This window comes from Kiloniellales bacterium (assembly GCA_030066685.1).
In the GTDB taxonomy this organism is placed as follows: Bacteria; Pseudomonadota; Alphaproteobacteria; order Kiloniellales; family JAKSBE01; genus JAKSBE01.
Genome location: JASJBF010000032.1, coordinates 110,399 through 168,069 on the forward strand (window position 1 = coordinate 110,399; position 57,671 = coordinate 168,069).

A 57,671-nucleotide genomic window follows, 5' to 3' on the forward strand; every position below is an offset into this window, starting at 1 on the left:
CTCCTCCTCGCTCGCGTCCTTCGTCGACACCCTGATGTTCTTTGGCCTGGCCTTCGCCTTCACCCCCGTGCCCTGGCTCACCCTGGCGCTGGGCGACTACGGCGTGAAGCTGGCCATGGCGCTGGTCCTGCTTCTGCCCTTCCGGGCGCTGATGTCGGCGAGCGAGCCCACGGCGGCCAAGACGTCCTGAGCCGGGCCACGAGAGCGGCGGTGGAGATGATCGCTCAGAAGCGGGGCGAAGCGGCCGCCGTTCATCGCTGATTAACCCTAACAAAATACTCTTGGAGGATTGGTCGGCTAACCCCATCGCAAAGGAGCCTGCCAGGCCCATGCGCATCGAGCTCTCCCCGCAACGCCTCCACGCCTTGGGACGCATCGCCGTCGTCGTCCTAACCGCGACGCTGGTCGCCGTGATCTTCGCCAACTTCCTGATGCCCACGTCCGGCGAGACAACCGGGACCGCGCTGCTCGACTCCTGGCCGCCGATCAGCGCCGCGACCGGCGCCGCCCTGGCCGCCAGCCTCGCCTGCCTTTGCGCCTTCATCCTCCTGGTCCGCCGCAATCGCGCCCTGGCGCGCCTGGCCCAGGCCAGCGAGGCTCTGGCCAACGGCGATTTCTCGATCGAGATCCCGGCCTGCGAGCGCAGCGACAACCTCGGCGTCGCCGCCCGCGCCATCGCCCTGATCCGCGCCCACGCCGAGGAATGGCGCAGCCGCAGCAAGCAGGACCGCGACCGTGCGGACAGCCTGGGCGCCCGCCTCGCCCGGCTCGAAGCGGCGCTGGACCAGAGCGACCAGGCCCTGGCGGTCATCGACCTCGACCTCAGGATCACCTTCTGCAACCGCCGCTTCCTGGAGAAGCTGGAGCTGCCCAACAGCTTCGCGGCCGGCCATGCGCGGCTCGAGAGCCTGCTCCTGCACGCGTCCGCCCGCGGGCTCGTGCCGGCCACCGAGGTCGAGAGCCAGATGGCCCGCTGGGCCGCCCTGGCGCGCCAGACCCAGCCGGGCCACAGCGTGCTGACCTGCGCCGACGGCACCCGCTTGGAGCTGCGCCTGAAGCCGAGTCCGAAGATCAGCCTGGTCCTGCTACATCGCGCGCCGGCGGCCAAGGCCGCCCGGCCCGCGGCAAGCGCCGTCGAGGCGACCCGGCCGCCCGCCGCGACGGTTGCGTCGGAGGCGACGGCGCCGGCCGCCGAAGCGGAGCCCCGCAAACCCGATCTGCCGGCGGCCACCTCGGCGCCGGACGAGGCGGTACGCGGCGGCCTGGCCGCAGAAACCCAGGCGCCAGACAGCTTGGCCAAGAAGCCCACGCCGGACCTCACCGAAGGCGCCGCCGCGCGCTCCGAAGCGACGCCGGCGCAAGAGACGGCCCAGCTTCCGCCGCCGCCTTCGGCGCTGGCGAGCACCGCGGCGCACCCCGCGGCGCGGCGCAACTTCCGCGTCCTCCTGGTCGAAGGCGACAAGTCGGCACAGCTGCAGGCGATCACGATCCTGGACAAGGCCGGCCACTGGGTCGACCTGACGACCAGCGGCCAGGAAGCCGTGAAGGCGATCGCCAGGCGCAGCTACGACGCCGTGCTGATCGAACTGGAGCTGAGCGACATCTCCGGCTTCGACGTCGCGCGCCTCGCGCGGCGGCTGAACGGCCCCTCCGCGCAGGTGCCGATCATCGCCATGGTCGCGGACAGGATGCGTTTCGCGGAGTGCCTCGACGCCGGGATGGACGACATCCTGCTGAAGCCGCTCCGGGCGGAGGACGTGGCCCGCAAGCTCCAGAGCTGCATCGGTCCGGCGACCGGCCAGGCGCAGCTCTCCGGCTCTCCGGCCGCGGCCGCCGCGCCCGACTGCAGCCGGCGGGACGGTGCCCTCGGCGCCGCCGTCGCGGACCAGCCGGAAACCGCGACCCTGCGCAGCGCGAGCGGCGGCTGATCGACGCCCGCCCGCAGCGATAGATCCTGAAATAGAGGCTGATATCCGACCGGGGTCACTTTTCCCCCTGCGAATCGTCTCTATACTCCCCAAATCAGTGGCCTGATCCGGTGCTGGGATGGGGAGTGCCAGATGTCCCGCCTTGGGTTCGGACCCAGGAATTTCCGCTTTGGTTTGGCGTGCCTCGGTGTCGCTGTCGGCCTCTCAGCGCCGCTCGGAGCGGATCCGAGGCCGGAGGACCATCCTGCCGATGAGGCGGCCAGCGCCTCCGCTCCCTCGCAGCGGGTCGGCGCTGTCGCCGCGCGATCGGCCGAGGCCGATCAGCTTGCCGAGAAAAACGGAGGTCTCAGCGAAGCCGATCTGCGCCGTTCGATCCACGAGGTCGGCCGGCTCGGCAGATTCTTCGCGCGCCTGGCGTCCTTAGACCCCGAAGCCGCACGGCGCAGCTATTGGCGAGACCTGCAGCTGGCCTACGCCGCCACCGCCGACCGCCTCGCAGGCCTCCTCGACAGCGGCGGCCTGACCATCGCCGATCTCCCGGCGGGACAGAAAAGCGCACGCGGCGGGACCGGCATCGTGGTCGACGCCACCCTTGACGGCACCTGGGGCACCGAGTCGCCGAACGGCAGCCCTGCAGCCGGCCAGGACGACTGGAGCCATAACCACCGCCTGACCGTGGCGGCTTTCGAAGCCTTTGCCGGCCTGGAGGGCTACGACCGCTGGTTCTGGTTCGACGCCCACCTCAAGCGGTCGCCGACCGCGGGCGTGATGGAGCCGGGCAGCGAAGCGGTCGCCGGTCCCCTGCTGACCCGCTATTGGTTCGCCAAGGACGAGCACCTCCGGGCCACGGTCGCCGCCCGGGCGGCGGAAGGACCGGGGTCTCGCGCGCTCTGGACGGTCCGCCGCGATGAGCTCGCGATCCAAGCCGGCCGGGCCGTCGAGCGGACCAAGGCCGAGCTCGGCGCGGCCTGGCATGCTGCACTGGCGGCCAATTGGCAGCAGCAACTTGCGACGTCCGAGGCCGTGGCCGAGAGCCTCGCCGGGGCCGAGGTCCTGGCCGACTTGATTCCGGAGGCCCGGACCCAGGTCGTGGAAGACAGCCGGGACCCGGCCGGGACCGAAGAGATCGCGGTCCTGCGCGGCCGCCTCGCCGACCTTGAGGGCCGGATCGGCAAGCTCGACGCCCAGCTGCGGCAAAGCCGGGACGAGGCGAGCCGGCTGGAGACGGAGCTGGCCGCAGCACGCGATCGGGCCGGAGCGCGCGAGAACAGGGACGACCGCTTGACCCGCGCCTATGCAGAGCTGGAGGCGGCGCAGCGCGCCGACCAGAGACGGCTTGCCGAGCTGGAGACGGAGCGCGCCGCGGAGCGCCGCCGCATCGCGGAGCTGGAGCAGAGCTTGTCGGCGATGCTCGCTCAGCTCGATGACAGCCGCAGCGAGATCGATCGCTATCAGAGCCAGATCCAGGAGAACCAGCAAGAGCTGAGCCGCTACCGCGACGAGATGCGCGCGACCGGCGAGGAGCTGTCGCGCTATCGCGAGGAACTGGACGCCGCCCAGGACCTGCAACCGGAATCGGCCGTATCGCTGGTCCAGTCCCTCGGCAGCCGTCAAACCGCCGTGATCGGCTTGGCCGTTGTCTTGTTGCTGCTCTCGATGATGACCATCGCCCTTCTGCTGCGCCGGACCACGGCGGACGGTGTGGCGGCCCGGGCGCCGCTGGCCCAGGGCCGCGACGGAGAGGGACCACGTGACGGCCGACGCGCGGCGCCGAGCCGCCGGACCAGCCCGGAGCGCTCGGAGAGCGAAGCCCTGGCCGCACAGAAGGACCCGCCGCGCGATCGCCTTCTGGCTTTGGCGGGAGACCGGATCGAAGTCGCACTTCCGATACTGGTCCACAGCGCGGCGCTGACCGACGCCGACCTGATCGCTATCGTTCATGGCGCCACGACTCAGCATCGCATGGCGATCGCCATGCGCCGCGGGCTCGGCGAGCGGGTGGTCGATGCCTTGGTCGAGGCCGCTGAGGTCAAGGTCGCTGCCGCGGTCCTGCAGAACGCCGCGGCAGAGATCACGTCCGAGACCTACGGCAAGCTGGCCAGGCAGGCCGAAATTCAGCCCGCCTTGAAGGCGGCCCTCCTCGAGCGCCCCGGCCTGCCCGCGGCAATCCGGGCACGCCTCTCGGGGCCCGAAGAGCCGGCCGCGCCGAGCGAAGCGCCACGGCCGGACCTGGCGGCCAAGCTGCAGGCGGCGGCCGCCGAGCTCGATGCCGCGGCCGCCGAGCAGGAAGCCGCGGAACGGAACCGAAAGGCAGCCGCAGCGACCACCACGGCCCGGGCGCAAGCCGGCCCCGAAGCGGCCGAAATCGCGCAACCTGAAGAGCCGCCAGGAGGTGCGGCGCGCGATACGGCCGCCAGCGGCGAGGTGCCGCCCCACGCCCTGATCGAAGCCCTGCGCCAAGGCAAGATGGAGCTTTTCGAAGCGCTGTTCGGCAAGATGACCGGCCTGCGGCCGCCGCGCCTGCAACAGGTGGTCTACGGCGGCGGCGGCGAAAACCTGGCGGTCGCCTGCCGCGCGCTCGGGCTCGGCAAACCGATCATGACCTCGATCTTCATCTGGAGCCGCAAGGGCCGAGAAGACCTGGGTGCGGTGAACCCGCGCGAGCTGTCAAACGCCATGACCGCCTTCGACGCGACCTCGCCCGAAACGGCGCGGGAAACGGTCGCGGCCTGGATCGCCGGCGACGCCATCCCCGGCGAGTGGGACCCCAGGCTGCACGGCCCGGCGGCGGAATAGACGCTCTTCCGGGCGCGACCGCTTGCCCGGCAGATTCGCGCTGTGGCAGCGGGCCGGCCCGAAGCAGGCTTGGCTTGTCAGTGCCAGCGCCATCCTTTAGACAGCGGCGCCAGGCCGTCGGGCCCGGGCCGGACCGGCGGGGCGCAGGCCGGGCCGCAGCGACTCGCGACGGCTTGTCACCCGTGAAGGCACCCTCGGATCGGTGAGATCGTGATCGAAAAGCTGGCCCAAAGGACGACCGCGGCACTGTCGGGGTGGGTCGGCCTGGTCTGCCGGCGGGCCTGGCTCGTGGTCCTCCTGGCGGTCGTCGCGACCGGCTTCTCGGCGACCTATACGGCCCGGAACTTCGCCATCAACACCGACACGCGGGACATGATCTCCAGCGAGGTCGACTTCCGCCGGAACGACGATGCCTTCGCCGCCGCCTTCCCGCAGTACGAGGACCTGATCGTCGCCGTGATCGACGGCCCGAACGCCGAGGCTGCCGAGGCCGCGGCCGAGCGGCTGACCTTGGCGATGGCGGCGCGCCCCGATCTCTTCACCGAACTGCGCCATCCCGGCGGCGAGGCCTTCTTCCGCGACAACGCCTTCCTATTCCTGAGCCTTCCGGCGCTCGCCGACCTGGCCGATCGCCTGGCCGGGGCGGAGCCGCTGCTCGGCGCCCTGAGCCAGGACATGAACCTGCGCGGCCTGTTCACGGTGCTGTCCCAGGCGCTCGACGGCGCCGCGGTGCTCGACGACACGGCCCCCCTGCCCGAGGTGCTGATTGCGATCGCGGGACAGAGCGACGCCACGGCCGGGGGCAGACCGGGCGCGCTGTCCTGGCGCGGCCTTCTGGCCGCGGATCCCTCAATGGCCTCCACGCGCAGCTTCGTGACCACCCGGCCGGTCCTGGACCACGGCTCGTTGAAGCCGGCCGAGAAGCCGATCGCCGAGCTGCGCCGGCTGGCCGAAACCCTCGGGATCGATCGGAGTCAGGGCCTGCGGCTGCGCCTGACCGGCCCCGCCGCGCTGGACCACGAGGAGTTCGAGAGCGTCGAGGTCGGCGGCGCCACCGCCGGCCTGATCTCGCTCTGCGCCGTTGCGATCCTCCTGATCCTGGGCCTGCGGTCGGTCTCGCTGGTCTTCGCGACCATCACGACCCTACTGATCGGGCTGACTTGGACCGCGGCCTTCGCCATGGCGGCCATCGGCCACCTCAACATCATTTCGGTGGCCTTCGCGGTGCTCTTCGTCGGCCTGGGAGTCGATTTCGGCATCCACTTCGCGTTGCGGGCGCGCGAAGCCCTGGGTGAGACCGGGGGTGAGACCGGGGGTGAGACCGGCGACAAGATCGCGGCCCTGGAGCGGGCCGGCGCCAGCGTCGGCGGTGCGCTTGCCCTATCGGCCCTCTGTGCCGCCGTCGGATTTTTCGCCTTCCTGCCGACGAACTACAAGGGCCTGGCGGAACTGGGCCTGATCTCGGGCACCGGCATGTTCATCGCGCTCTTCGTCAACCTCACCCTGCTGCCCGCCCTGATGAGGCTGCTGCCCCTGCCGAAGGCGGCGGCGCGCGAAGCAGAGCAAGTCGGCGGCCCGATCGAGCGCATGGTCCTGCGCCACGGGCGCGCGATCATCGTCCTGGCGTCCCTGACCGCGCTGGTCGGGCTGGCCGCCGCGCCCTTCGCACGCTTCGACTTCAATCCCCTGAACCTCAAGGACCCCGCGACCGAGTCCGTCGCCACCCTGCTGGAGCTGACCCGCGATCCCGCGAGCTCGCCCTACGCCATCGACATCCTGGCGCCGGACCTCGCGGCCGCACGGGGCATCGCCGCACGGCTCGACGCCCTGCCCGAAGTCAGCCACAGCCTGACCCTGTCGAGCTTCGTGCCGGAGGAACAGGAGGCCAAGCTGGAGCTGATCGACGAGATCGCCCTCTTCATGGGTCCGGCCCTCGCATCCGGGCCGGCGCGCGAGACGCTCGACCCCGAGGCACGGTCGGCGACCCTGGCGTCCTTCCGGACGGACCTCGGCGATCTCCAGGCGGCCGGCGTGACCGATCCGGCGCTGGCAGGAGCCCTGGAAGGCCTGGCGGCAGCGCTCGACCGCCTGGCTGCGGCCCCGGGTGACGGCGCGACGGCGCTGGCCCGCCTCGAGGACCGCCTGCTGCGCCATCTGCCCAGGTCGCTCGACGACCTGCGCCGAGCGCTCGGCGCCCAGGCGGTGACCCTCGACGACCTGCCTTCGGCGCTACGCCGCGACTGGTTGACGGCCGAGGGCCGAGCCCGGATCCAGGTGCAGCCTCAAGGCGGCCTGGCCGACAACGTCGAGCTACGCCGCTTCGCCGAGGCGGTCCTGGCGGTCGAGCCGGCCGCCTCGGGCACGCCGGTGGTGATCACCGAGGCCGGCAAGGCCGTGGTCCAGGCTTTCTTCGAAGCGAGCGGCCTCGCCCTGGCCGGCATACTGCTCCTGCTCGCCTTTGCCCTCAGGCGGCTCGAGGACGCCGCCCTGGTTCTGGCGCCCCTGGCGCTGGCGGCGGCGATCACCACCGCGGCCTCGGTGGCCTTCGGCCTGGCCTTCAACTTCGCCAACGTGATCGTCTTGCCGCTGCTGCTCGGCCTCGGCGTCGCCAGCGGTATCCACCTGGTGATGCGCCGACGCTACGAGCGCGACCAAAGCAAACTGCTGCGCACCAGCACCTCGCGGGCGGTGATGTTCAGCGCCTTGACCACCATCGCCTCCTTCGGAAGCCTCGCCGTCTCCGGCCATCCCGGCATGACCAGCATGGGCCAGCTCCTGACCATCGCGATCTCCAGCACGCTGATCTGCACCCTGATCGTCCTGCCCAGCCTGATGGCACGCCGCGCCGCGCCCGACCAGGCAGGTGCTTGAAGGGAGCGCGGTCGTGAGCAGCTTCGAGCGCTACGACCGGGCGGCCCCCCACTACGATCGGACCCGCGTGCCCATCGGCACCGAGATCATCCACGACGCCTTGAGGACTGCCGCTCGGCCGGCATCGGAGATGACGCTTCTCGACGCCGGCTGCGGGACCGGAGCCTATGCCGCTGCGCTCGCCGGGGTGCCCGGCCGGGTGATTGGCCTCGACCGCAGCGCCGAGATGCTGAAGGTCGCTCGCGCCAAGCTCGAAGGCCGGCCCGGTCGGATCGACTTCCTGCGCGGCGATCTGCGGGATCTGCCCCTGGCCGAGGCTTCCTTGGACGCGGTGATGTTCAACCAGGTCCTGCACCACCTGGAGGACGGCGATGGCGCCTACGCGGGCCACGCGGCGGCCTTGGCCGAGGCCGCGCGGGTTCTCAGGCCGGGGGGCCGGCTGCTGCTCAACGCCTGCACCCACGAGCAGCTGCTCCGGGGCTTCTGGTTCTACGGATTGATCCCCCTGGCCCTGGAGCGGGCCCTCGCGCGCTGTGCCCCGGAAGGCCGGATCCGCGGCCTGCTGGCCGAGCTCGGATTCGAGGTCCTGGACCGGGCCGTGCCGGCAAGCGCGGTGCTCCAGGGCGAGGCCTACTTCGACGCCTGCGGTCCGCTGCGGCCGGAGTGGCGGCAGGGCGACTCCATCTGGGCGCTGGCCGGCCCGGAGGAGACGGAGGTGGCCGTTGAAGGCGTGAAGCGTCTGCAGCGGGACGGCGCACTTGAGGGCTTCATGCGGGATCGGGACCGCGAAAGGCCCGCCGTGGGTCAGGTCAGCTTCTTCATCGCGCGGCGGATCTGAAGGAGCGAAGGTCCGGCCCGCCGGTCAGAGCAGATGGGCGCCGTCCTGGCCTTCCGTCTCCACCGGCGGCCCTTCGGGGCGTCCCTGCTTCCAGGAGATCCGGATTCCGACGCCCTGGCCCGGCAATGGCACGCTGGCGCGGACAGCCGCGCCTTCGGCGGGCTCCCGCGCTGCTGCCGCCGGGGGCCGGGCGCGCAGCCGGATCTGGTTGAGCAGCTCGAAGTGATTCGGCAATTGGGCGACGAGGCCGGCCTTCTGCTGCTCGACCCAGTCCTCGAAGCGCCGCCATTCGGATTCCTCCAGCCCTTCGGCCTGGGCGAAGACCGTGTCGTCGTAGAAGTGCTTGCCGAAGAGCACGATGAGGTAGCTCCAGTAGCCGAAGAGGTAGGTGCGCTCGAAGTCGGACTCTTCCGGCAGGCGTTCCCGCCAGGCCGCCAGCCTGGTCTTCAGGCTGTCGGGTACCTCCAGCTCCTCCTGGACCGCCTGCCAATAAGCGCTGTCGCGGCGGTTCGAGGTCAGGTAGTGCAGGGCGATGAAGTCGCGCACCTCCTCATAGAGGCCCCGCGTCCTCTCGTTGTAGCGGGCCTGCAGCGCCGGATCGAAGTCGCGGTCCGGGAGGTTGGCGGCCAGCCAGCGCAGCGACGCTTCGATGATGAAGATGGCGGTGGACTCGAGCGGCTCGATGAAGCCCCCGGAAAGGCCGACGGCGATGCAGTTTCCGACCCAGGTCCGCCGGGCCCGGCCGATGCGCATGGGGATGACCCGCGGCTCGGCGCCCGCGCCCTCGCTGCCCAGGTGCTGCAGGAACTCGTCGATCGCCTCCTGGTCGCTGCGGAAGCGGCTGGAGAAGACGTAGCCCGTCCCGATGCGCGAGTAGAGCGGCACCCGCCAGACCCAGCCGGCGCCCAGCGCCGTGGAACGGGTGCAGGGCTCGAGCCCGCTGACGTCGCGATGCGGGATCTGCACCGCCAGCGCCTTGTCGTTGAAGAGGTGGCGCGAGAAGGGCTCGAAGGGCTCCTCCAGGGCCTGCTGCAGGATCAGGCTGCGGAAGCCGGTGCAGTCGATCACCAGCTCGACCGGTCGCCGGCCCTGCGTGCGCAGGATCAGGGCGGAGATGTGGCCGCGGTCGTCGCGCTCCAGGTCGTCGACGTCGTCGAGCAGGTGCAGCACGCCGCGCTCCACCGCCACCTCGCGCAGCAGGGCGGCGAAGAGGCCGGCGTCCAGGTGGTAGGCGTAGCCGACCGCATAGTCGTAGTCGTCCTGATCGACCGTCTTGGGGCCGCGGCGTTCGTCGATCAGGCGGGTCGAGGGGGAGAGCGCGTCGCCGAGGTTGGCGAGCCGGCCACCGCGGCCGAAGCGGTGGTAGTGGTAGGCCGGGTTGACGCCCTGGATCGCGACCCCAAGGCCGTCGAAGGGGTGGTCGTAGCAAGCGGGCGAGCCGTCGGGTCGCTTGTCCCAGTTGACGAAGCGGACGCCGAGCTTGAAGGAGGCGTTGCAGCGCTCGATGAAGGTCGCCTCGGAGATGTCGAGCTGCCTCAGCAGCTCGCGCATGCCCGGCACGGTGGCCTCGCCGACCCCGACCGTCGGCACATTGGGCGATTCCACCAGGGTGACCCGGATCGGCGGCTTGCCGGGCCGCTTGTTGAGCCGCGTGATCAGGAAGACCGCCGCCATCCAGCCGGCCGTCCCGCCGCCGACGATGGTGATCTCGCGGATGGGCTCCGCCATGCACGCCTCCTGGCTGTCGAATCGATCGGAAGTGAAGCGCGCCGGGCCCGAAGGGTCAACCGGCCCGGCGCAGGCCGGGCGCGCCGACCGCGCCACCCGGCCGATGCGGCGCCTGCCCCTTGGTATTAGCCGTTGACCAGGAAGTGGGCGGCGATGCTGGCGAAGTAGCCGAGGGCGATCACCGGGGTCCACTTGAGGTGGCCCATGAAGGTGTACTGGCCCTTGGAGGCGCCCATCAGCGCCACCCCGGCCGCGGAGCCGATCGACAGCAGGCTGCCGCCGGTCCCGCAGGTGAGCGTGATCAGCAGCCACTGGAAATGCGACATCTCCGGGCCCATGGAGAGGATGGCGAACATCACCGGGATGTTGTCGACGATCGCCGAGACCACGCCAAAGGTCGTGTTCGCGGCAGTCGCCCCCCAGTCGCCGTACATGACCTCCGAGGCCACCGTCAGCCAGCCGATGAAGGAGAGCGCGCCGACGCTGAAGATCACGCCGAAGAAGAACAGCAAGGTGTCCCACTCGGCCGCCGCGACGTGGCGGAAGATGTCGAACTCCTCCTCGTCCTGGCTGCGGGTCTTGCGGTGGAAGTAGGCGAAGAACATGAGCAGCGACAGGCCGGTCATCATGCCCATGAAGGCCGGCAGGTGGAGCACCTGCTCGAAGCTGATCGCCATCGCGATGGTGAGGACGAAAAGCAGAACGGCGAAAGGTGCGCCCCGCTTCATACGGACGGTCTCTTCGAGTGTCTCCGGCTGACCCGTCGGCAGGAAGAAGGTCATGATCACGGCGGGCACCAGGTAGTTGACCACCGATGGTATGAAGAGCGCGAAGAATTCGAAGAAGGTAACCCGTCCCGACACCCAGACCATCAGGGTCGTGATGTCGCCGAAGGGGCTGAAGGCGCCGCCGGCGTTGGCCGCGATGACGACGTTGATGAAGCCCAGTGCGACGAACTGCGGGTTGCCCGCGCCCACGGCCATGATCACCGTGCCCATGACCAGAGCGGTGGTCATGTTGTCGGCGATCGGCGAAAGAAAGAAGGCGATGAAGCCGGTGATCCAGAACAGCGCGCGGTAGCTGAAGCCTTGGCCGACCAGCCAGGCGCGCAGCGCCTCGAAGACGTTGCCGGCCTGGAGGGCGCTGATGTAGGTCATCGCCGCCAGCAGGAAGAGGAGCAGGCCGGCGTACTCCTCTAGGCCGTGGATGAGCGCGTTGTGGATCTCTTCCTGCGGAAAGCCGTAGCCGGGCGCCAGCCAGGCGACCAGGGCCCAGATGATGCCGGCGCCGAGGATCACCGGCTTGGACTTGCGCAGGTGCGTCTTCTCCTCGGTCATCACGAAGAGGTAGGAGAAGATGAAGATTCCAAGACACAGGTAGGCCGCCGGCACCTCGGTGGGGTCGGGAACGAGGAATTTCTCGCGCGGCGGGGCCGCCAAAGCCAGAGTTGGCGCTAAAGTTGCCAGCCCAGAGACGATCGCTATCGCCCACCGTGTTTTCATCGTCGCCCCCTCAGTCTCTTTGCCCAACCTCGGTCCAGGCCGCCAGTACCCCTCGACCGCATAGCAGTAAGCCGTACGCAGCTTCGGAAGCTTCGCCGGCTTCGGGTGGAAGTCTCACGTCAAGCGGTCGCCGGTGCAGCCTCCGCTTTGACGGTCGCCGGCGTATCCGGATGGACGTTGAAGAAGACCGCATACAGGGTCGGCACCAGGAACAGCGTCAGCAAGGTCCCGACCGTCAGGCCGCCCATGATGGTGATCGCCATGGCGCTCCAGAAAACGTCGGTGGCGATGGTGGAGACGCCGCCCACCGTGGTGGCCGCCGCCAGGACCACGGGCCGGGCGCGCGCCATCGTCGCTTCGATGACGGCATCGTAGGGCTTCATGCCCTCCTCGAGGTTGAGATTGATCTCGTCCAGCAGGACAATGATGTTCTTGATCATCATTCCCGAGAGGCTCATGGCGCCCAAGATGGCGACGAACCCGAAGGGCGCGTCGGCCACGAGCAGGGCCGGCGTGATCCCGATGAAGACGAAGGGCACCGTCAGGACGATAATGATCACCGGCCGGTAAGCGTTGTAGAGCAGGATGAGGGTGAGCAGCACCACGGCGAAGGCCGGAATGACCCCGGGCTTGAGCGACTCCGTCGCATCGAGGGTGCTTTCGTCCTCGCCGTCGAAGTAGATGTCGTAGCCCGGCGGCATCGGAACCGCCCGTATCTTCTCGAGCACGGCCTGCTTGAGCACGGGATAGGTGGTGCCCTTCGGCTCGGCCTGGAGCGTGATGGCTCGGCGGCGATCGAAACGCGTGTTGGCGGGCTCCTCCCAATCGAACCTGATCTCCCTGGTCACCCCGGAAAGCGGCACCGTGTTGGCCATCAACCTTCCGTGCACCTGCAGGTTGTTCATTTCAGTCGCCTGGCGCCGCTCGTCCTCCGTGTGCCTGAGGACGATCGGATAAATGTCGTCCTCCTCGCGGTAGAACCCGACCTGCTGGCCGTCGTAGGCGCGGCGCGTCGCACGGGCCAGGTCCTCGCGGGTGATCGCCGCCCAGCGACCGCGCTCCTGGGAGTAGACGGGCACGACCCGCTTGACCTTGTTGCTCAGATTGGTCCGTACTTCCTTCGATATCGGGGAGTCACGGAGGATGTCCACCATCTGGTCCGTGATGTCGCGGAGCACGTCCAGGTCGGCCACCGCCGGGGCGGTCACATGCCACTCGAGCTTCCAGGTCTCGCTGGGCCCCACGCCGTACCAGCGGACCCGGGTCACCGCCTCCGGATAGTTCTCTTCCATCCAGGGCTCGAGCCTTTCCACAATGGGGAAGATCTCTTCGTAGCTGTGGGTGTTGACCACGATCTCTGCGTAATGCGGCGTGAAGGGCCTCTCCGGGTCCACCGGCAGGTAGAAACGCGGCGGTCCGCCACCGATGTAGGAGGAGATATTCTCCACCTCTTCGGCCTCCATGAGATAGGTCTCGGCACGCCGAATACCTTTCGACACATCCTCGATACGGGTGCCGTTGGGGTACCAGAAGTCGACCATGAACTGAGGTCGCGATGCGTCCGGGAAGAACATCTGCTTGACCTGGCCGAAGCCGACAAAGGCGACGGCCAACGCCCCGCCAATGACGCCCAGCACGGGCCAGCGGAACCGCAGGCAGAATTGAAGCGACCCGCGGAAGCCGCGCTTCAGCCAACCTTCGCCGGCGTCTGCCTGCGCCGCCTTGGACGGCTTCAGCATGTCGATGCACTGCAAGGGCGTCAGGGTCACCGCGATGAGCCAGCTGGCAAACAAGGAAAGCGCCACGACGATGAACAGGGCGACGCAGTATTCGCCCGCATCGGTGTCCGAGGCATAGACGGGATAGAAGGTAGCGCTCGCGATCACGGTGGCGCCGAACAGCGCCGTCGCGGGCTTCACCGCGGCTTCGATCGAGGCTTTCACCCGATCCATGCCTTGGTCGATCTTCACCTGAGCGCTTTCCGCGACCACGATGGAGTTGTCCACCATCATCCCCATGGCGATGATCAGCGCGCCGAGGGACATGCGCTGCAGGTTCATGTCCAACATGCCCATGCCGATGAAGGTCAGGGCGATGGTCAGAACCATGCCGGTCCCGATGACGATACCCATGCGCAGTCCCATGGCGAGGGCCAGCACGCCCAGCACGATGACGACGGACTGGACCAGGTTCAGCATGAAAGCCTGGATGGCGTTGGTCACCAGGGTCGACTGCCAGGCCACCTTTCCGATTTCGATACCGACGGGATACAGCTCCTTCAGCTCCTGGATACGCTTCTCCAGGTTCTCGCCTACCTGCACGATGTTGGTGCCCTCGACAGCCGCGATCTGTATGGCGATGGAGGGCTTGCCGTTGAACCGCATGAAGTCGTCCTGCGGCTCCTTGTAGCCGGGCCGGACGGTGGCGATGTCCTTGATGGCGATCAGCTCGTTGCGGAACCCGCCGCTGCTGGCCGGACCCGTCGGCGTCGGCCGCGCGGCGGTGGGCCCTGTCGGCTGCGCCGCATAGGGCCCGGTTACAGGCGGACGCTGGCCTGCGATCTCGGGGCCGTAGGGCCGCAGGTAGAGCTCGCCGATCTCGCTTGGGTCGAGGAACTTGCCGGTCGGCGCGATGCGCATGCGTTCCTGCCCGACCTCCAGGAACCCCGAATCGAGCACCTTGTTCTGGACCTGAAGCGTCTCGACGAAGTTCTCGGCGGTCAGCCCCAGCGCCGCCAGCTGTGTCTCGGCGACGTCGATGTAGATGACCTTCTCCTGGACGCCCCACAGCTCGGCGCGGGCGACGCCGTCCACGAGGCTGAACTCTTTCTTCAGGTCGTCGGCATAGTCCTCGAGCTGCTTGTAGGTGAACCCGTCCCCGGTCACGGCCAGGACGAAGCCGTAGACGAAGTTGAAGTCGTCGGAGATGTCGACCTTGCCCACGCCCGGCGGGAACTCGGGGAGCTTGTCCCGGATCTTCTTGCGAAGGTCGTCCCAGACCTGGGGCAGCTTGTCGCGCCAGTAGCGCTGGTGGGTGTCGATCTTGATGACGGACAGCCCGGGATAGGAATGGGAGTTGGTGTGCCGGAGCTCGGGCACCTCCTGAATCGCCTTCTCGATTCGGTCGGTGACCTCCAGTTCCACCTCCTCCGGGTCCGCACCCGGATAGGGCGTGATGATGATCGCCTTCTTGACCGAGAATATGGGATCCTCGAGATGGCCCATGGTGAAGTAGCTGCCCACCCCGCCGACGATGATGAGCGCGGCGACGAAGTACGAGACTGCCGTGTTCTTGACCGCGTACTCGGTAAGGTTCATGACCGCTTTTCTCCGTGGGTCGGCTGCAGATAGACCTCTTGCCCGTCGCGCAAGGTGTAGAGGCCGGCCGTGGCGACCCACTCCCCGGCCTCGAGACCCGACTTGATAAGCATTCCAGCCCCGGTAATCCTGCCCGTTTGGACTTCGCGCTTCTCGGCGATCGCCTTGACGCGCGTAATCGAGCGTCCCTCGGGCGGCTCGCTCTCGGGCTTCAGGACCCAGACGTATGGCTGGCCTGACTGATCGGACGCCACCGCATGGGTGGGCACCTTGATGGCCTCGGTCGGATCGTCGGGCAGGCGCGCATAGCCGGTGGCGATGCCGGCCATACCGGGCAGAATCTCCTTACCGTCTGGCTGGTCCATGACCAGGGTGACAGGATAGGTCCGCGTGGCCTCGGTGGCTTCCCTGCCGATCTCCTGGATCGTCGCCTCGAGCTCGATGTCGGGGTAGGGATCGAAGACCACAGTGATCTTTTCGACGAAAGGCGCGAGGGTGATCAGCCCCTCGGGCACGTCGATCACCATTTCGACCTGCGATTTGTCGACGAGCCGCACGATCGGCTGCTGTGCCTTTACATATTCGAAGGCCTCGACGTAGGTCGCCACGATGGTGCCGTCAAAGGGTGCCTGCAATGTGGTGTAGCTGAGGTCCAGCCTGGCCCGTTCGACGTTGGCAGTCAGGGTTCGGATCTCGGCTGCGGTCGCATTCTGCTCCATCCGTCTCTGTTCGACGTAGGTCTCGCTGACGGCACCGGGATCCTCCTTGAAGATTCTCTTCGCCCGATTGAACTCTCCCTTGGCAAACACGTTGTCGGCCTTGGCCTTGTCCAGGCGGCCCTTCATGTTCTCGAGCGCGACCTCGTAGTCGGTGGGATCGATTTGCGCGATCAAGTCGCCTTTCTTCACGCGGTCACCCACGTCTACGGCGCGGGTGATCACGGGGCCGAAGACGCGAAACGACAGGTTGGTTTCTTCCTTGGCCTTGGCGCGGCCGGGGAAGCGGTCGCGCCGGAAACCCTCTATGTCGCCGACCTTGGTCGCGAGGACAGGGCGGATGACCTCCTCGACCGGCGGATCTTCGCAGCCGGCCAGCAAGCCGGCGGTGAAAAAGAAAAGAAGGAGTCGGGCGGCGCTATTTCTCGACATCATTGCTTCTAACGCTCCTGGGCGTTCCCCCTGAATATTCGTATCGTTTTTTACCAACGACACGCTTGCAGAGCCCTGGGCGGACCCCCTCGATATTCGTCCGGCGCCGTTCGCAGCCCCACCTGCCGATGGGCGCGAGGACGAATTCCCCTTCGGTTCGGCGACTGCGGCCTTTCGGCTGGCCGCACTGCAAGGCTTCTGGTCTGAAGGACGAGCGCAGCGCGCGCTGCGGCTTCGCACGCCTAGGAGAAAGCGAGACACTTGAACCTGTCGGGGCGGCGCGCGCCGCAATTTCAGCATGACGTTTGGCATCGCTTCGCGGCACCTCTTCGCAGCCGAGAGCGGGCTTAGAAACCAACTCGAGCCGCGGTCTCGATACCCTTGACGCATGCATCGCGCGTAGAACCAAATCGCCCCCCAGACTCACCTCTTCCTCGCGCAGGTCGCTCCGAACCGATGGCCTCGGTAGCACCGAGAGGGCGGGCCTCGATCAGGTCCAGAAACCGTCGCCTGATCCGGTTTGCGCCTCCCGGTAGGCACGGGGACAGACGCAAGCTTTGAGCGCATCGGAATAGGATCAGCTCGCAAGAACCTCACTGGCATCTCGAATGCACCGACACGCAGCCTCGCTTGACGCTCTTCAGTCCATCGCCAACCTGAGAACGGGTTAGCGTAGCCTTCGTCGAAACCCGGTTCTATCCGATTCACGCAAAGCCGTTGCGTGCCCGAGGGCTACGAAGGCAAAGCGGGCATCGACATCGATGCGCAAGGCCAAGTCTTCGCCTCGAAGCCACCTCGATCGGCTAAGGCGCCTTCTTGAGCTTCTCGGTACAGATCCGCACGTAGCGCAAGTCTTCGTCGATCAGCTTCGCGGGAATCGACATCAGATCGTCCGCCTCGGCGGCCTTGACGATCAGACTGACGTCATCCTTCGACTGCTCGGCCATGAGCATGTCGGTGCGGCAGGTGCAGAGCTTCTCGGTCTGTTCGGCCGTCCATATGGGATTGTTCCGGTTTACGTCGTCCTTGCAGATCGTCATGAAGCGCGCACGAAGATCGTCCTCGGCCAGCAGGGTCGACGGCGCCGCCGAGATCCAGCAACAGGCGAGCGCGGCGATGCCGGCCGCGCGTCTAAAGCTCTCCATGCCAGACTCCCATAGGCAAGACTCCCCAGACAGATTCCCGTTTCGAGCCGGATGTTAGCCCAGCAAGGCTTGAAAGCAGAACCGCAAATCGTCCCTCCGGGCGTTCCGCTGCGAATCGGCCGGTCTCTCAAGGCCAGGATTCCACCCCAGGTCTCTCGCAGCGTCCGGGACGGCGTCCCTTGCCGAAGGATGCGGCTTCGCAAACGCCCACGGCGGGGCCTGCCGCAGCTCCGCTCACGAAGCCGTGTGCAGGATCTGAGGCCGCCATAACTTTCGCGTCAGCGAGGGTGTAAGGGCCGTGCGCTACCCCAGATAGCTAGAGGTCGGGCCTGTTGGGAGCCTGATGACGAGAAGGAAAACCGTGCCAATTCCCATGACCGTCGCCTGCCTGGCCCGGCTGCAGCTATGGAGAGGAACCCACGCCATGCCTAGGACCACCGCCACTTTGGCACTCACCGCCGGCCTCTTGGCGCTCGGTGCCGCCTCGGGCGGGGCGACGGCGGAACCGCAGATCATCGAACTGACCCAGACCGCCTGCCAGTTCGTCGAGTCGGAGAACGGCGTCGACCACGGCTTCGAGACCCGGAGCAAGGCGGACTGCGAGGCAGTCAATGCCGAAAGCGGGGATGAGCGCCTGGCCGGGTCCAAGGAGTTGGAGCTCAAGCCCGGCAAGTACATCTTCCGCGTGACCAACGAGGACGTGCCCTACGAGCTCGGGTTCTGGCTAGGCGGCGAGGGCCTCGGGCGCTTCGTCAAGAACAGCGTCTCGGGCGGCGGGCTGACCCGGGGCGTGACCCGGGACTACGAGATCGAGCTGACCGAGGGCGAATACCTCTACTCCTGCCCGCTCAATCCGACCCCGGACTACCGCATCGTCGTCAAGAGCTGACCCACGGCCAAGGCGCGCGGCACGGCCGCCGCGCGTCCGTGCCAAGCTGATGGGAGCAAGGGAAATGGGAGAGATCCTCCGCACGGACATCTGCGTCATCGGCGGCGGCTCCGGCGGCCTTTCGGTGGCCGCGGGCGCGGCCCAGATGGGCGCCCGCACCGTCCTGATCGAGAAGAGCGAGATGGGCGGCGACTGCCTGAACACCGGCTGCGTCCCCTCCAAGGCCCTGATCGCCGCCGCCGAGGCGGCCGAGACCGTCCGCCGTAGCGGCGTCTTCGGGGTCAACGGCCACGAGCCGGAGATCGACTTCGCCAAGGTGCACGGCCACGTCCACGGCGTGATCGCGGCCATCGCACCGCACGACTCCGTCGAGCGCTTCGAGGGCCTGGGCGTCCGGGTGATCAAGGGCGCCGCCCGCTTTACCGGGCCCAAGGAAGTCGAGGTCGAAGGGCATCGTATCCGCGCCCGGCGCTTCGTGATCGCCACCGGTTCCTCCCCGGCCCTGCCGCCGATCCCGGGCCTCGACGAGGTGCCCTTCCTGACCAACGAGACCATCTTCGACCTCAAGGAGCGGCCGGGCCACCTGATCGTCATCGGCGGCGGCCCGATCGGCGCCGAGCTGGCCCAGGCCCAGCGCCGCCTGGGCGCCCGCGTCACCCTGCTCGAGGTCGCCAGCCTGATGGGCAAGGAGGACCCGGAGGCCGCGGAGGTCGTGCGCCGGCGCCTGATCGCGGAAGGCGTCGACGTCCACGAAGGCATCCGGATCGAGTCCCTGGCCCGGAAGGGCAACGGCATCGCCGCCAGCGTCAAGGCCGGGGACGAGTCCCGGGAGATCGAGGGATCGCATCTCCTGATCGCCGCCGGCCGTCGGCCCAACGTCAACGGCCTGGGCCTGCAGGCGGCGGAGATCGACTTCTCCTCCCGCGGCATTGTCGTCGACAGCCGCCTGCGCACCAGCAACCGCAAGATCTTCGCCATCGGCGACGTAATTGGCGGCTACCAGTTCACCCACATGGCCGGCTACCACGCGGGGATCGTCATCCGCAACGCGCTCTTCGCCCTACCGGCCAAGGTCAAGGACAACGCCGTGCCCTGGGTGACCTACACCGACCCCGAGGTCGCCCAGGTCGGCCTGACCGAGGCCGAGGCGCGGGAGCGGCACGGCGAGGCCGTAGGGGTGTCGCGCTGGTCCTTCGCCGAGAACGACCGGGCCCAGGCAGAGCGCGCCACTGAAGGCTTCGTCAAGGTCGTGACCGGCAAGCGCGGCCGGATCCTGGGCGTCACCCTGGTCGGCCGCCACGCCGGCGAATTGCTGCAGCCCTGGGTCCTGGCGATCACCCAGGGACTCAAGATCGGCGCCATGGCCGGGATCATCGCGCCCTACCCGACCCTCGGCGAGATCAACAAGCGCGCCGCCGGCGCCTACTTCACGGAGGCGCTCTTCGGCCCCCGGACCCGCCGCCTGGTCGGGCTTCTACAGCGCCTGCCCTGACGTGAAGACGATGCGCGACGCCCAAAGCGGCGCGGCCGTAACCGGCCGCCACGCGCTTGAGAAGGAGACGATCATGTCCGTGACCGAAGCCAAGACCCGAGACCTGGCCCGCACCACTGGCAGGCCGAGCGCGCTCCGGCGCTTCCTGCCCCTGGCGTTCCTGCTCGGCCTGGCGGCGGCGGCCTGGTCGCTAGGCCTCAAGGAGTACCTGACCTTCGAGGCGCTGCGCGAGAACCGGGCGCTGCTTCTGGACTTCGTCCAGGACCAGGCCGCGCTGGCCGTGATCGTCTTCATCCTCGCCTACGCGGTCAGCACGGCGGTCTCGCTGCCGGGCGGCGCCTTCCTGAGCGTGATCGGCGGCTTCCTCTTCGGCACGGCCTTCGGCGGCCTCTGGACCCTGATCGGCGCGACCGTCGGGGCGACGGCGATCTTCCTGGTCGCCAAGACGGCCCTGGGCGACCTGCTGCGGGCGCGCGCCGGGCCCTTCTTCCACCGAATGGAGGCCGGCTTCCGGGAGAACGCCTTCAGCTACCTGCTGGTGCTGCGCCTGATCCCTCTGTTTCCGTTCTTCGTCGTCAACCTGGTCCCGGCCTTCCTGGGCGTGCCCCTGCGCACCTATGTCGTCGCGACCTTCGTCGGCATCATTCCCGGCACCTTCGTCTTCGCCTCGGTCGGCGCCGGGCTCGGCAGCGTCTTCGAGGCCAGCGGCGAATTCTCGACCTCCGCGATCGTGACGCCGCGGATCGTCATCGCCCTGGTCGGCCTGGCGCTGCTCTCGCTTCTGCCGGTCGCCTACAAGCAGATCCGGCGCAGGCGGGCGGCCATCTAGGTCCCCCTCCCGAACCGGCCGCCTGCAGCGGGCCGCCCGCCAAACGGGCGGCCCGTTCTTACCCTGCTTGCCGAATCGAGGTCGCTCGCCGACCCCAGATGTCGCTGGCGGCACTGCCGCGCGCGGAGCCGGCGGTCTAAGATCCGCCTCGACGTGCCGGCCGCGGAGCGCCGGCGACAGAACGCGGAGGTCCGAGGCATGAAGTCACAGGTACGGGTCGCAGTGATCGGCGGCGGCGTGGTCGGCTGCAGCGTCCTCTATCACCTGACCAAGTTCGGCTGGACGGACGTGGCCCTGATCGAGCGCGCCGAGCTGACCGCCGGCTCGACCTGGCACGCGGCCGGCGGTTTCCACACCCTCAACGCCGACACCAACATGGCCGCCCTGCAGGGCTACACCATCCGCCTCTACAAGGAGTTGGAAGAGATCTCCGGGCAGTCCTGCAGCCTGCACCATTCCGGCGGCATGACCCTGGCAACCACGCCGGAGCGCATGGACTTTCTGAAAGCGGCGCGCGCCATGCACCGCCACATGGGCCTGGAAACCGAGCTGATCGGCCTGGGGGAGATCAAGAAGCTGGCGCCGATCGTCAACACCGAGGGCGTGCTCGGCGCGCTCTACGATCCCCTGGACGGCCATCTCGACCCCTCGGGCACGACCCACGCCTACGCCAAGGCAGCAAGGCTCCAGGGCGCCGAGATCTACCTCCGCAACCGGGTTGTGGAACTGACCCACCGGCGCGACGGGACCTGGGACGTGGTTACCGAGCAAGGCACGATCCACGCCGAGCACGTGGTCAACGCGGGCGGACTCTGGGCCCGAGAGGTCAACGCCCTGGCCGGCATCTACCTGCCGCTGCACCCCATGGAGCACCAGTACCTGGTGACCGACGACATCCCCGAGATCTACGAGCGCGACAGCGAGCATCCGCATGTCCTCGATCCGGAGGGCGAATCCTACCTGCGCCAGGAGGGCCGCGGCTTGGTGATCGGCTTCTACGAGCAGAGTTGCGAGCCCTGGGCGGTCGCGGGCACGCCCTGGGAGTTCGGCCAGGACCTGCTGCCGAACAAGCTCGAGCGGATCGGCGACATCCTGGAGGTCGCCTATCACCGCTATCCGGTCCTGGAGAAGGCCGGGGTCAAGCGGATCATCAACGGCCCCTTCACCTTCGCCCCGGACGGCAACCCCCTGGTCGGCCCGGTGCCGGGCCTCAGGAACTTCTGGTCCGCCTGCGCGGTCATGGCCGGCTTCAGCCAGGGCGGCGGGGTCGGCCTGACCCTGGCCGAATGGATGGTCGAGGGCGAGCCCTCGCGCGACGTCTTCGCCATGGACGTTGCGCGCTTCGGCAACTACTGCACCGAGGCCTACACCCGGGCCAAGGTGAGCGAGAACTACCAGCGCCGCTTCGCGGTCTCCTATCCGAACGAGGAGCTGCCGGCCGGCCGGCCCCTGGAGACCACGCCGGCCTACGAGGTCTGGAAGCGGCAGGGCGCGGTCTTCGGCCAGGGCTACGGCATGGAGGCGGTCAACTACTTCGCGCCCGAGGGCGAGGCGCGCTTCGAGACCCCCAGCTTCCGGCGCTCCAACGCCTTCGAGCCGGTCGGCGAGGAATGCCGCGCCGTGCGCGAGGCGGTCGGCATCAACGAGATCCACAACTTCGGCAAGTACGAGGTCACCGGCCTCGTTGCGGCCGACTGGCTGGACCGGATCATGGCCGGCAGGATCCCGGAGGTCGGCCGCGTTGCCCTGTCGCCGATGCTCAGCCCCAAGGGCAGGCTGATCGGCGACTTCACGATCTCGCGCCTGGCCGAAGAGCGTTTCCAACTGACCGCCTCCTACGGCGCGCAGGCCTATCACCTGCGCTGGTTCCGGCAGCACCTGCCGCATCGGGCCACCGAGGTGCCCGAGGTTGAGGTCCGCAACCTCAGCCAGGAACTGATCGGCTTCCAGATCGCCGGGCCGCGCTCGCGCGAGCTGCTGGCGCGGCTGACCCTGGCCGACGTCTCGAAGGAGGCCTTTCCCTTCCTCGCGGTGCGCGAAATCGACGTCGGTCCCTGCGCGGCCATCGTCCAGCGGGTCACCTTCACCGGCGACCTGGGCTACGAGATCTACGTCCCGGCCGCCAAGCAGCTGGCGCTCTACTATGCCCTGGAAGACGCCGGGAAGGATCTCGGGCTCAGGCCCTTCGGGATGCGAGCGATGATGAGCCTGCGGCTGGAGAAGGGCTTCGGGTCCTGGCTGCGGGAGTACAAACCGGACTACACGCCCGCCGAGACCGGCCTCGACCGCTTCGTCGCCTACAACAAGCCGGCCGACTTCATCGGCAAGGCAGCGGCCCTGGCGGAAAAGGCGGCCGGGCCCGAGCGGCGGCTCTGCAGCTTCACGGTCGAGGCCGCGGACGCCGACGTCTGGGCCGACGAGCCGATCTGGAAGGACGGGGCGGTGGTCGGCTTCGTCACGTCCGGCGGCTACGCCCACTACGTCGAGAAGTCGGTCGCCTTGGGCTTCCTGCCAGTCGAGCTTATCGCCCCCGGCTGCGAGGTCGAGATCGAGATCCTGGGCGAACGGCGCAAGGCACGCCTGATCGAGGCGCCGCTCTTCGACCCCAAGGGCGAGCGGATGCGCGGCTGAAGCCACGCGGCGCAATCGACCGCGAAGACCACCTGGACCGCCTTTCCGGACCTACCGCGGCCTCGCCGGTGGCGGGGCCCGTTCCGATGCCGCGCCTGCGGCCGGCCCCCTGAATCGATCCCAGAATAAAGTAAATATAGCTAGTAAATAAGAAGTTGTTCTTGACAATTACTCAACTTTTATTCATCTTTTCTAAAGCATGAATAGTTCTTTACGCCCAAGCTGCCGAATTGGCTCAGGTATCGGCCAAGATTCGATTTCCTGAGTCCAGGTCCGGACTCGACCAGCCACCGATCTTCGCCGCGCGGAGGCAGGACGTCATGGTCAAGGCACTACGCCCAGAGAATCGACACCCCGATCACGGCCTGGCCCTGGTGGCCGGAGGCCGGAGCGGAAGGCGGGTCCAGGCCCTCGAACCGATGGTGGCCGAAAGGCCCTCCGCTGCGCTGGACAGACAGCTCGAGCGGCTTCGCGCGCAGAACGAGGTCCTGGAACTGATCGCCAGCGGCGCCAGCCTGAACCAAGTTCTTCAGCAGTTGGTGCGGATTGCCGAACGCAGTGTCCGAAGTGGTCGCTGCACGATCGAGCTGAGCGATCCGGAGGTTCTTGGCTCTTGGACCGAACCTCGCCGCGGCAGCGCCCCTCGGGCGCCGATGATGGCGGAATCGCCGGCCGGCCCAGGGACCGGCTTGCTGCGGCCGGAGCCGGCGACTCACCGCGTCGCCGGGACCGAAGCCCGGCGAGAGCGGCATCCTTCGGGCGCGGCTCTGCGCTGCTGGAGCGAGCCGATCCGCGGGCCGCAGAACGAGAACCATGGGATCCTGTCGGTCCAATACCGCGACGACCGCGAGCTGGCCGGGGAAGACCTTGAGGCGATCACCGAGCTGGCCAGGATTGCCGGTATCGCCGTCGAGCAACAACGCCGCGAGCAAGTCCGCCGCCAAGCCAGCGAGCGGTTTACCACGCTGTCCCGGAGCCTGCCCGGAGTCGTCTACCAGTTGCAGGTCACCGCGGAAGGCAGGCTCCGCTACACCTTCCTGAGCGAAGGCCTGCGCGACGTCTTCGGGATCGCACCCGAAGCCGCGCTGGCCGACGCCGAGACCCTGCACGACTGCTACGAAATGGAGGCCGGCGCACCGCTGAGGCAGCGCTTTATCGATGCCTCCAAGTCACTGGCGCTGTGGGAGCACGAAAGCTGGATCACCACGCTGGACGGGCGCCGCCGCTACATTCACGACAGCGCGCGCCCGCATCGCCGGGGCGACGGCTCGGTCATCTGGGAAGGCATCATCCTGGACGCGACGCGGACCAAAGAGGCCGAGGTCGAACTGCGCCGGGCCAAGGAAGAGGCCGAACAAGCCAGCCATGCCAAGACGCGCCTGCTGGCCCAGCTCCGCAGCGCCAACCAGCGCTTCGAATCGCTCGTCGCCAACGTTCCGGGGGTGGTCTACCAGCGCAAGGTGACCCCGGAGGGCGAGATCTTCTACACCTACATCAGCGATGGCGCGAAGGACCTCTTCGGGCTCACGCCCGAGGAGGTGCTCGCAGACTCCCAGGCGCTCTTCAACTGTCACGGCCCGGACTACCGCAAGGGGTTCCGAGACCGGCTTCTGGCGGCCTCGAAGACGCTGTCGCTCTGGGACGTCGAAGCCCAGATCATAACGGCCAGCGGCGAGACGAAGTACACCCATGCCATCGCGCGGCCGCACAAGGAGGCCGACGGCTCGGTCCTTTGGGACGGACTCATCCTGGATTCCACACGGATCAAAAAGGCCGAGATGGCTCTGCGCGAGGCCAAGGACCAGGCGGAGTGCTCGAACCGGGCCAAGACCCAGTTCCTGGCAACCATGGGCCACGAGCTGCGTACCCCGCTGAACGCGATCATCGGCTTCTCGGAGATCATCGCGGATCAGCGCCTCGGGCCGGTCGCCAACCCGAACTATCTCGACTATGCCAAGGACATCCTGGCGAGCGGCCAGGAGCTTCTGCGGCATATCAACGACATCCTTGAGTTCACGCGGCTGGAGAGCGGCGAGCTGCAGCTCTCCGAAGGCGACGTCGACCTCGCGCGTCTTCTGGAGGACGTCGCCGAGGATGCCCGCGCGCTCGCCGTTCCCGGCGGGGCCGAGCTCGTGCTCGCGCCCCTCAAGGACCGGATTCTTCTGCTTGGCGATGAGGAGCGCCTGAGGCGCCTGCTGTGGCACCTGACATCGAATGCCATCAAGTTCACGACCGCCGGGGACCGGATCCATATCGCTGCCGAAGTCGATCCTGACGGCCACGCCGTTCTGTCGATCGCCGATACCGGGATCGGCATGGCCCCTGCAGACATCTCCAAGGCAAAGGAGGTCTTCGCCCAGCTCGACGGCAGGCTGAGCCGCCGCTTCGCGGGACTGGGACTGGGCATTCCCCTGGCCATGGCCATCGCCAAGATGCACGGCGCCACCCTGAGCTTCACCAGCGAGGTCGCGGTCGGCACCAGGGCGACGCTGGTCCTGCCGAAGACCCGCGTCATCACGGGTTCCGGAGAGACCCGCGGGACCCAGGCGGCGGTCGGCCAGGGCCGCCGTCAGCCCCGGACGGGCAACCCATCGCGCGCGCCTCAGGCACCCTTCAAGGGCCCAGGCATCCAAATATAGTTACTGAATAATTAAAATAAAAATCAAGTAATTAATAAAGGTTCTATTGACATTCCAAGTGAACTTCTTCACGTTCGACCGATCAGAAGTCATGACTTTTGACACACCGGAGACCAGCGGAACCCGGTTCAAGATGTCAATCGGCAAGCCTCGAAAAGACCGCCACCGGAACGCCACCGCCCCGCGGCCGCCAGAGATAAGATGAACCGGATAATTACAAATGGGTAGTCCGAAGACCCCGCCAGTTTTGAAAACTGATAATTAAAATAAAAAAGCAATAATGACTGGCTCTCTTCGCCGCCCGGGACTCTGCCTGAGGTAGACGCTATGACCGCATCGCCCGCCTACATGCTTTCCGCTGCCAAGTCGCAGCCACGCAGCACCTGGGAAGACCGGCCGCTCGGGTCGACCCGGGCCCTGCAAAGTGGCGTGGAGAGGCTGCTGGACCGGATGAACATCGCCGTGATCCATGGCGGCGACAAGACGGTGGACGGGGCGGTCATCAACCAGACCGGAAACCCGAGATCCTGGAAAAGCTACAAGAGCGTCGCCGAGGACATTGCGGGCGCGCTCCGCCGGCTGGGCTGCCCCAAGGTCAGCGTGATTCCCGACGACATGCAGCTCGGCCGGCGCCTCGCGGAGGAAGGCATCCATATGGCCTGGCTGAACACCGGCGGCGTCCAGGGCTACAGCCCGCTTAGCCATGCCGCGTCGATGCTGGAGATGATGGGGATACCCTACGTTGGCCACGATCCCATGACCGCGGGCATCCTGGACCGCAAGGACGTGTTCAAGCGCTTTCTGATGGCCCTCGGCTTTCCGACCGCCCCCTTCGTCACCTGGAATATGGCGGAAGGTCCCTTCGATCCCACGACCCACGAACGCTTCTGGCAGGTCCTCGGCGAGCACACGGGACCCTTCATCGTCAAGCCGGTGTCCGGCCGGGCCTCGCTCAACGTCCATTGGGTCGAGACCCGCAACGGGCTTCCGGCGGCCGTGGCGACCGTCCACGAGGCGACCCAAAGCCTCGTGATGATCGAGCCCTATCTGCCGGGCCGGGAATACTGCGTGGCGGTCAGCGGCTACGTCACCGCCGAGCGCCGGGAACTCACACGCCATCGCAACCCCTTCGTGGTCTGCGCCATCGAGCGGGTCTTCCAGCCCGATGAACGCATCGTCACCTCCATGGACCTGCGCCCGATCACCGGCGACCGGCTGCGCGTCCTCGACAAGGAGCGCGACGCCGGGGTCGTGCAGGAACTGGAGAACCTCGCCCGCAACATCTACCGCGAGATGAACATCGAGAGCCTGATCCGCTTCGACGTCCGGGCAGACCGCGCCGGCCGGCTCCAGATCCTGGAGGCCAACCCCAAGCCGGACCTCAAGGCGCCCAGCCGCGATCAGACCAGCCTGGTGGCCGCCAGCCTCTCCGCCTACGGCATGAGCTACGACGACCTCATCCTGTCGCTCCTTGCCGACCGGGTCGACTTCCTGTTCGGCGAGCGGCCGGGCTGCGTCGGCCAGCTAAGGGCCCTGCTCGGGTAAGCCTGGCCCCGGGTTTGGGATGATGGTAGCCCGCCGATGAAGGACGGTCAGCCCCTCAAGAGACGGCTTCTCGACGCCCTGACGATGCTGCTGGTCTCGGGGCTTTCGCTGACTCTGCTCATCTACGTCGGCTTCGGCGAGGCGCAGCGGACCTTCGAGCAGTTTTACCTGGAGAAGATCCAGGCCCAGGGCAGCATCATCCGCGGCACCATGGAGACCTTCCTGCGCGCCGGCCTGCCGATGAAGCAATACGCCGGCTTCAACACCACGGTCGAGCCGGTCCTCCGGTCCGACGGCTCGATCGCCGAGATCGCCGCCTTCGACCGCGCCGGACAGACCGTCTTCAGCAGCCGGGATTCCGGTCTGCCGCTGTTCACCGAGGTCTGGCGCAGCAGCCTGGAAGACGATGCGCGCTTCGAGATCCGCCGCAACCGCGACCACTACCAAGTCGTCCTGCCCTTCCGGAACAAGTTCGAGGTGGTCGGCCACCTCGCGATCTCCTTGCCGCAGTCGGTGATCGACGAGCGGGTCAGGCAGAGCTTCGAACCGCTGGTCTGGGTCAGCCTCTGTCTGTCGGCCGTCTTCACCGTCTTCGTATCCCTGGCCGGACCGGCCATCCGCTCCCGCCGATTGCCCTGGCTGCAGATCGCCTTCGCCATGACCTTCCTGACTATGGCGGTCTTCGTCATCGGCTCGCTGGTCTCGCTCTACTCCGAGGGCGTGCAGGCCAAGACCAAGGCTTTGGCCGACACCCTGGGACATCGGCTGAGCGACATCGTGGCCTTCAACCTGAACATCCGCGAGATCGACGGCCTGGACCGGGTGCTAGGCGAATACCAGCTGCTGAACCCGGACATCAGCGCGGCCGGCCTGACCATCGACGGCCGGGTCGAGATCCACACGGATGAGAACCTGATCGGCAAGGGCTGGGTGACCCAGACCGGCACCTACGAGTACGTCGTCGACCTGACGCCGCCGGACGATCCGCGCAACATCCGGGTCGCGGTCGCCCTGCCAAGCGACATCGTATTCAGCCGGATCGTGCGAAGCGTCAAGAACTTCGCCGCGCTCTTCGTCGCTTCGGCCTTTCTGGCCGGCCTGTTCCTGCAGATCGCGGGCAGCATGCGCCGGCCGGGCGCGCCCTTGTCGGCGGAAGCCAGCGGGAAGGAAGACAACCTGCTGCTGGACCTGGTCAAGCCGGTGTTCTTCGTCGCGGTCTTTCTCGAGCACCTGAACTACGCCTTCCTGCCGCAGTTCATGCACGAGGTCACCGACCGGGTGGGCCTCTCGGCGGGCTTCGCCTCCATCCCCTTCATGACCTTCTATCTGTGTTTCGCCCTGGCCCTGATACCCAGCGGCCACTACGCCCAGCGCTTCGGCGCCCGGCCGCTGATGTACGTCGGCCTGCTGCTCGCCGCTCTCGGTCTCTTCATGCTCAACTTTTCGCAGGTCGACCTGGCGCTGGCGACCTTGGCCAGGGGGCTCTCCGGAATCGGCCAGGGCATGCTGTTCATCGGCGTCCAGTCCTACATCCTGGCGACCGCGGCTCCGGGCCGGAAGACGCAGGGTGCGGCGATCATCGTCCTCGGCTTCCAGGGCGGCATGATCTCGGGCATGGCGATCGGCTCGCTGCTGGTGTCCTACACCGGTCCGGAGGGCATGTTCACCCTCAGCGGCGGCATCGCCCTGGCCCTGGCGCTCTATGCCCTGCTCGTGGTGCCGGCCCGCGCCGCGGCGCCGGCCGAGGCGCAAGGCGGCGGCGCGCTGAGGGACCTGGCCCGGCATCTCTCGCTGGCCCTGCGCAATTCCGATTTCCTGCGGACCATGGTGCTGATCGGCATCCCGGCGAAGGCCGTCCTGACCGGCGTGATCATCTTCGCCCTGCCGCTGCTCCTGGCCAAGCAAGGCTACCGCGAAGAGGACATCGGCCAGATCATCATGATCTACGCCGCCGCCGTCGTGCTCTCCAGCAGCTATGTTTCGCGGCTCGTCGACCGGATCGGCCGGACTCACGAGATCCTGTTCTGGGGCGCGACGATCTGCGGCGCCGGATTGACCCTGATCGCCTTCCTGGACTGGCAGCCGCCCGGTTCCGCCAACTCCGCCCTGCCGACGACGATCCTGATCCTCGGCGTCGCGATCGTCGGCATCGCCCACGGCTTCATCAACGCGCCGGTCGTGACCCACGTCGCCGAATCGGTCTTGGCTCGAAAGCTCGGCGCGGAAAGCCTGACCGCAACCTACCGCTTCCTGGAAAGGGTCGGCCACATAGCCGGGCCGATCGTCATTTCCCAGCTTTTCCTGCTCGGCGGCCAGGAATCGAAGCTGATGCTCTGGGTCGCCGGTGCGATCACCCTCTTCGGCCTGATCTTCCTGGTCAGAACGCCGAGCATCGAGCTCGAAGGCCCCGAGCGGGAGACGGCGTGATGCCGGCGCGCCGCCCGAGGATCCGGAACTACGGGCTGCACCCTATCGGCCTGGTTCTGGTCCTCTGCTGCGGCGCCCTGGCCGGTCCCGCCGCGGCCGCGACCGAGCCCGCCTACTACGAGTGGTTCCGGCCCAGTGCCGGGAACCTGGACAACTGGCTGCTCGAAGACCTCGGGGGCGAGCCCGACCAGCTGCGCATCCGCAGCCGCGAGCGCCGCGGCCTTCGCGCGCCGCGCCGGATCGTCGTTTTGTTCCCGCGGCCGTCGTCCGCCTACGACGCGGCCATGAACAAGATCCTGGACCTCTTTCACGACAAGGGCTTCGATGCGGAGATCCGGGCGATCAACTTCCATCGGGACGATCACCGCGGCCGGCGTGCCCTGGCGGAGGCGGAAGCCTGGGGTGCCGAGCTGATCTTCTCGATGGGCTCGGAATCTACGGCCTGGCTTTGGCGGCACTACCGCGGCGGCCGGATCCCGGTGGTCTCGGTCTGTTCCAAGGACCCGGTCCTGCTGGGCCAAGCGAAGGACTACGAGGCCGGCAGCGGCACGAACTTCGCCTTCACGTCGCTCAACATGCCGGTCGAGGCCCAGATGGCCTACCTGATGGAACTGAAGCCGAACCTCAAGAACCTCGGCATCCTGGTCAACAGCCAGAACCTCAGCGCGGTCGAGACCCAGGCCAAGCCGATGCTGCGCCATGCGGCGAAGCGGGGCGTCCGGGTCCTGTATCTCGACGTCAAAAATCCGAAGGTCGCCGCCAAGGAGCTTTCCAGTCTGGTCGATCGGGCGGTGACGACCATGCGCAAGAACGACCCGACGCTCGACCGCAGCCTGTTCTGGATCACCGGCAGCACAGCGGTGTTCCGGGAGATCGAGGCGATCAACGCGAGCTCGGACCGGGTGCCGGTGCTGAGCGTCGTGCCCGACGTCGTGCGGGCGGGCGACGACAGCGCCGTGCTGTCCATCGGCATCGGCTTCCAGAGCAACGCGCATCTGGCGGCGATCTACGGCATCGACGTGCTGGAAGGCCGGCTTCGGATCGGCGAGGTCGGGGTCGGCATCGTCTCGCCCCCCGACATCGCGATCAACTTCCGAAAGGCCAGGGAGATCGGCCTGAAGATCCCCTTCGGGTTCCTGGAACGCGCCACCTACGTCTACGACTACCAGGGGCGGATCGTCCGGCGCAACGGCGTGGCCGTCGATCCCACGAAGTAGCCGGCCCCTGCTCGGTTAACCGGCCGCTAACGCTGATCCCCTATCCTGGTTAGAGGGCCGGTGAGGCCCGCCGGTTCCGAATCGCGGCAGACAAGGGGCCGCCGCCTTGAGCAAGCTCAGCTTCAGACAGCACCGCAGCCCGAGATACCGCAAGGCGGCCATCCTGGGGCTGCCGCCGCTCGCGCTGCTCCTGGTCGCCGGGCTGATCTGGGGCGAGCTGCAGAGCAACGCCCAGCACCTCTATCGCTGGCCCTTCTCGGAGGTCGGCAACTTCCTCGCCGGCGCCCGCTACCGGGTGAACCTGACATGCCAGGCCCGACCGCGGGCCCGCTTGCATACCCTGCGGGCCGCCGATTTCGAGGACGCCAGAGGCTACCTCGAGACCGAGCTGCCCGGCTGCCAGCTCGCCGAAATCCGCCGGGTCGACCGCTCCTGGTACTAGGAATAGAGGCCTGCCAGGGTGACGAAGAAGGTCAGGAGCCACTCCACTGGAACGCCGACGATCCAGTAGAAGACGTTCAGATCGAGCCCGACCTCGCGCCCGAGCATCGGCAGCAGGAAGATCACGCCGATGATGATCAGAAAGCCGAAGCGCTCCAGCCTTGCCAGAGGCCGGGCCAGGGCGTCCGGCAGCAGGCCGACCGCGACCCGGCCGCCGTCCAGCGGCGGCAGCGGCAGCATGTTGAAGACCGCGAGCACCAAGTTGATCAGGATCGAGTTGTAGAGATTGCTGCCGAGCCATCCGGCGACGGACAGGGGCAGGAGTGGCAGCAGGTGGAACATCAGGGCCGAGGCGGTCGCCAGGATCAGGTTCGCCGCGGGGCCGGCGGCCGCGACCAGGACCATGTCGCGACGCGGGTGCCGCAGGCGGTGGAAGGCGACCGGCACCGGCTTGGCCCAGCCGAAGAGGAAAGGCGCCCTGAGGATCAGCAGCATGGCCGGCAGCAGGACGGTGCCGAAGAGGTCGACGTGGCGAAAGGGGTTGAAGCTGACCCGCCCGAGCTGCCGCGCGGTGTCGTCGCCCAGGCGCCAAGCCACGAAGCCGTGCGCCGCCTCGTGCAGGGTGATCGCCAGGAGGACGGGTAGGACCCAGACCGAGGCGACGTAAAGAAATCCGAAACTGTCAAAATCCATGGCGCGGACACTAGAGCAAGGCGTCCACGGATGAAATCGCCTTCGCCCCCTTCCCGGGCCCTCGGCGACCGGCGGGCGGCGTCCCGGTCGTAGCCTTCAGAGGCACGCAGCAGCTGCAGGCCATAGGCGTCCCTGGTCTCAAGGCGGCGCAGCTGGTCGACGCTCGGCATGCGCCGGATGCCGGCCGGCACGGAAAAGGTTAGAATGGGTGCAAAGCAAGAGACCGGCAGGCGACTACGGCAGAGTGCTGTGATGGCGGAAATTGTGGACCCTGCGCGGCAGGACGGCGCGCCGGAGCAGGCGGAGCGGAAGCCCGAGAAGCTCCTCGCGATCGTCCGGAGCCTCGTTCTGGACCTGCATCCCCGCAGGCAGGCAGGGCTGGCGCTCGATCTGGGCAGCCGCCTCGACCGCGACCTGGGAATCGACAGCCTCGGCCGCTCCGAGCTGCTGCTCCGGATCGAGGCGGCCTTTCAGGTCCGGCTGCCCGAGGCGCTGCTGGCCGAGGCGGAGACCGTCGGCGACCTCCTCGAGGCGCTGGAGACCGCAGCCGAGCGGCCGGCCGGCGGCGAAGCCCTGTCGCCGGTTCCGACGGCCCCGGAACTGCCGATCGTCGTGGAGACGCCGACCGCGGCCCGGACCCTGCCCGAGGTTCTCGCATGGCACCTCGAGCGCCATCCCGACCGCCCCCAGGTCACCCTGCTGAAAGACGAGCGGGAGGTCGAGGCCACCCTGACCTACCGCGACCTCGCCGAGCGATCCCAGGCCGTCGCCCGCGGCCTGCGGGCGCGCGGAATCGCATTCGGCGACCGGATCGCCCTAATGCTGCCCACCGGGACCGACTTCTTCGTCAGCTTCTTCGGCATCCTCCAGGCCGGTGCCGTGCCGGTCACGATCTATCCGCCCCTGCGGCTGACCCAGCTCGAGGAGCACATGCGGCGCCAGGCCGGCATCCTGCGCAGCGCAGGCGCCCGCATCCTGGTCGCCTCGAAGGAAACCAAACCCGCGGCGACGCTGCTGGAACTGCAGGTCGACTCCCTGGATTCGGTCGCGACCACGGCGGAGCTCTCCATCGAGGGCGAAGACGAGCTGCCGGCCCCGGGCGACGGCGAGGCGCTCGCCTTCATCCAGTACACCTCAGGCAGCACTGGCGATCCCAAGGGCGTCGCCCTGAGCCACGACAACTTGCTGGCCAACATCCGAGCCATGGGCCAGGCCCTGGAGGCCAAGTCCTCCGACGTCTTCGTCAGTTGGCTGCCGCTCTACCACGACATGGGCCTGATCGGCGCCTGGCTCGGCAGCCTGTATCACGCCTGCCCGCTCTACGTGATGTCGCCGGTCGCCTTCCTGGTCCGCCCCGGGGCCTGGCTCTGGGCGATCCATCGCTACCGCGCGACCCTGACCGCGGCGCCAAACTTCGCCTTCGAGTTTTGCGTCAGCCGGATCGAGGAAGAGGCCCTGGCCGGCCTTGACCTGAGCTCCCTGCGGGTGATGGCCAACGGCGCCGAGGCGGTCAGCGCCAAGACCCTCGACCGCTTCGCGGAACGCTTCCAGCGCTACGGCTTCCGGCGCCAGGCCATGATGCCGGTCTACGGCCTGGCGGAGAACGCCGTCGGCCTGGCCTTCCCGCCCCTGGACCGCGGCCCGCTGAGCGACCACGTCGACCGCGAGGCCTTCAGCACCCGCGGCGAGGCCCGCCCGGCGGCGTCGGACGACCCCACGGCCCTCGCTTTCGTCGCCTGCGGCCATGCCCTGCCCAACCACGAGATCCGCGTCGTGGACGAGACCGGCCGCGAGGTGGCCGACCGTCAGGAAGGCCGCATCCAGTTCCGCGGACCGTCCTCGACACGAGGATACTTCAACAATGAGGCAGCGACCCGGGCGCTCTTCGACGGCGACTGGCTGGAGACCGGCGACCGCGGTTACGCGGTCGCGGGCGAGGTCTACGTCACGGGGCGAACCAAGGACATCATCATCCGCTCCGGCCGCAACGTCTATCCGCAGGAGCTGGAGGAGGCGGTCGGCGACCTACCTGGCGTACGCAAGGGCTGCGTGGCGGTCTTCGGCAGCGGGGACGAGGCCTCTGGGACCGAGATCATCGTGGTCCTGGCCGAGACCCGGGAAAGCGAGGAGGCGGCACGTCAAGCCCTTCGGCAGCGGATCACGGAAACGGCCAGCGAGCTGCTCGGGATGCCCCCGGAAGAGGTGGTCCTGGCGCCGCCGCGCAGCGTGCCGAAGACCTCCAGCGGCAAGCTGCGCCGCGCCGCCGCCAAGCAGCTCTACGAGACCGACGCCATCGGCAAGGCCGCGCGCGCGCTCTGGCTGCAGGTGCTGCGGCTCGCCGCCCTGGGTCTCGGGCAGCGCCTGCGGCGCTGGCTGCAGCTGGCGGGGACGCTGGGCCATGCCGGCTACTGGTGGCTGGTGATGGGGCCCGGACTGATTCTGATCTGGCTGCTGGTCTGCGTGACCCCGCGCCCTGCCTGGCGCTGGCGAATCGTGCGGGCTCTCGGCCGGCCGCTGCTGCGCTTGGCCGGCGTCTCCCCCACGGTCAGAGGCCTGCGCAACATCCCGGCCAAGGGCGCCGTCCTGGTCTGCAACCATGCGAGCTACCTCGATCCGCCGGTCATGGCCACGGCCCTGCCCGGCGAGCCGGTCTTCGTCGCCAAGCGGGAACTGGAACCGCAGCTTTTCGCCGGGAGCCTGCTGCGCCGGCTGGGCGTGCTCTTCGTCGAAAGGCAGGCCCCCGACGCCGGTGTCGCCGACACCCAGGAGATCCTCGCCCTGGCCCGGTACCGACGCTTGCTGGTGGTCTATCCCGAGGGCACTTTCGGGCGCGGCGCAGGCCTCTTGCCCTTCCGGCTGGGCGCCTTCGTCGTCGCCGCGGAGGCCGGGCTGCCGGTGGTTCCCGCCGCCATCCGTGGCACCCGCTCGATCCTGCGCGACAGCGACTGGTTTCCTCGGCGCGGCCGGGTCGAGCTGGAAATCGGCCCGGCCATCGAGCCGCCAGGTCGGGGCTTCGATGCCGCTCTGGAGTTGAGGACGGCGGCCCGGGACTGGATCCTGGCCCATTGCGGCGAGCCGGACGCGGAGCCCGGAGACGGCTGACCTTCCAGGCACCGGGCAGCGCCCCGGTGGCTAGGGCACCACCTGATCGGATGGATCCGTTAAGCGATCGATCTGGCCTAATATAAAGCCATAATTTCAGATAGCTAGCGCACTACTCGTAGGGCCGTTCGACCCTGAGCACGGCCTTGACCGCGTCCGCCTCGCTCATCTCCGGGCGAAGCTGAAGCAGGGCCCGCACGGCGTGTTCGGTCTGAGCGGTCGCGCCCAGGCCGGCCTTCTGTGCGTTGGCCAGGGCCTTCTCGACGATCTGCCGGGTCTGGTAGGTGTCCGTCATCGCAAGTGTCCTTCCGCTGCGGCTGCGGTACCGGAGCCATGCTCGCCCGGTTTGAGGCCAAGGGGCCTTGATGCGGATCAAGTGGCGGCGCCGTTATTCGGCGTCCGGCTGGTTCTGGGGCGCGGCCGCGACGAAGGCCGGGATCTCCATGCAGGCCTCGAAGATCCGCCGGATCGTTGGATAGGGGGCCATGTCGCAGTCGAAGCGGCGGCCGTTGACGACCTGCGGCACCAGGCAGACGTCCGCCAGGGTGACCGCGTCGCCGTGGCAGTAGCGGCCGGTCTCCGGCTCTGCGGCGAGGCGCCGCTCCAGGGCCGCGAACTCGACCGCCACCCAGTGGCGGAACCATTCGCCCTGAACCTCTGCCGGCTGGCCCAATGGCCCGGTCAGGTGCTTGAGGACCCTCAGGTTGTTAAGCGGATGGATGTCGCAGGCGATGGCGTAGGCGATGGCCCGGACCCGCGCCCGGCCCAGCGGATCGGCCGGCAGCAGGGGCGGCTCCGGATGGACCTCTTCCAGGTATTCGACGATCGCCAGCGACTGGGTGATGAGCGCAGGGCCGTCCGGGCCCTCGACCGCCAGCGCCGGCACCAGGCCCTGGGGGTTGAGCGCCAGGTAGTCGGCGCCGCGCTGCTCGCCCTTGCGCAGGTACAGGGCGGCCTGGTCGTAGTCCAGGCCCTTGAGGTTGAGCGCGATCCGCGCCCGGAACGAGGTGGAGCTGCGGAAGTAGCCGTAGAGCTTCATCTCTCCCCCGTCACGCGATGACGATCTCGATCTGGTCCAGGCCCTCGACTCCGCCGGTGACCCGATCGCCGCGCTGCAGGGCGGCGACGCCGGCCGGCGTGCCGGTGAAGATCAGGTCGCCCGGCTTGAGCAGGAAGAGGCCGGACAGCAGGGCGATCATCTCCGGAACCGTCCAGATCATCTCCGCGAGATCGCCCTCCTGGCGCAGCTGGCCGCCGACCTCGAGCCAGATCCGGCCGCGCTCTGGATGGCCCACGGCGGTGACGGGATGGATCGGCGTGCAGGGTGCCGAGGCGTCGAAGCCCTTGCCTGTGTCCCAGGGCCGGCCGTGCTTCTTCGCTTCGCCCTGCAGGTCGCGGCGGGTCAGGTCGATGCCCACGCCATAGCCGTAGACGTGATCCAGGGCCCGGTCCTCGGGGATGCTGCGCCCGCCCTCGCCCAGAGCGACCACCAGCTCGATCTCGTGGTGCAGATCCGCGGTCGCGGGCGGATAGGGAACGGTCCCGCCCGGCACCACGGCATCGGCCGGCTTGGAAAAGAAGAAGGGCGGGTCGCGGTCGGGGTCCTTGCCCATCTCGCGGGTGTGGGCGGCGTAGTTGCGCCCGACGCAGTAGACGCGGTGCACGGGAAACGCGAGCTCGCTGCCCGCGATGGCGAGGCTGGTCACCTCCGGCGGCGGAAACGCGTAGTCCGTCACGGTGTTTTTTCTCCTCCAGAATGGCCCGTCGGCCGGCCTCGGATCATCGCAGCCGGCCAGCGCGGCGGCAACGGCCGCGGCCCTCACATCAGCGATGGCAGGAAGAGCGACAGCGCCGGCAGGGCGATGATCAGGGCGACCCGCAGGATGTCGGCGATCCAGAAAGGCGTCACCCCGCGGAAGATGGTGCCCAGCTCGACGTCGCGCAGCACCCCGCGCAGAACGAAGACATTGAGCCCGACCGGCGGCGTGATCAGGCTGATCTCGGTTACAACCAGCACGATGATGGCGAACCAGATCAGCACCGCCTCCGGATCCATGCCGGCGCCGAAGTCCAGCTCCAGCATCAGTGGATAGAAGACGGGCACGGTCAGCAGGATCATCGACAGGCTCTCGAGCACGCAGCCCAGCACCAGGTAGATCGCAATGATCACCGCGATCACGATGTAGGGGTTGAGCGCGAGATCGATGACGAAGCCGGCCAGGACGTCGGGCAGGCCGGCGAAGTTGACGAAGTTGGTGAAGATCAGCGCCCCGATCAGAACCATGAAGATCATCGCCGTGGTTCGCGCCGATTCCAGCAACAGCGGGAACAAGACCCCGAAGCTGAGCCCGCCCTTGAGCAGCGCGAAGCCGAAGCCGAGCGCGGCGCCGATCCCGGCCGCCTCGGTCGGGGTGAAGACGCCGCCGTAGATGCCGCCCATGATCACCAGGAAGAGCAGGGTGACGCCCCAGGCGCCCTTGAGCGCGCCCAGGGTGGCACCCAGGCCGAAGCTCTCGCCGCGCGGTCCCAGCTCGGGCTTGAGGCGCGTGACCACAGCGATGGCGGCGGCGTAGAAGCCGACCCCCAGGATGCCGGGCAGGATGCCGGCGATGAACAGCTTGGCGATGTCGGTCTCGGTCATGATGCCGTAGATGACCATCAGCACGCTGGGCGGGATCAGGATGCCGAGGGTGCCGCCGGCGGCGATGGAGCCGGCGGCCAGGCTGTCGGCGTAGCCGTAGCGCCGCATCGAGGGCATGGCGACCTTGCTCATGGTCGCCGCGGTCGCGAGCGAGGAGCCGCAGACCGCGCTGAAGCCGCCGCAGGCCGCCACCGAGGCCATGGCGAGGCCGCCGCGGAAGCGCCCGAGCAGGGCGTAGGTGGCCTCGTAGAGCTCCCGCGACAGCCCGGCCTGGGTCACCAGGTTGCCCATCAGGATGAACAGCGGCACCACCGAGAGCGAATAGGACAGGCCGGAATCGAAGGCGGTCTGTCCGACCATGGCGAAGGCCGCGTCCCAGCCGCGCAGCAGGCCGAAGCCGAGGAAGCCGACCAGCGCCATGGCGAAGGCGATCGGCATCCGGAGCAGGATCAGCAGCAGCAGCGCGGCAAAACCGAGGAGGGATTCGACCATGGCCCGGCCCTGGTCAGACCTGACGGCCGCGGCGCAGCAGCGGCCAGAGCATCAGCAGGGCCTTGGCCAGGAGCAGCAACGCGCTGACCCCTGTCGCCACCGCCATGAGGTAGCCGACCGGCGCCAAAGGCAGGGCCAGGGAGTTGGTGACCGTGCCTTCGGCGACGAGCTGGCCGGCGCGGCTCCAGAGCTGTACGGCGAGCACCGCCAGCACGCCGGCGCTGACCAGGGTCGCGAAGAAGACGTTGGCGCGCAGGACGTTGGGCGGCAGGAAGGAGTCCAGCAGGTCGACGTCGACGTGCTCGTCGCGCTCGGTGGCCAGCGGCAGGCCGGCGAAGATCAGCGCCGCCAGCATCATCTCGGTGAGCTCGAAGGCGCCGGTCACGGGGCTGTTGAAGAGATAGCGCCCGACCACGTCGAGCGTGGTCAGGGCGGTCATGGCAACCAGCAGGAGCGCCGCGAGCGCGCCGAAGCTGACGTGCAAGGCGCGGCTCAAGACGGTGCCGGGCTCGCTTGGCTGGGATGGATCGGGTGTCATGCTTCCCCCTGCGCGCACCTCCCTGGCAACCGGGGAGAGCTCACCCTTCGACAGGCTCAGGGTGAGGCAAATGAGGGAAGCCTCTGCTTCCCCTCATGCCGAGCCTGTCGAAGTATGAGGGGGAGCGTCGCTCGGTCCGCCGGCTCACTCCGGCACCTTGGCCCCGGTCTGGCTGCGGAAGGACGCCAAAGCCGCGGCGCCGTCGAGGCCGCGTTCCTTCATCTTTGCGGCCCAGGCCGCCTCGAGGTCCTTGGCGCGCTGGCCGACCTCGGCGAGGAAGGCCGGCGACGCCGGATGGATCTTCACCCCCGCCTCCTTGATCTTGGCGATGGCGACCTCGTCGGCCTTGTTCCAGGCGGCGCCGACCAGCTCGGCGAAGGCGGCACCGGAAACGCCCTCGATCGCCGCACGGTCCTCCGGCGAGAGGCTGTCCCACTTGCCCTGGTTCATGACCACGAACCAGGTGGTGTTGTAGAGGCCGCCCGGCACGGTCAGGGTGTACTTGATGTCGTCGGTCAGCTTGAAGGCGGTCAGCGCCTCCATGGTGAAGGTGACGCCGTCGATCACGCCGCGCGACAGCTTCTCGTAGACCTCGCCCGCCGACATGAACTGGGTGGTCGCGCCCAGGCCGGACATCAGCTCGTTGATGTAGCCGCCCGGGACCCGGATCTTCAGCCCGGCCAGGTCGGCCGCGCTCTCGATCTCGCGCACGCCGTTGTGGAGCGCGCCAGGCCCGTGCACGAAGAGGCCCAGAAGCTTGGTCCCCTTGTGCTCGGCATCGGCGCCGAGGTCCCCGGTGTACACCTTCCAGAAGGCGACCGAAGCGCCGACCGCGTCGTCGCCCAGGAAGGAGAACTGGCCGACCCGCGAGGCGGCGAAGCGCTCGTCCCGGGTGAAGCTGTGCAGGCCGTAGGTGATGTCGGCGACGCCCTCGGCCGCCATGTCGAAGTGCGCCGGCGGTTTGCCCAGGGGCTTCGCCAGGACGCGGATCTTGACCCGGCCCTCGGTCGCCTCCGCGACCTGCTTGGCCCAGGGCTTGATCGCGTTGACCACGATCGGATGCTTCGGCGGCAGCCAGGACGACAGCACCAGTCTGGTTTCTGCAGTCACCGGGCCGGAGAACAGCATCGCGGCACAAAAGACCGCCGTGGCCGCGCCCAGGACGCGGGCCGGAATTCGCTTCGTCACGCGCTTGCCTCCCTCGCTTTCGGGCCTCGCTTTCGGGGCGCCGGTCGCCGCACAGAGTGCCGTTGGATCCCTTGCGTGCGATCTTCCGGCCTTGCGGGCCCCCTTTCCGGGAAACTTCATTTCACGTGAGACGATTGTCAAGAAACAAATCGTCACACCGGGGAACTCCCGGCGAAATCAGCGGACTTTCAAGCCTCGCGCTCGGCCGTCAGTTCGTCGAGCCGGCGATCCAGCCGGGCAATCAGGCCGTGCAGCTGCGCGATGTCCTCGGCCGAAAGACCGCCGAGCAGCTCGGCCTCGAAGGCCAGGGCCAGTGGCTCGATCTCCTTGAACAGCCGCCGGCCCTTGCGGGTCAGCGAGAGCTCGACCAGGCGGCGGTCGGCAGGATTGATCCGCTTCGCGAGGAAGCCATGCGTCTCGAGACGCGCCACGGCCCGGCTGGCGGTCGCCTTGTCCAGATGGGTCAGCCGGCTGACCTCGCGCAGGGAGAGGGCGTCGTGCGCCGCCACGTGGGCGATCACCCGCCACTCCGGGATCGAGATCCCGAAGCGGGCCTCGTAGACGCTGCTGAGCAGGCGGCTGGTCCGCCCCGCCAGGGCGCTGAGCCGGTAGGGCAGGAAGAGATCGAGGCGCAGGCCGCCGTTTCCGCCCGGAGCTTTGGTTCTTGACACTTGTTTCATATGAAATGAACATTAGCTAAGAGATCGAAGCGCTGGCAAGCGCCGAAACCAATCTGCAGCGACCGGCCGGGTTCCAGGCCGCGCCGATGTTTATTCCTGTCGGACGCGCCGCGCGCCGCCCCTTGAGCCGGAACAGGAGCCGGACATGCGCAAGTACATCTCCTTCCCCCGCGTCGAGGGCCTCGCCTCCCGCCAGGCCCATGCCGACCTGCCGCCCGACACCTTCGAGCGCGAGCTGGGCAAGGAGGGCTTCTTCGGCCCGGCGACCCACATGTACCACCGCCATCCGCCGACCGGCTGGGTCGACTGGGAGGGGCCGCTGCGGCCGCGCGCCTTCGACCTGACCCGCCTCAACGCCGAGCAGGGCTCGCCCTGGGAGGCCGACGAGATCCTGCACAACGCCAGCGTCAAGATCCGCTTCTGGCGCGCGCCTCTGCGCATGGACCACCTGGCCCGGAACGGCGACGGCGACGAGCTGCTCTTCATCCATCAGGGCCAGGGCGACCTTTACTGCGACTACGGCCACCTTGCGGTCGCGGCCGGCGACTACGTCATGCTGCCGCGTTCGACCATGTGGCGACTGGACTGCAGCGAGCCGGTGACGGCGCTGCTGATCGAGGCGACCAACGCCAGCTACACCCTGCCGGACAAGGGTATGGTCGGCGACCACGCGATCTTCGACCCGGCGATGCTCGACGTCCCGGCCATCGACGAGGCCTTCAAGGCGCAGCAGGACGAGGAGACCTGGCAGGTCCGGGTCAAGCGCGGCGGCGCGGTCTCCACCGTCACCTACCCTTTCAACCCCCTGGACGCGGTCGGCTGGAAGGGCGACCTGGCGCCGGTGCGGATCAACGTCGCGCACATCCGGCCGCTGATGAGCCACCGCTACCACCTGCCGCCCTCGGCCCACACCACCTTCGTCGGCAACCGCTTCGTGGTCTGCACCTTCGCCCCGCGCCCCTTCGAGTCGGCGCCGGAGGCCCTCAAGGTGCCCTTCTTCCACAATAACGACGACTACGACGAGGTGATATTCTACCACGCCGGCGATTTCTTCAGCCGGGACAACATCCACCCCGGCATGGTCACCTTCCATCCCTGCGGCTTCACCCACGGGCCGCACCCCAAGGCCCTGAAGAACGCCTTCGAGCAGAAGAAGCCGGCCACCGACGAGTACGCCATCATGGTCGACACCCGCGACGCCCTGGAGCTTGGCGCCGGCGCCCGCGGCGTCGAGTGGGCGGGCTACGTCGACTCCTGGAAGAGCAACGGCGAGGGCTGAGGCCGAGATGAAGCTTGCATCGCTGAAGGAGGGTGGCCGCGACGGCACCTTGGTCGTGGTGAGCCGGGACCTGACCCGGGCCGCCCACGCGGTCTCGGCGACGACCCTGCAGCAGGCGCTGGAGGACTGGCCGAGCTACGGCCCCAAGCTGGAGGCGGAGTTCGCCCGGGTCGAAGCCGGCGCCGCGCCCGAGGCTGCGCCCTTCGATCCGGAAGCCTGCGCCGCGCCCCTGCCCCGGGCCTACCAGTGGGCCGACGGCTCCGCCTACGTGAACCACGTCGAGCTGGTGCGCAAGGCCCGCGGGGCCGAGATGCCGGAGAGCTTCTGGACCGACCCCCTGATGTATCAGGGCGGCTCGGACACCCTGCTGGGCGCCCGCGAGCCGATCCTGGCCGCCGACGAGGCCTGGGGCATCGACTTCGAGGCCGAGGTCGCGGTGATCACCGACGACGTGCCTGCCGGGACGACGGCGGAGACCGCGGGCGATCACATCCGGCTCTTCATGCTGGTCAACGACGTCTCGCTCAGAAACCTGATCCCGGGCGAGCTGGCGAAGGGCTTCGGCTTCTTCCACGGCAAGCCGCCGACCGCCTTCTCGCCGGTCGCGGTCACCCCGGACGAGCTGGGCGCGGCCTGGGACGGCCGCAAGCTCCACCTGCCGCTGCTCAGCCACCTCAACGGCGAGCTCTTCGGGCGGCCCGACGCGGGGGTGGATATGACATTCGATTTTCCGCAGCTGATCGCCCACGCGGCCAAGACCCGGCCGCTGGGCGCCGGCACCATCGTCGGCTCGGGCACGGTGTCGAACGTGGACCGCTCGGTCGGCTCCTCCTGCCTGGCCGAGGTGCGCATGCTGGAGACCATCGACCGGGGCAAGCCGAGCACGCCCTTCATGAGCTTCGGCGACCGGATCCGGATCGAGATGCTGGACGCCGAGGGCCGGAGCATCTTCGGCGCCATCGACCAGGAGGTGCGGCGCCGCGACGCCGCCGGCTGAAAAACGAAAAACGGGAGAGACAGAGCCATGGCCAAGGTCTTCGCGTCCCAGGCGGACCTGACCGAGAAAACCATCACCTTCGACGAGCTCGGGCCCGGGCTCTACGCCTTCACCGCCGAGGGCGACCCGAACAGCGGCGTGATCGTGGGCGAGGACTCGGTCCTGGTGATCGACACCCAGGCCACCCCGGTGATGGCCCAGAAGGTGATCGACTGCGTGGCCAAGGTGACGGACAAGCCGATCAAGCACGTGGTCCTCAGCCACTATCATGCGGTGCGGGTCCTTGGCGCCTCGGCCTACAAGCCGGAGAACGTCATCGCCAGCCGTGGCACCTACGAGCTGATCGCCGAGCGTGGCCAGCAGGACTACGAGTCCGAGGTCGGGCGCTTCCCTCGGCTCTTCGACTCGGTCGAGTCGGTGCCCGGGCTGACCTGGCCCAATATCGTCTTCGAAGAGAAGCTGACCATGTACCGGGGCGGCAAACCGGTCGAGATCCTGCACCTGGGCCGCGGCCACACCAAGGGCGACACCGTGGTCTGGCTGCCCGAGGAGAAGGTCCTGTTCAGCGGCGACCTGGTCGAGTACGGCGCGACGCCCTACACCGGCGACGCCTACCTCAAGGACTGGCCGGAGACCCTCTCGCGACTGCGCAGCTTGGGGGCCGAGAAGCTTGTGCCGGGCCGCGGCGCGGCGCTGAAGACGCAGGCGGAGTCCGAGGCCGCGATCGACGGCACCCGGGCCTTTCTGACCAAGATGTACGACAGCGTCGAAGCCGGCGTGCAGGCCGGCAAGCCGCTTAAGCGGATCTACGACGAGACCTTCGCCGCGCTGGAGCCGGAGTTCGGCAACTGGGTGATCTTCGAGCACTGCATGCCCTTCGACGTCAGCCGCGCCTACGACGAGGCCAGCGGCATCGCTGACCCCCGGATCTGGACCGCCGAGCGCGACGTCGAGATGTGGAAGGCCCTGGAGCAGGACCAGCCGGTCAAGAGCGCGGAGGCCTGAAGGCGCTGGGCGAAGCTTGAGGCGCTTGTGATCTTATGCCCCCGCTTCCGCCGCCTCCTCTACTGTCATTGCCGGGGCGCGTAAGCGCGGCGCTTCGCGCGACCCGGCAATCCATCGTGCCGCTTGCTCGATGGATGCCCGGATCAAGTCCGGGCATGACAGCGGAGGTGGTGGCCCGTGAAGAATAGCCTTCTCCAGCGGCGCAGGTGACATGCCGAAGACCTATACCAACCCCGTCTATCCCTATCTGCGTTCGGTCGATCAGGATGCCGACGCGCCCGCTCACCATCCGGTGATCGTCGTCGGCGCGGGGCTGGTCGGTCTGACCGTGGCGGTCGACCTGGCGACCCGGGGCATCGCCTCGGTGGTGCTTGACGACAACGATACCGTCAGCTACGGCAGCCGAGCGATCTGCTTCGCCAAGCGTACCCTTGAGATCTACGACCGCCTGGGCATAGGCGACAAGCTGCGGGCCAAGGGCATCACCTGGAACCTGGGTAAGGTCTTCCTGAAGGACCGGCAGCTCTTCGCGTTCGACCTGCTGCCGGAGGGCGGCGAGGAGAACCCGGCCTTCGTGAACCTGCAGCAGTACTACGTCGAGGAATGGCTGGTCGAACGCGCCGAGGAGACGGGCCTGGTCGACCTGCGCTGGAAGAACAAGGTGACGGGCGTGAGCCCGGACAGGGACCGGGTCGGCCTGCAGGTCGAGACGCCGGAGGGCCCCTACGCACTCACCTGCGACTACCTCCTGGCCTGCGACGGCGCCCGCAGCTTCGTCCGCGAGGCCCTGGACCTGGAGTTCAAGGGCCAGGTCTTCCAGGACCGCTTCCTGATCACCGACGTGCTGATGAAGGCGGACTTCCCGACCGAGCGCTGGTTCTGGTTCGATCCGCCCTTCAACCCCGAGCAGTCGGCCCTACTGCACCGCCAGGCCGACGACGTCTGGCGTATCGACCTTCAGCTCGGCTGGGACGCCGACCCGGAAGCCGAGAGCCAGCCCGAGCGCGTGGTGCCGCGGCTGAAGGCCATGCTGGGCGAGGACAAGGACTTCGAGCTGGAGTGGATCTCGGTCTACACCTTCCAGTGCCGCCGCCTGGAGCGCTTCCGCCACGGCCGGGTGTTCTTCCTCGGCGATTCGGCGCACCAGGTCTCGCCCTTCGGCGCCCGCGGCGGCAACGGCGGCGTTCAGGACGCCGATAACCTGGTCTGGAAGCTGGAGGCCGTGCTGCGCGGCGCGGCGCCGGCGGCGTTGCTGGAGAGCTACGATGCCGAGCGCGTCCCGGCGGCCGACGAGAACATCCTGAACTCGACCCGAGCGACCGACTTCATCACGCCCAAGAGCGCGGTCAGCCGCGCCTTCCGCGACGCCGTGCTCGAGCTCGCCGAGACCTGCCCCTTCGCCCGCGGGCTGGTCAACAGCGGCCGCCTCTCCCTGCCCTACGACGCCGTCGACTCACCGCTCGCCGCGCCCGATGGCAAGGCCTTCGGTGGCCGGGTCCGGCCCGGCGGCCCCGCCGCGGACGCCCCGGTCGAGACCGCCGAGGGCCCGGGCTGGTTGCTGCGCCACATCGGCCCCGGGTTCACCCTGCTGTGCTTCGCCGAGGACGGCGAGCCTGCGGGCCTCGAAGCGCTCCAAGAAGAAGGGATCCGGGTGCTGCGCCTGGCCCCAGAAACGGGCGGCGACGGCAGGCTGCCGCGCCTTGTCGACCGCGAGGGCCTGGCGGCCCGGCGCTACGATGCCCGGCCCGGGACCTGGTACCTCTTCCGCCCGGACCAGCACCTGGTCGCCCGGGGCCGCCGTCTCGATCCGGCCGCCGTCTTGGCCGCCCGGGACCGCGCCTTGGGGCGACGGGCGCCCGCGGCGGACGGCGACGCGATGGGGGTCGCCTGATGGCCAAGCTCTCGACCGAGGCCCGCCTGGCGCAGCCGGACGAGCTCTACGCCCGGCTGATCGAGGCCTACCGCGACCTGGACGAGGCGGAGAGCCACAAGTTCAGTGCAAAGCTGATCCTCTTGCTTGCCAACCACATCGGCGATCCGGAGGTCCTGGAGGACGCCCTGGCGATCGCCCGGGGCGAGGCGGGCGGGACCTGATAACGCCGCCCGGCCCGGGAACTCTGGGTTTCCGCCCGGCCGAAGTCTGCTAACCTGCCGGCAAGGAATCAGGGGTAAGAGGGGTCCATGATCGTCGTATTCGGCTCACTGAACGCCGACTTCTTCATGCAGGTCGACAAGCTGCCCCAGCCCGGCGAGACGGTGCTGGGCGGGCGCTACTTCCTGGTGCCCGGCGGCAAGGGTGCCAACCAGGCCCTGGCCGCCGCCCGGGCAGGCAACGACAGCCAGGTCTGCATGGTCGGCAAGGTCGGCAAGGACGAATGGGGCGACTTCGCCACCTCCCTGCTGCGCGAGGACGAGGTCGACGTCGCCAACGTCGGCCGCGGCGAGACCGGCACCGCCTGCGCCTCGATCATGGTCGACGACCAGGGCGAGAACGCCATCGCGGTCGCCAGCGGCGCCAACCTGGAGGCCCGGGCCGATCAGGTTCCCGACGAGCTGCTCGGGCCGGAGACCTGGCTGGTCATGCAGATGGAGGTCACCGCCAAGGAGAACTGGGCGCTGATCGATCGCGCCAAGGCGGCCGGGACCAAGATCCTGCTGAGCGTCGCCCCGGCGGCGCCGGTGCCGGCGGAAACCCTGGCCAAGGTCGACATCCTGGTGGTCAACGAGATCGAGGCCCGCATGGTCGGCGAGGCCGAGAAGATCTTCGTCGAGGACACCGCCGAGATCGGCGAGACCCTGGCCGCCCGCTATGGTCTGACCTGCATCGTGACCCTGGGCGGCGAAGGGGCCGCCGCCTACAGCCCCGAAGGGGTCCTGGCGGTGGCGACCCTGCCGATCACGCCGGTCGACACCACGGGCGCCGGCGACGCCTTCGTAGGCGGCCTTGCGACCGCCCTGGACGAGGGCAAGACCCTGCAGGAGGCCCTGCGCTTCGCCGCCGTCACGGCCGGCCTCTGCTGTGTCCGGGAGGGCACGCAGTCCAGCTTCGCCCGGCGTGCGGAAATTGACGCCGAGCTGAAGAAGGTCCTGCCGGCGCAGATCGTCGGCGGCTCCGGCATGGTGAGCTGAGCACGCCGCACCGCTCGGAGGCAGAGGGTCTTCAGGGCACGATCAGGCAGGGGCAAGGCGCCTGGACGGTAACCTTCTGGGCCAGGCCACCGATGCCCTGAGCCGGCGCCCCGCGGCGGCCGAGGACCATCAGATCGGCCTTGAGCCGCCTTGCCGCCTCGACGATCCGCTTCACCCGGTCGCCTTCCGCGCTGAGGGTCGAGATCAGACCGGAGTCCAGCCCGCTCTCCTCGGCATGGCAGGAGGCAGCGCCGAGGATCTCCCCGCTCAGGCGCTCCATGACCTGCTTCGGCTTGGCGCCGGGATCGGCGACCGCCTTGATCACCTGCTCGGCGATCGCCGGGACCTGCACGACATGGGTCAGGATCAGCTCCGCCTCGTGGATCACCGCCAGCCTTGCCGCCGTCTCGACTGCCTTCAAGGCCGGCTTCGAGCCGTCGACCCCGACCAGAATCCTCCGAAACATCGCTTTCCCCGAAGCTGAGACCGACGGCATGGTCGCCGACCCGCGGAGTCCGGGTCAAGCTTCGGTGATGGAGGCCTCAGTCCAGCAGCAGCTTGTCGCTGTCGAGCTCCTCGCCGCGGACCCTGGAGAAGAGCGCCATCAGGTCCGGGACGCCGAGCTGCAGGCGCTCCGGCCCCTTGACGTCGAAGACGATGCGGCCTTCGTGCAGCATCACGGTGCGCGACCCGAAGGCCAAGGCCTGGCGCATCGAATGGGTGACCATCAGGGTGGTCAGGCGCTCCGCCTCGACCAGGTCGCGGGTCAGCTTGAGCACGAAGTCCTGCATGCGCGGATCGAGCGCCGCGGTGTGCTCGTCCAGGAGCAGGATCTTGGTCGGCCGGAGGGTCGCCATGATCAGGCTCACCGCCTGGCGCTGGCCGCCCGAGAGCAGGCCCATCAGGTCGCCCAGGCGGTCCTCCAGCCCCAGGCCCAGGCGGGCGATCTTGTCGCGGAACTCGGCCCGGCGGGCCGCGTCGAGGGCCAGGCCGAAGCCGCGCCGCGCGCCCCGGGTGGCGGCCAGGGCCAGGTTCTCCTCGATGGTCAGGCCCTCGCAGGTCCCGGCCATCGGGTCCTGAAAGACCCGGGCCGCCAGGGCGCTGCGCCGCTCCGCCGGCCAGCGGGTGACCTCGCTGCCGTCGATCAGGATCCGGCCCCGGCTCGGCGCCACGTCGCCGGTCAGGCAGTTCAGCAGAGTCGACTTGCCGGCGCCGTTGGAGCCGATCACGGTCACGAACTCGCCGGCTGCGATGTCGAGGCCAATGCCCTGCAGGGCCCGGGTCTCCATCGCCGTGCCCGGGCTGAAGGTGACCTCGAGGTCCTCGACGCGGATCATCGCGCGCTCGCCCTGGCGAAGAGCGCCTTGATCGGGTTGCGCGCGCCCGGAAGGATCAGGGCCACGGCGACCAGGATCGCGGTCACCAGGTTGAGGTCGGAGGACTGCAGGCCCAGGACGTCGGCGTTCAGGGCCAGGGCGATGGCGATGCGGTAGAGCACCGAGCCCATGACGCAGGCGACCACGGCGATGACGATGATCCGGCTGCGCAGCACCACCTCGCCGACGATGACCGCGGCCAGGCCGACGACGATGGTGCCGGTGCCCATGGTGATGTCGGCGAATCCGTTCATCTGGGCGAAGAGCGCCCCGCCCAGAGCGACCATGGCGTTGGACAGCGCCATGCCGAAGTAGGTGCTGCGCCCGGTCGCCACGCCCTGGGCCCGGGCCATGCGCGCATTGGCCCCGGTGGCGCGCAGGCCGAGGCCATAGTCCGAGGCCAGGAAGCGCGCCAGCAGCCCGCCGGCCGCGAGCACCACCGCCAGGGCGAAAAGCGGCTTCAGGTAGAAGCCCGGCAGGCCGAGGCCCTCGAAAGGGGTCAGCACGGTCGGCTCGGTGATCAGGGCGAGGTTCGGCCGGCCCATGATCCTGAGGTTGATCGAGTAGAGCGCGATCATGGTCAGGATCGAGGCCAGCAGGTGCAGGATCCTGAAGCGCAGGTTGAGGAAGGCCGTCACCACCCCCGCCGCCGCCCCGGCCAGCATCGCCACCCCGGTCGCCAGGTAGGGATTCGTGCCGACGACGATGAGGGCCGCAGTCACCGCCGCGCCCAGCGGGAAGCTGCCGTCCACGGTCAGGTCCGGGAAGTTGAGCACCCGGAAGGACAGGAAGACCCCCAGGGCGACGAGACCGTAGACCAGGCCGATCTCGAGCGCCCCGAGGAAGGCGATCTCGTTCATGCCGCAGACGCCCGGCCGGCCCCGGCGGCTACTTCACGACGGTCTTGGCGCGCGCCACCACGGCCTCGGGCAGGGCCACGCCCATCTTTTCGGCCATGATCGGGTTGACGTGCAGCTCGGTGATCTCGACGCCCTCGACCGGAAGGTCGCCTGGCTTTTCGCCCTTGAGGATCCGGACCACCATCTTCCCGGTCTGCCGGCCGATGTCGTAGTAGTTGAAGCCCAGCGCGGCGACGGCGCCGCGCGGCACCGAGTCGGTGTCGCCGGCGTAGACCGGAATCCGGTTCTCGACCCCGACCTTCACCACCGCTTCGAAGGCGGAGACGATGGTGTTGTCGGTCGGCACGTAGATCGCGTCGACCTTGCCGACCAGGCTCTGGGCCGCGGCCAGGACCTCGGCGGACTTGGGCGCCGGCGCCTCCACCACCTTGAGGCCGTGGTCGGGGGCGTGCTTGCGGATCAGCTCCAGCAGGATGACCGAATTCGCCTCGCCGGGGTTGAAGGGCACGCCGATGGTCTCGGCCCGGGGCGTTATCTCCTTGATCAGCGCCATGTGCTTGCCGATCGGCGAGAGGTCCGACATGCCGGTGACGTTGCCGCCCGGCTTGTCGAGGGAGCCGACCAGCTTGGCGCCGACCGGGTCGGTGACCGCGGTGAAGACCACCGGGATGTCCTTGGTCGCGGCGACCACGGCCTGGGCCGAGGGAGTCGAGATCGGCACGATGACGCTCGGCTTCTCGCCGACCAACTTGCGGGCGATCTGCGCCGCGGTGCCCGGATTGCCCTGGGCGCTTTCGTAGGTGAAGGTCAGGTTCTTGCCGACCTCGTAGCCGGCTTCCTTGAGCTCGTCGCGGACCCCGTCGCGGGTCGCGTCCAGCGCCGGGTGCTCGACGATGGCGGTGGTGGCGACGTGGATCTCCTGGGCCAGGGCGCCTCCCGCGACCATGGCCGAAAGCAGGAACGCAGCGGCCCCTGCCGCAATCTTTCCCCTCATGTCCTTCCCTCTCCAATCTGCCTGGCGGAACCGGTCGCCGTCCCGGCCTCGGCCGGTCGTGCGGCGCCGGGCGCCGCCTCCTATGCTTGGCCGCAGATTAGCCCCCGGTCACCACTCTTGCCATGCCCAAGAGTGGCGATCCGGAGGAGATCCTCCCGCGGGCGCGGGCTGCTTCAGCGCTTGTCGGTGACCAGGCAGTCGTATTCGTAGATGCTGAGGCTGGGATCCTCCTGGTCCGGCCGGCGCCGGATGGTCTGGGCCTTCTTGCCCATCTTCGCGCAGTGGAAGCGCGCCGCCGCCTGGGCATCCACCCAGGCCTTCGTCCTCACGGCGACGCTGTCTCGGCCGGCGGCAACGACTTCCGGTTCGACGTATTCGGCGTTTCCGCAGGCGGACAGGGTGAAAAAACCAAGGACAAGGGCGAAAGCGTAGCCAAGGCGCAATTGCACGATGGATTCCCGGCGTCGTTCAAGACAGGACCTGACACCGAGAGAAACACCCGGGCCCGCCTTTGCTTCCACCAGAAGCCGGCCGGCCCGGGCGTTCGAGCTATGCCAGGCACTCCATTAGGAACGCCGGACCGCCGCTGTCAATCGTCGTCATCGTCGTCGTCGCCCGAGGCGGCGGTCTCGAGCGATCTCACCCCGCCGATCCGGCGCCTATCGGCCGCGCCGAACTGGATCTTGTCGCCGTCGATCACGACGGCCTGCACCGACCCGATCACCCGCAGGCGGCTGTCCGCCAGGTTGTGGCCGAGGGCCTTGAGCTCTTCTATGACCTCCAGGTCGAAGCCCGCCTCGAAGGTCGGCGAGCCGCCGGCGCTGGTCTGGGAGATCCGGGGCGCGTCGACGGCCTCCTGAACGGTCCTCTCGTGGTCGATCAGGTTCATGGTGGTGTTGACCACCGAGTTGATGATGGTCGAGCCGCCGGGCGAGCCGTAGGCGGCGACCGGCCGGCTGCCCTTGAAGACGAGGGTCGGCGACATGCTGCTGCGCGGCCGCTTGCCGGGGGCAGCGTCGTTGGCGCCCGGGTTGAAGTTGTCGGAGTCGGGGTCGAAGGCCGGCACACGGTTGAAGTCGGTCAGCTCGTTGTTGAGCAGGAAGCCCCAGCCCGGGACCATCAGCCCGGTGCCCCAACCGGATTCGATGGTGTTGGTGTAGGTTACGATGTTGCCGTCGCGGTCGACGATCGTGAAGTGCGTGGTGTTCAAGCCCTCCTCCGGGTTCTCTCGGGTCGCGGCGAACTGCACCTTGGGCGGCAGGCCGGCGCTGTCGAAGGGCCGCGGATCTCCGGCCTCGACGTCGTCCTGGCGGCCGTCCGGATCGATCAGAACGGTGCGGGTTGCGATGTAGCCGTCGCTGATCAGGCCGCGCGAGGGCACCTCGACGAAGTCGTCGTCGCCCATCCAGACGGCGCGGTCGGCGAAGGCCAGGCGCATGGCCTCCATCATGACGTTCAGGGTCCGCGTCGAGCCGAAGCCGAAGCCTTCGGACTCGTCGCCGATCGGGAAGCGCTCCAGGGCCTTGAGGATGTAGATCACCGTCAGGCCACCCGACGACGGCGGCGGCATGGAGACGATCCGGAAGCCCCGATAATCGCCCTCGACGGGCTCGCGGACCGCGACCTCGTAGCCGGCGAGATCGGCCGGGGTCATGCGGCCCTGCAGCCGCGCCTGATCCTCAGGCGAGATGTTCTGCAGGTTCCCCGCATCGTCGATGAAGGTCTGACGCGTGTTGAGTTGGGTCGCGACGATGGCCGCGGCGATCGGGCCGCTGTAGAAGGCGTTCGGGCCATCCTCCGCCAAGGTCCTCAGCGTCTTGGCCAGATCGGGCTGGACCAGGAGATCGTTTTGCACCAGGCCGATGCCGCCCGGGGCGAAGACGGCCCGCGCCTCGTCGTAGGCCGCCTCGCCGGGTTCGTTCGCGAGCCGGCCGCCGGGCGCGATGGCGCCGGCGATGCTGTCCTCGAGACGCGACGACACCCGGAAGCCCTCTTCGGCCAGCTTGATGGCCGGCTGCAGGATTTCCTTGAAGGACTTCTCGCCCCACATCTCCTGGGCGAGCTCGATGCCGCGCACCATGCCCGGCACGCCGACACCGATGCCGCTGGTCGAGCGGATCGAGAAGCCGAAGGCATTCCCGTTGCTGTCCAGGAACATGTCCGGAGAGCCCGCCGCCGGCGTCGTCTCCCGGGAATCGATGACGAAGGTCTCCTTCTCGTCGGCGAGGTGGATCATCATGAACCCGCCGCCGCCGATACCGGAGGATTGCGGCTCGAGGACATTGAGCGCGAAGGCGACAGCGGAGGCCGCGTCGATCGCGTTGCCGCCCTGGCGCAGGATCTCCGCACCGACCTCGGCCGCCGCGGGCTCGCTGGTCGTGACGACGCCGCCGCGAACCCCTGGAATGCCTAAGGATTCGCGCCCTTCGGAGTCGGCGAAGGCAAAGCCTGGCAGGACAGTCAGCGCGACGCCCAGGGCAAGGAGAGTCCGGCGCTCGCGCCGAAAAGCCGTTTTCACCCAATCCGGAACAAAGTTCATCGTCTGCCCCCTGCTGGTTGCGGAGTCCGGGCGGGTACGACCCGACCCCTCGGTAGAAAATGCCGGCTTCAACTCTGGATCAGGTTGCAGCGCGACGCAACGCCGCGATCGGAGGAACACGCGAGACATGACGGCTTCGATCGATCGATCGGCAAATCGCGAGGGCGAATTCGCGTTCCCTGAGGCCACGAAAGCTCCTAACGTGAAGCGCGAAAGGGTATGCCATGGAAGGAGCCAGAGGTCGGAGGACCCGCGGCGCGGGCGCTCGGCGGCGCGCCGCGGCGGCGCCGGCCGCTTTCCCCTGGCGGCAACTTCGCAATCCCTATCCACCGGTCGAGATCCTGACCGAGGATCAGGTCGAGGCGATCCACGAGGCCTCGCTGAAGGTCCTGGAAGACCTCGGCCTGCGGATCCTCTTCGACGAGGCCCGCGCGCTCCTGCGCGCAGCCGGCGCCGAGGTCGATGAGGGCAGCCGCCGAGTCCGCTTCGACCGCGGGCTGGTCCTGGAGGTGATCGCCAAGGCGCCCTCCACGGTCAGGCTGCACGCCCGCAATCCTTCACACGACGTCGAGGTTGGGGGCGACAAGCTCGCATTTCTCACCGTCGGCGGCCCGCCCAACGCCAGCGACCTGGAGCAGGGCCGGCGCGCCGGCAGCCTGGCGGATTTCTGCGACTTCATCCGCCTGGCCCAGCACTTCGATGTGATTCACATCGTCAACCAGCCGGTCGAGGCGGTCGACGTCGAGCCGCGGTTCCGCCATCTCGAGACCTCCTTGGCCATGCTGACTCTCTCCGACAAGGTGCCCTTCGTCTTCGCGCGGGGCCGGCAGCCGGTGGCCGATGCCCTCGAGATGGTGCGCATCGCCCGGGGTGTTTCCGTCGAGCGGTTCCAGCGCGAGCCGAGCGTCTACACGGTGATCAACACCAACACGCCGCTGCAGATCGACGTCCCCATGGCGCGCGGCATCATCGACATGGCGCGGGCCGGGCAGCTGATGATCCTGACCCCCTTCACCCTGGCCGGTGCCATGGCGCCGATCACCCTGGCCGGGGCCCTGGTGCTGCAGAACGCCGAGGCCCTGGCCGGCCTCACCCTGTCCCAGGTCGCGCAGCCGGGCGCACCGGTCGCCTACGGCGGCTTTACCTCCAACGTCGACATGAAGTCGGGCGCGCCGGCCTTCGGCACCCCGGAATACGCCAAGGCGGCCATGGCGGGCGGCCAGCTGGCGCGCCGCTACGGCCTGCCCTACCGCTCCTCGAACGTGACCGCATCCAACGCGCCCGACGCCCAGGCCGCCTACGAATCCGAGATGGCGCTCTGGGGCGCCTTGCTGGGCGGCACGCATCTCCTGATGCACGGCGCCGGCTGGCTGGAAGGCGGTTTGACCGCCTCCTTCGAGAAGTTCGTGCTCGACGTCGAAATGCTGCAGATGATGGCGGCCTTCTTCGAGGAGATCGAGGTGACCCCGGAGACCCTTGCGCTGGACGCAGTGCGCGAGGTCGGGCCGGGCGGGCACTTCTTCGGCGCGGCACACACCATGACCCGCTACGAGACGGCCTTCTACGCGCCGCTGGTCTCGGACTGGCGCAACTTCGAGACCTGGCAGGAGACCGGCAGCCTGGATGCCACCCTGCGTGCCAACCGGATCTACAAGCAGGTCCTGGCCGATTTCGAGCCGCCGCCGCTCGACCCTGCGATTCGCGAGGAGCTAAAGGCCTTCGTCACCCGCCGCAAGGCCGAAGGTGGCGCCGAGCTCGACGGGGCCTGAAGGGGCGCCGCCGGCTTTACCAGCCGAAGGTGCCCGGCCCGCCCTTGAAGGGGCCGGCGATGCGCGCAGTGATCCAGCCGCCGTAGAAGTCGCCTTCCTGCGCCTTCACCCGCTCCTCCCCGACCCAGCAGGACTCGACCCGGGAGGCGTAGAAGGCGAAGTGGTCGCGGATCGCGGCGAAGGCGGCGCTCGGCTCGGGATAGCTCCAGGCCACGCGCTCGGCGCGCTGGCCGCTGGGCAGCTCGAGGCTCCAGTAGCCGGCCCGGCCCTTGTACTCGCAATGGGAACGGCCGGGAGCGGGCACCAGGAACTCCTGGACGACCGAGTCCGGCGGAAAGTAGTAGACCGGCGGATGGCTGGTCTCCAGCACCCGGAAGCCCGCCTCGGTCTCCGCCACCACATGCCCGGCGAAGACCACACGCAGCCGTTCGGCGACGGGCTCGAGCCGGGGCGGACGGGGATAGTCCCAGACTGATTCGATCGGTGGCGCGGCGTCGCCCTGGACGGGTCCGGTCATGCCGGGCTTAGCCGCTGGCCGCCGGGGCGGCGGGCAGGTGGGCCTCGATCGCCTCGATCACGGCTTCGGCGTCCGGCCGGGTTTGGGTCGGGAACCAGGTGACCAGGCGACCGTCCGGCGCCACCAGGTACTTGTGGAAGTTCCAACGCGGCGTCGCTTTGGGGCCCAGCGTCGTCTCGGCCCAGCGATAGAAGGGATGCGCCTGCGCACCCCGCACGCGGACCTTCTCCGTCATCGGGAAGTCGACGCTGAAGTTGACCTCACAGAACTCCTTGATCTCAGCCTCGCTGCCCGGCTCTTGGCCGCCGAAATCGTTGGACGGCACGCCCAGCACCACCAATCCGCGGTCCCGGAAGCGCTCCCAGAGCGCCTGGAGGTCGCCGTACTGCCGGGTGAAGCCGCAGCGCGAGGCCGTGTTTACCACCAGCACCGCCTTGCCGGCGAAGCGCTCCAGCGGCAGGGCCTCGCCCTCGATCGAGGTGAAGCCGAAGGCGTGCGCCCCTGGCGGCTCCTCGCTGAGCGCCTGCAGGGGCAGGAGGGCGAGGACGGCAAGGACGAGCGGTGCGAATCGCATGGTGAAGCTCCGCGTTCGGGAGGCTAGGGCATCGATCGAAATATTTACCTGTGGCAAGTTTTACGCAAAGGCCGGCGGGTCGGATGTCACCGATATCACATGCCGAGGGCGAAAAAGGGACCGCGGCTAGTCGGGTTGCCGCGCCCGGATGCCGCCGGCGCCCGGGCCTTTGCAGGCCGGGGATCGGTGCCTTGGCGCCCCTATCTCTGCGGTGTTACGCCGAGCCGGCGCCCGGCCTCGAGGAAGCTCCCGACGTTGCACCTTGCCTGGAGAGGAGAGCGCTCGATGAGTTTCCGGCGTTCGGGGTCGCGTTCCGGTCCGGCGGATCCTCCGCCGCCGGATCAACGGCCATCCGGACCTGCCGCCCGGCAGCCTGGCCAAGGCCGCCGGGAACGCCCGACAAAGCCTCGCGGCCGAAGGCGCGCTAGGCGGATCCCATCCTCGACCGAGCCTCGGAAATCCGCGGCACCCTCCCGACGCAAATCGATCGCGCCCCACCGGCCTAGGGCTCTGATATGTATGGGAAAATTGGTGGGCGCACAAGGACTCGAACCTTGGACCCGCTGATTAAGAGTCAGCTGCTCTACCAACTGAGCTATGCGCCCCACACTGAGGCCGGGTTGATAGCAAGTCCGGGCCGCTTTGGGAAGCCCGAATGCCCGAAAAATCCCCGGGACCGCCTAGGCCTCGTCGAGCGGTATACCGCTCCACAGGGGGCGGCTCATCTCCTGGGTGAAGGCGCTGAACATGATGTTGTAGGCGATCGAGACCCGCTCTTCCTCGCTGCGGTTCACCGGCACCCCGTGGCGCAGGTAGGCCGGAAAGAGGATGAAGCGCCCGGCCTTGATCTCGAAGGTCACCTCGTTGCCGTTGTAGGCGTTGTATTCCGTGACCTTGGGCAGGATCGCGGCGGCCGCCTCGCGCGGGTCGCCAAAGACGATCACGCCCGAGCCCTTGGGCACGCTGACGTAGTAGACCCCGCTAAGGTAGTTGTTGGGGTGGGTGTGGCTGGTGTTGAGGCTGCCCTTGGGGTTGATGTTGGCCCAGCAGGCGGTGATCTCGAAGGCCGAGTAGTCGACCTTCATGAAGTCCAGCGCGCCCCGGGCCGCCTTGTTGATGCCCTCGGTCAGCTCGGCGAAGGCCGGCAGGGTGTGCAGGTTCTGGTCGGTCTGCCAGGTTGCGCCGATGGGGATCTCCGGCCGCGGCGACAGCAGGCGGTCGAGCTGGACCAGGATCTGCCGGTTGAGGCGCTCGGCGACCTCGTCCTCCAGATCGAGGGACCAGATCGGGGTCGGGAAAAGGTCGTGGGCCTTGACCTGCTTGAACACGGCCGAAGACTCCTTCGCGTGCTGGCCGCCGCGGGCGGCCGTGGATCGTTCGGGAGTTTTTAGGGCATCGCGCGGGACTTTTCCATGGGCCCAAGCCCTCCGCAAGCGGGGGCCGGCTAGTCCTCGCCCTGGAGGCCGCGGCGGGAGATCCTGATATCCCGGTGGACGTAGACCGACATCAGGATGCCGAGGCTGCACATCACCGCCAGCAAGGCCGTGCCGCCGTAGGAGATCAGCGGCAGGGGCACGCCGACCACCGGGATCAGGCCGGTGACCATGGCGACGTTGATGAAGACGTAGAGGAAGACGTGGCAGGTGATGCCCAGGGCCAGCAGGCGGCCGAAGTGGTTGCGGGCCCTGAGCGAGATCGCCAGGCCGTAGGCCAGGACGACCAGGAAGAGGCCGAGGACCGTCAGGGCGCCGATCAGGCCGAACTCCTCGGCCAGCATGGTGAAGATGAAGTCGGTATGCTTTTCCGGCAGGAAGTTCAGGTAGCTCTGGGAGCCCTGCAGGAAGCCGCGGCCGCCCATGCCGCCGGAGCCGAGCGCGATCTTGGACTGCAGGATGTGGTAGCCGGCGCCCAGAGG

General features: G+C 68.4%; 45 protein-coding genes and 1 tRNA gene (2 of these 46 running past the window's edge). 22 read left to right on the forward strand and 24 right to left on the reverse strand.

Annotation, left to right across the window (positions count from 1 at the left end; all coding sequences use genetic code 11):
* The 5 genes from QNJ30_18770 to QNJ30_18790 all read left to right on the forward strand — a co-directional run.
* A protein-coding gene (locus QNJ30_18770; protein ID MDJ0945516.1) for a VUT family protein crosses the window boundary here: on the forward strand, nt 1–190 show its 3' end. Its footprint begins 377 nt before the window's first position; the window shows 190 of its 567 coding nt (coding positions 378–567); the start codon falls outside the window, past its left edge; its stop codon occupies nt 188–190.
* A 139-nt stretch (nt 191–329) separates the two neighbouring features.
* Nucleotides 330–1,928: a PAS-domain containing protein gene (locus QNJ30_18775; protein ID MDJ0945517.1), complete on the forward strand. Its 1,599-nt coding sequence runs from the start codon at nt 330–332 to the stop codon at nt 1,926–1,928.
* Nucleotides 1,929–2,060: 132 nt separating this feature from the next.
* The gene (locus tag QNJ30_18780; protein ID MDJ0945518.1) at nt 2,061–4,724 is read left to right on the forward strand and encodes a DUF2336 domain-containing protein; all 2,664 of its coding nucleotides are present in this window, start codon (nt 2,061–2,063) and stop codon (nt 4,722–4,724) included.
* A 210-nt stretch (nt 4,725–4,934) separates the two neighbouring features.
* Nucleotides 4,935–7,595 (forward strand): MMPL family transporter, encoded by a 2,661-nt coding sequence (locus QNJ30_18785; protein ID MDJ0945519.1) that lies wholly within the window; start codon nt 4,935–4,937, stop codon nt 7,593–7,595.
* A gap of 13 nt (nt 7,596–7,608) precedes the next feature.
* Entirely contained in the window at nt 7,609–8,433 is an 825-nt protein-coding gene (locus QNJ30_18790) for a class I SAM-dependent methyltransferase (GenBank protein ID MDJ0945520.1), read from the forward strand.
* 24 nt (nt 8,434–8,457) lie between these two features.
* Here QNJ30_18790 and QNJ30_18795 read toward each other — a convergent pair whose 3' ends face one another.
* The 5 genes from QNJ30_18795 to QNJ30_18815 form a co-directional block, all read right to left on the reverse strand.
* The gene (locus QNJ30_18795) at nt 8,458–10,161 is read right to left on the reverse strand and encodes a tryptophan 7-halogenase (GenBank protein ID MDJ0945521.1); all 1,704 of its coding nucleotides are present in this window, start codon (nt 10,159–10,161) and stop codon (nt 8,458–8,460) included.
* A 125-nt stretch (nt 10,162–10,286) separates the two neighbouring features.
* Nucleotides 10,287–11,552 carry a sodium:proton antiporter NhaD gene (gene nhaD, locus QNJ30_18800; GenBank protein MDJ0945522.1) on the reverse strand — a complete coding sequence of 422 codons (1,266 nt, stop codon included), beginning with the start codon at nt 11,550–11,552 and terminating at the stop codon, nt 10,287–10,289.
* Between the two features lie 230 nt (nt 11,553–11,782).
* The gene (locus tag QNJ30_18805) at nt 11,783–14,980 is read right to left on the reverse strand and encodes an efflux RND transporter permease subunit (protein ID MDJ0945523.1); all 3,198 of its coding nucleotides are present in this window, start codon (nt 14,978–14,980) and stop codon (nt 11,783–11,785) included.
* The gene (locus QNJ30_18810) at nt 14,977–16,185 is read right to left on the reverse strand and encodes an efflux RND transporter periplasmic adaptor subunit (GenBank protein MDJ0945524.1); all 1,209 of its coding nucleotides are present in this window, start codon (nt 16,183–16,185) and stop codon (nt 14,977–14,979) included. Before QNJ30_18810 ends, QNJ30_18805 begins: the two co-directional genes overlap by 4 nt.
* Before the next feature lie 746 nt (nt 16,186–16,931).
* On the reverse strand, nt 16,932–17,273 hold the full coding sequence (locus QNJ30_18815; GenBank protein ID MDJ0945525.1) for a hypothetical protein: 342 nt from the start codon (nt 17,271–17,273) through the stop codon (nt 16,932–16,934).
* Between the two features lie 424 nt (nt 17,274–17,697).
* Here QNJ30_18815 and QNJ30_18820 point away from each other — a divergent pair, with 424 nt between their 5' ends.
* The 9 genes from QNJ30_18820 to QNJ30_18860 all read left to right on the forward strand — a co-directional run bounded on the left by QNJ30_18820 (nt 17,698) and on the right by QNJ30_18860 (nt 31,384).
* Entirely contained in the window at nt 17,698–18,162 is a 465-nt protein-coding gene (locus QNJ30_18820; GenBank protein ID MDJ0945526.1) for a hypothetical protein, read from the forward strand.
* 64 nt (nt 18,163–18,226) lie between these two features.
* On the forward strand, nt 18,227–19,654 hold the full coding sequence (locus QNJ30_18825) for an FAD-dependent oxidoreductase (protein ID MDJ0945527.1): 1,428 nt from the start codon (nt 18,227–18,229) through the stop codon (nt 19,652–19,654).
* A 73-nt stretch (nt 19,655–19,727) separates the two neighbouring features.
* Nucleotides 19,728–20,483: a TVP38/TMEM64 family protein gene (locus tag QNJ30_18830; GenBank protein ID MDJ0945528.1), complete on the forward strand. Its 756-nt coding sequence runs from the start codon at nt 19,728–19,730 to the stop codon at nt 20,481–20,483.
* A gap of 198 nt (nt 20,484–20,681) precedes the next feature.
* A complete protein-coding gene (locus QNJ30_18835; protein ID MDJ0945529.1) occupies nt 20,682–23,114 on the forward strand; it encodes an FAD-dependent oxidoreductase in 2,433 nt (810 codons plus the stop codon).
* Between the two features lie 320 nt (nt 23,115–23,434).
* Nucleotides 23,435–25,753, forward strand: coding sequence for an ATP-binding protein (locus tag QNJ30_18840; protein ID MDJ0945530.1), 2,319 nt, complete (start codon nt 23,435–23,437; stop codon nt 25,751–25,753).
* 327 nt (nt 25,754–26,080) lie between these two features.
* Nucleotides 26,081–27,298 (forward strand): hypothetical protein, encoded by a 1,218-nt coding sequence (locus tag QNJ30_18845; protein MDJ0945531.1) that lies wholly within the window; start codon nt 26,081–26,083, stop codon nt 27,296–27,298.
* Between the two features lie 36 nt (nt 27,299–27,334).
* Entirely contained in the window at nt 27,335–29,725 is a 2,391-nt protein-coding gene (locus QNJ30_18850) for an MFS transporter (protein ID MDJ0945532.1), read from the forward strand.
* Complete coding sequence (locus QNJ30_18855; GenBank protein MDJ0945533.1) at nt 29,725–30,942, forward strand: ABC transporter substrate binding protein; 1,218 nt, start codon at nt 29,725–29,727, stop codon at nt 30,940–30,942. The genes QNJ30_18850 and QNJ30_18855 overlap by 1 nt, the downstream gene beginning before the upstream one ends.
* Nucleotides 30,943–31,048: 106 nt before the next feature.
* Nucleotides 31,049–31,384 carry a hypothetical protein gene (locus tag QNJ30_18860; protein ID MDJ0945534.1) on the forward strand — a complete coding sequence of 112 codons (336 nt, stop codon included), beginning with the start codon at nt 31,049–31,051 and terminating at the stop codon, nt 31,382–31,384.
* Here the strand turns inward: QNJ30_18860 and QNJ30_18865 are convergent.
* Nucleotides 31,381–32,076, reverse strand: coding sequence for a site-2 protease family protein (locus QNJ30_18865; GenBank protein ID MDJ0945535.1), 696 nt, complete (start codon nt 32,074–32,076; stop codon nt 31,381–31,383). The genes QNJ30_18860 and QNJ30_18865 overlap by 4 nt on opposite strands.
* 252 nt (nt 32,077–32,328) lie before the next feature.
* Between QNJ30_18865 and QNJ30_18870 the strand changes: the two genes are divergently transcribed.
* Nucleotides 32,329–35,178 carry an AMP-binding protein gene (locus QNJ30_18870; GenBank protein ID MDJ0945536.1) on the forward strand — a complete coding sequence of 950 codons (2,850 nt, stop codon included), beginning with the start codon at nt 32,329–32,331 and terminating at the stop codon, nt 35,176–35,178.
* A gap of 112 nt (nt 35,179–35,290) precedes the next feature.
* Here QNJ30_18870 and QNJ30_18875 read toward each other — a convergent pair whose 3' ends face one another.
* From QNJ30_18875 to QNJ30_18905, 7 genes are all read right to left on the reverse strand, one after another.
* On the reverse strand, nt 35,291–35,473 hold the full coding sequence (locus QNJ30_18875; GenBank protein ID MDJ0945537.1) for a hypothetical protein: 183 nt from the start codon (nt 35,471–35,473) through the stop codon (nt 35,291–35,293).
* Nucleotides 35,474–35,566: 93 nt separating this feature from the next.
* Nucleotides 35,567–36,217, reverse strand: a complete 651-nt coding sequence (gene maiA, locus QNJ30_18880) for a maleylacetoacetate isomerase (protein MDJ0945538.1) — start codon at nt 36,215–36,217, stop codon at nt 35,567–35,569.
* A gap of 10 nt (nt 36,218–36,227) precedes the next feature.
* Nucleotides 36,228–36,914 (reverse strand): fumarylacetoacetate hydrolase family protein, encoded by a 687-nt coding sequence (locus QNJ30_18885; GenBank protein MDJ0945539.1) that lies wholly within the window; start codon nt 36,912–36,914, stop codon nt 36,228–36,230.
* An 83-nt stretch (nt 36,915–36,997) separates the two neighbouring features.
* Nucleotides 36,998–38,311, reverse strand: coding sequence for a TRAP transporter large permease (locus tag QNJ30_18890; GenBank protein ID MDJ0945540.1), 1,314 nt, complete (start codon nt 38,309–38,311; stop codon nt 36,998–37,000).
* 13 nt (nt 38,312–38,324) lie between these two features.
* Nucleotides 38,325–38,849, reverse strand: a complete 525-nt coding sequence (locus tag QNJ30_18895; GenBank protein MDJ0945541.1) for a TRAP transporter small permease — start codon at nt 38,847–38,849, stop codon at nt 38,325–38,327.
* Between the two features lie 144 nt (nt 38,850–38,993).
* Nucleotides 38,994–40,037: a TRAP transporter substrate-binding protein gene (locus tag QNJ30_18900; protein ID MDJ0945542.1), complete on the reverse strand. Its 1,044-nt coding sequence runs from the start codon at nt 40,035–40,037 to the stop codon at nt 38,994–38,996.
* Between the two features lie 188 nt (nt 40,038–40,225).
* On the reverse strand, nt 40,226–40,708 hold the full coding sequence (locus QNJ30_18905) for a MarR family transcriptional regulator (protein ID MDJ0945543.1): 483 nt from the start codon (nt 40,706–40,708) through the stop codon (nt 40,226–40,228).
* 154 nt (nt 40,709–40,862) lie between these two features.
* On the opposite strand from QNJ30_18905, the gene QNJ30_18910 reads away from it, so the two are divergent.
* The 6 genes from QNJ30_18910 to QNJ30_18935 all read left to right on the forward strand — a co-directional run bounded on the left by QNJ30_18910 (nt 40,863) and on the right by QNJ30_18935 (nt 47,127).
* Entirely contained in the window at nt 40,863–41,996 is a 1,134-nt protein-coding gene (locus tag QNJ30_18910) for a homogentisate 1,2-dioxygenase (protein ID MDJ0945544.1), read from the forward strand.
* A 7-nt stretch (nt 41,997–42,003) separates the two neighbouring features.
* Nucleotides 42,004–42,993, forward strand: a complete 990-nt coding sequence (locus QNJ30_18915; protein MDJ0945545.1) for a fumarylacetoacetate hydrolase family protein — start codon at nt 42,004–42,006, stop codon at nt 42,991–42,993.
* Nucleotides 42,994–43,020: 27 nt separating this feature from the next.
* Nucleotides 43,021–43,998, forward strand: coding sequence for an MBL fold metallo-hydrolase (locus tag QNJ30_18920; GenBank protein MDJ0945546.1), 978 nt, complete (start codon nt 43,021–43,023; stop codon nt 43,996–43,998).
* 211 nt (nt 43,999–44,209) lie between these two features.
* Entirely contained in the window at nt 44,210–45,889 is a 1,680-nt protein-coding gene (locus tag QNJ30_18925) for an FAD-dependent oxidoreductase (GenBank protein ID MDJ0945547.1), read from the forward strand.
* Entirely contained in the window at nt 45,889–46,092 is a 204-nt protein-coding gene (locus tag QNJ30_18930) for a DUF2783 domain-containing protein (GenBank protein ID MDJ0945548.1), read from the forward strand. Before QNJ30_18925 ends, QNJ30_18930 begins: the two co-directional genes overlap by 1 nt.
* An 87-nt stretch (nt 46,093–46,179) precedes the next feature.
* Nucleotides 46,180–47,127: a ribokinase gene (locus QNJ30_18935; GenBank protein ID MDJ0945549.1), complete on the forward strand. Its 948-nt coding sequence runs from the start codon at nt 46,180–46,182 to the stop codon at nt 47,125–47,127.
* Nucleotides 47,128–47,158: 31 nt separating this feature from the next.
* On the opposite strand, the gene QNJ30_18940 is transcribed toward QNJ30_18935, so the two are convergent.
* The 6 genes from QNJ30_18940 to ggt form a co-directional block, all read right to left on the reverse strand.
* Nucleotides 47,159–47,593 carry a universal stress protein gene (locus QNJ30_18940; GenBank protein MDJ0945550.1) on the reverse strand — a complete coding sequence of 145 codons (435 nt, stop codon included), beginning with the start codon at nt 47,591–47,593 and terminating at the stop codon, nt 47,159–47,161.
* Between the two features lie 76 nt (nt 47,594–47,669).
* Nucleotides 47,670–48,464, reverse strand: coding sequence for an ABC transporter ATP-binding protein (locus tag QNJ30_18945; GenBank protein MDJ0945551.1), 795 nt, complete (start codon nt 48,462–48,464; stop codon nt 47,670–47,672).
* Entirely contained in the window at nt 48,461–49,363 is a 903-nt protein-coding gene (locus tag QNJ30_18950; GenBank protein MDJ0945552.1) for an ABC transporter permease, read from the reverse strand. The genes QNJ30_18945 and QNJ30_18950 overlap by 4 nt, the downstream gene beginning before the upstream one ends.
* A gap of 28 nt (nt 49,364–49,391) precedes the next feature.
* The gene (locus tag QNJ30_18955) at nt 49,392–50,357 is read right to left on the reverse strand and encodes an ABC transporter substrate-binding protein (GenBank protein MDJ0945553.1); all 966 of its coding nucleotides are present in this window, start codon (nt 50,355–50,357) and stop codon (nt 49,392–49,394) included.
* Between the two features lie 173 nt (nt 50,358–50,530).
* Nucleotides 50,531–50,806, reverse strand: coding sequence for a hypothetical protein (locus tag QNJ30_18960; protein ID MDJ0945554.1), 276 nt, complete (start codon nt 50,804–50,806; stop codon nt 50,531–50,533).
* 140 nt (nt 50,807–50,946) lie between these two features.
* Nucleotides 50,947–52,896 (reverse strand): gamma-glutamyltransferase, encoded by a 1,950-nt coding sequence (ggt, locus tag QNJ30_18965; GenBank protein MDJ0945555.1) that lies wholly within the window; start codon nt 52,894–52,896, stop codon nt 50,947–50,949.
* Between the two features lie 224 nt (nt 52,897–53,120).
* On the opposite strand from ggt, the gene QNJ30_18970 reads away from it, so the two are divergent.
* On the forward strand, nt 53,121–54,665 hold the full coding sequence (locus QNJ30_18970; GenBank protein MDJ0945556.1) for a trimethylamine methyltransferase family protein: 1,545 nt from the start codon (nt 53,121–53,123) through the stop codon (nt 54,663–54,665).
* 16 nt (nt 54,666–54,681) lie between these two features.
* On the opposite strand, the gene QNJ30_18975 is transcribed toward QNJ30_18970, so the two are convergent.
* The 5 genes from QNJ30_18975 to rodA form a co-directional block, all read right to left on the reverse strand.
* Nucleotides 54,682–55,182 (reverse strand): DUF427 domain-containing protein, encoded by a 501-nt coding sequence (locus tag QNJ30_18975; GenBank protein MDJ0945557.1) that lies wholly within the window; start codon nt 55,180–55,182, stop codon nt 54,682–54,684.
* Nucleotides 55,183–55,189: 7 nt separating this feature from the next.
* On the reverse strand, nt 55,190–55,756 hold the full coding sequence (locus QNJ30_18980) for a glutathione peroxidase (protein ID MDJ0945558.1): 567 nt from the start codon (nt 55,754–55,756) through the stop codon (nt 55,190–55,192).
* Between the two features lie 529 nt (nt 55,757–56,285).
* Nucleotides 56,286–56,361: transfer RNA gene (locus QNJ30_18985), tRNA-Lys, on the reverse strand.
* A gap of 75 nt (nt 56,362–56,436) precedes the next feature.
* Nucleotides 56,437–57,084: a TIGR02466 family protein gene (locus QNJ30_18990; GenBank protein ID MDJ0945559.1), complete on the reverse strand. Its 648-nt coding sequence runs from the start codon at nt 57,082–57,084 to the stop codon at nt 56,437–56,439.
* A gap of 116 nt (nt 57,085–57,200) precedes the next feature.
* Nucleotides 57,201–57,671, reverse strand: partial view of a rod shape-determining protein RodA gene (rodA, locus tag QNJ30_18995; protein MDJ0945560.1) — the end only. It continues 681 nt past the right edge of the window; the window shows 471 of its 1,152 coding nt (coding positions 682–1,152); its start codon lies beyond the right edge, outside the window; its stop codon occupies nt 57,201–57,203.

Coding starts and splice junctions, on each gene's coding strand:
- QNJ30_18775 (MDJ0945517.1), top strand. CDS start 330: ATGCGCATCGAGCTCTCCCCGCAACGCCTCCACGCCTTGGGACGCATC.
- QNJ30_18780 (MDJ0945518.1), top strand. CDS start 2,061: ATGTCCCGCCTTGGGTTCGGACCCAGGAATTTCCGCTTTGGTTTGGCG.
- QNJ30_18795 (MDJ0945521.1), bottom strand. CDS start 10,161: ATGGCGGAGCCCATCCGCGAGATCACCATCGTCGGCGGCGGGACGGCC.
- QNJ30_18805 (MDJ0945523.1), bottom strand. CDS start 14,980: ATGAACCTTACCGAGTACGCGGTCAAGAACACGGCAGTCTCGTACTTC.
- QNJ30_18815 (MDJ0945525.1), bottom strand. CDS start 17,273: ATGGAGAGCTTTAGACGCGCGGCCGGCATCGCCGCGCTCGCCTGTTGC.
- QNJ30_18820 (MDJ0945526.1), top strand. CDS start 17,698: ATGCCTAGGACCACCGCCACTTTGGCACTCACCGCCGGCCTCTTGGCG.
- QNJ30_18825 (MDJ0945527.1), top strand. CDS start 18,227: ATGGGAGAGATCCTCCGCACGGACATCTGCGTCATCGGCGGCGGCTCC.
- QNJ30_18830 (MDJ0945528.1), top strand. CDS start 19,728: ATGTCCGTGACCGAAGCCAAGACCCGAGACCTGGCCCGCACCACTGGC.
- QNJ30_18835 (MDJ0945529.1), top strand. CDS start 20,682: ATGAAGTCACAGGTACGGGTCGCAGTGATCGGCGGCGGCGTGGTCGGC.
- QNJ30_18840 (MDJ0945530.1), top strand. CDS start 23,435: ATGGTCAAGGCACTACGCCCAGAGAATCGACACCCCGATCACGGCCTG.
- QNJ30_18845 (MDJ0945531.1), top strand. CDS start 26,081: ATGACCGCATCGCCCGCCTACATGCTTTCCGCTGCCAAGTCGCAGCCA.
- QNJ30_18850 (MDJ0945532.1), top strand. CDS start 27,335: ATGAAGGACGGTCAGCCCCTCAAGAGACGGCTTCTCGACGCCCTGACG.
- QNJ30_18855 (MDJ0945533.1), top strand. CDS start 29,725: ATGCCGGCGCGCCGCCCGAGGATCCGGAACTACGGGCTGCACCCTATC.
- QNJ30_18865 (MDJ0945535.1), bottom strand. CDS start 32,076: ATGGATTTTGACAGTTTCGGATTTCTTTACGTCGCCTCGGTCTGGGTC.
- QNJ30_18870 (MDJ0945536.1), top strand. CDS start 32,329: ATGGCGGAAATTGTGGACCCTGCGCGGCAGGACGGCGCGCCGGAGCAG.
- QNJ30_18875 (MDJ0945537.1), bottom strand. CDS start 35,473: ATGACGGACACCTACCAGACCCGGCAGATCGTCGAGAAGGCCCTGGCC.
- maiA (MDJ0945538.1), bottom strand. CDS start 36,217: ATGAAGCTCTACGGCTACTTCCGCAGCTCCACCTCGTTCCGGGCGCGG.
- QNJ30_18890 (MDJ0945540.1), bottom strand. CDS start 38,311: ATGGTCGAATCCCTCCTCGGTTTTGCCGCGCTGCTGCTGCTGATCCTG.
- QNJ30_18895 (MDJ0945541.1), bottom strand. CDS start 38,849: ATGACACCCGATCCATCCCAGCCAAGCGAGCCCGGCACCGTCTTGAGC.
- QNJ30_18910 (MDJ0945544.1), top strand. CDS start 40,863: ATGCGCAAGTACATCTCCTTCCCCCGCGTCGAGGGCCTCGCCTCCCGC.
- QNJ30_18915 (MDJ0945545.1), top strand. CDS start 42,004: ATGAAGCTTGCATCGCTGAAGGAGGGTGGCCGCGACGGCACCTTGGTC.
- QNJ30_18920 (MDJ0945546.1), top strand. CDS start 43,021: ATGGCCAAGGTCTTCGCGTCCCAGGCGGACCTGACCGAGAAAACCATC.
- QNJ30_18925 (MDJ0945547.1), top strand. CDS start 44,210: ATGCCGAAGACCTATACCAACCCCGTCTATCCCTATCTGCGTTCGGTC.
- QNJ30_18930 (MDJ0945548.1), top strand. CDS start 45,889: ATGGCCAAGCTCTCGACCGAGGCCCGCCTGGCGCAGCCGGACGAGCTC.
- QNJ30_18935 (MDJ0945549.1), top strand. CDS start 46,180: ATGATCGTCGTATTCGGCTCACTGAACGCCGACTTCTTCATGCAGGTC.
- QNJ30_18940 (MDJ0945550.1), bottom strand. CDS start 47,593: ATGTTTCGGAGGATTCTGGTCGGGGTCGACGGCTCGAAGCCGGCCTTG.
- QNJ30_18945 (MDJ0945551.1), bottom strand. CDS start 48,464: ATGATCCGCGTCGAGGACCTCGAGGTCACCTTCAGCCCGGGCACGGCG.
- QNJ30_18950 (MDJ0945552.1), bottom strand. CDS start 49,363: ATGAACGAGATCGCCTTCCTCGGGGCGCTCGAGATCGGCCTGGTCTAC.
- QNJ30_18955 (MDJ0945553.1), bottom strand. CDS start 50,357: ATGAGGGGAAAGATTGCGGCAGGGGCCGCTGCGTTCCTGCTTTCGGCC.
- ggt (MDJ0945555.1), bottom strand. CDS start 52,896: ATGAACTTTGTTCCGGATTGGGTGAAAACGGCTTTTCGGCGCGAGCGC.
- QNJ30_18970 (MDJ0945556.1), top strand. CDS start 53,121: ATGGAAGGAGCCAGAGGTCGGAGGACCCGCGGCGCGGGCGCTCGGCGG.
- QNJ30_18975 (MDJ0945557.1), bottom strand. CDS start 55,182: ATGACCGGACCCGTCCAGGGCGACGCCGCGCCACCGATCGAATCAGTC.
- QNJ30_18980 (MDJ0945558.1), bottom strand. CDS start 55,756: ATGCGATTCGCACCGCTCGTCCTTGCCGTCCTCGCCCTCCTGCCCCTG.